At 50.3% G+C, this 57,671-nt stretch carries 56 protein-coding genes, 1 rRNA gene, 1 pseudogene and 1 riboswitch (1 of these 59 running past the window's edge); of the genes and pseudogenes, 56 read left to right on the top strand and 2 right to left on the bottom strand.

Annotation, left to right across the window (positions count from 1 at the left end):
- The 5 genes from holB to rsmI all read left to right on the top strand — a co-directional run.
- Nucleotides 1-367 carry the 3' portion of a DNA polymerase III subunit delta' gene (gene holB / locus ACETK5_RS32390; RefSeq protein WP_100541662.1) on the top strand. The gene continues 620 nt to the left of window position 1, outside the view, so 367 of the gene's 987 nt are visible here — the last part of the coding sequence; its start codon lies off the left edge, out of view; it ends in the stop codon at nucleotides 365-367.
- Nucleotides 368-423: 56 nt separating this feature from the next.
- A complete protein-coding gene (locus ACETK5_RS32385; RefSeq protein WP_071221096.1) occupies nucleotides 424-1,224 on the top strand; it encodes a PSP1 domain-containing protein in 801 nt (266 codons plus the stop codon).
- 32 nt (nucleotides 1,225-1,256) lie between these two features.
- Nucleotides 1,257-1,625, top strand: coding sequence for a DNA replication initiation control protein YabA (yabA, locus tag ACETK5_RS32380; RefSeq protein WP_009591928.1), 369 nt, complete (start codon nucleotides 1,257-1,259; stop codon nucleotides 1,623-1,625).
- A gap of 203 nt (nucleotides 1,626-1,828) precedes the next feature.
- Nucleotides 1,829-2,596: a tRNA1(Val) (adenine(37)-N6)-methyltransferase gene (locus tag ACETK5_RS32375; protein WP_394059691.1), complete on the top strand. Its 768-nt coding sequence runs from the start codon at nucleotides 1,829-1,831 to the stop codon at nucleotides 2,594-2,596.
- On the top strand, nucleotides 2,593-3,486 hold the full coding sequence (rsmI, locus tag ACETK5_RS32370) for a 16S rRNA (cytidine(1402)-2'-O)-methyltransferase (protein WP_394059690.1): 894 nt from the start codon (nucleotides 2,593-2,595) through the stop codon (nucleotides 3,484-3,486). The genes ACETK5_RS32375 and rsmI overlap by 4 nt, the downstream gene beginning before the upstream one ends.
- 264 nt (nucleotides 3,487-3,750) lie before the next feature.
- Here the strand turns inward: rsmI and ACETK5_RS32365 are convergent, their stop codons facing one another.
- Nucleotides 3,751-4,005: an AbrB/MazE/SpoVT family DNA-binding domain-containing protein gene (locus tag ACETK5_RS32365; RefSeq protein WP_006207408.1), complete on the bottom strand. Its 255-nt coding sequence runs from the start codon at nucleotides 4,003-4,005 to the stop codon at nucleotides 3,751-3,753.
- Between the two features lie 323 nt (nucleotides 4,006-4,328).
- On the opposite strand from ACETK5_RS32365, the gene ACETK5_RS32360 reads away from it, so the two are divergent.
- The 13 genes from ACETK5_RS32360 to ACETK5_RS32300 all read left to right on the top strand — a co-directional run bounded on the left by ACETK5_RS32360 (nucleotide 4,329) and on the right by ACETK5_RS32300 (nucleotide 16,953).
- Nucleotides 4,329-5,618 (top strand): HD domain-containing protein, encoded by a 1,290-nt coding sequence (locus ACETK5_RS32360; protein ID WP_100541659.1) that lies wholly within the window; start codon nucleotides 4,329-4,331, stop codon nucleotides 5,616-5,618.
- Between the two features lie 92 nt (nucleotides 5,619-5,710).
- Nucleotides 5,711-6,478: a TatD family hydrolase gene (locus ACETK5_RS32355; protein ID WP_207797563.1), complete on the top strand. Its 768-nt coding sequence runs from the start codon at nucleotides 5,711-5,713 to the stop codon at nucleotides 6,476-6,478.
- Nucleotides 6,479-6,683: 205 nt separating this feature from the next.
- Nucleotides 6,684-6,898: riboswitch (cyclic di-AMP (ydaO/yuaA leader) on the top strand.
- A 270-nt stretch (nucleotides 6,899-7,168) separates the two neighbouring features.
- Nucleotides 7,169-8,356, top strand: coding sequence for a G5 domain-containing protein (locus ACETK5_RS32350; RefSeq protein WP_326116291.1), 1,188 nt, complete (start codon nucleotides 7,169-7,171; stop codon nucleotides 8,354-8,356).
- A gap of 186 nt (nucleotides 8,357-8,542) precedes the next feature.
- Nucleotides 8,543-9,094, top strand: a complete 552-nt coding sequence (gene rnmV, locus ACETK5_RS32345; protein WP_394059693.1) for a ribonuclease M5 — start codon at nucleotides 8,543-8,545, stop codon at nucleotides 9,092-9,094.
- The gene (rsmA, locus tag ACETK5_RS32340) at nucleotides 9,091-9,975 is read left to right on the top strand and encodes a 16S rRNA (adenine(1518)-N(6)/adenine(1519)-N(6))-dimethyltransferase RsmA (protein WP_326116292.1); all 885 of its coding nucleotides are present in this window, start codon (nucleotides 9,091-9,093) and stop codon (nucleotides 9,973-9,975) included. Before rnmV ends, rsmA begins: the two co-directional genes overlap by 4 nt.
- Before the next feature lie 113 nt (nucleotides 9,976-10,088).
- On the top strand, nucleotides 10,089-10,991 hold the full coding sequence (gene yabG, locus ACETK5_RS32335) for a sporulation peptidase YabG (RefSeq protein WP_326116294.1): 903 nt from the start codon (nucleotides 10,089-10,091) through the stop codon (nucleotides 10,989-10,991).
- A gap of 289 nt (nucleotides 10,992-11,280) precedes the next feature.
- Nucleotides 11,281-11,556 carry a biofilm formation stimulator Veg gene (veg, locus tag ACETK5_RS32330; RefSeq protein ID WP_006207415.1) on the top strand — a complete coding sequence of 92 codons (276 nt, stop codon included), beginning with the start codon at nucleotides 11,281-11,283 and terminating at the stop codon, nucleotides 11,554-11,556.
- Nucleotides 11,557-11,791: 235 nt separating this feature from the next.
- Entirely contained in the window at nucleotides 11,792-11,974 is a 183-nt protein-coding gene (locus ACETK5_RS32325) for a small, acid-soluble spore protein, alpha/beta type (protein WP_009591920.1), read from the top strand.
- Nucleotides 11,975-12,152: 178 nt separating this feature from the next.
- Nucleotides 12,153-13,007 carry a 4-(cytidine 5'-diphospho)-2-C-methyl-D-erythritol kinase gene (gene ispE / locus ACETK5_RS32320; RefSeq protein WP_394059689.1) on the top strand — a complete coding sequence of 285 codons (855 nt, stop codon included), beginning with the start codon at nucleotides 12,153-12,155 and terminating at the stop codon, nucleotides 13,005-13,007.
- A 109-nt stretch (nucleotides 13,008-13,116) separates the two neighbouring features.
- Complete coding sequence (purR, locus tag ACETK5_RS32315) at nucleotides 13,117-13,941, top strand: pur operon repressor (RefSeq protein WP_100541652.1); 825 nt, start codon at nucleotides 13,117-13,119, stop codon at nucleotides 13,939-13,941.
- Nucleotides 13,942-14,127: 186 nt separating this feature from the next.
- A complete protein-coding gene (gene spoVG / locus ACETK5_RS32310) occupies nucleotides 14,128-14,412 on the top strand; it encodes a septation regulator SpoVG (RefSeq protein WP_006207419.1) in 285 nt (94 codons plus the stop codon).
- A 110-nt stretch (nucleotides 14,413-14,522) separates the two neighbouring features.
- The gene (gene glmU / locus ACETK5_RS32305) at nucleotides 14,523-15,917 is read left to right on the top strand and encodes a bifunctional UDP-N-acetylglucosamine diphosphorylase/glucosamine-1-phosphate N-acetyltransferase GlmU (RefSeq protein ID WP_394059688.1); all 1,395 of its coding nucleotides are present in this window, start codon (nucleotides 14,523-14,525) and stop codon (nucleotides 15,915-15,917) included.
- An 82-nt stretch (nucleotides 15,918-15,999) separates the two neighbouring features.
- Entirely contained in the window at nucleotides 16,000-16,953 is a 954-nt protein-coding gene (locus ACETK5_RS32300; protein ID WP_006207421.1) for a ribose-phosphate diphosphokinase, read from the top strand.
- A 157-nt stretch (nucleotides 16,954-17,110) separates the two neighbouring features.
- Here the strand turns inward: ACETK5_RS32300 and ACETK5_RS32295 are convergent, their stop codons facing one another.
- Entirely contained in the window at nucleotides 17,111-17,311 is a 201-nt protein-coding gene (locus ACETK5_RS32295) for a hypothetical protein (protein ID WP_071221084.1), read from the bottom strand.
- 107 nt (nucleotides 17,312-17,418) lie between these two features.
- Between ACETK5_RS32295 and pth the strand changes: the two genes are divergently transcribed.
- The 38 genes and pseudogenes from pth to ACETK5_RS32105 form a co-directional block, all read left to right on the top strand.
- A complete protein-coding gene (pth, locus tag ACETK5_RS32290; protein WP_100541650.1) occupies nucleotides 17,419-17,982 on the top strand; it encodes an aminoacyl-tRNA hydrolase in 564 nt (187 codons plus the stop codon).
- A gap of 124 nt (nucleotides 17,983-18,106) precedes the next feature.
- A complete protein-coding gene (locus ACETK5_RS32285; protein ID WP_100541649.1) occupies nucleotides 18,107-18,337 on the top strand; it encodes an anti-sigma-F factor Fin family protein in 231 nt (76 codons plus the stop codon).
- A gap of 186 nt (nucleotides 18,338-18,523) precedes the next feature.
- Nucleotides 18,524-22,051, top strand: coding sequence for a transcription-repair coupling factor (mfd, locus tag ACETK5_RS32280; protein WP_326119042.1), 3,528 nt, complete (start codon nucleotides 18,524-18,526; stop codon nucleotides 22,049-22,051).
- Nucleotides 22,035-23,120, top strand: coding sequence for a peptidylprolyl isomerase (locus ACETK5_RS32275; protein WP_100541647.1), 1,086 nt, complete (start codon nucleotides 22,035-22,037; stop codon nucleotides 23,118-23,120). The genes mfd and ACETK5_RS32275 overlap by 17 nt, the downstream gene beginning before the upstream one ends.
- Nucleotides 23,121-23,448: 328 nt before the next feature.
- Nucleotides 23,449-23,991 (top strand): stage V sporulation protein T, encoded by a 543-nt coding sequence (spoVT, locus tag ACETK5_RS32270; RefSeq protein ID WP_100541646.1) that lies wholly within the window; start codon nucleotides 23,449-23,451, stop codon nucleotides 23,989-23,991.
- A 198-nt stretch (nucleotides 23,992-24,189) separates the two neighbouring features.
- Nucleotides 24,190-25,869, top strand: coding sequence for a putative polysaccharide biosynthesis protein (locus tag ACETK5_RS32265; RefSeq protein WP_394059687.1), 1,680 nt, complete (start codon nucleotides 24,190-24,192; stop codon nucleotides 25,867-25,869).
- A 94-nt stretch (nucleotides 25,870-25,963) separates the two neighbouring features.
- Nucleotides 25,964-27,478 (top strand): bifunctional methyltransferase/pyrophosphohydrolase YabN, encoded by a 1,515-nt coding sequence (yabN, locus tag ACETK5_RS32260; protein WP_326116152.1) that lies wholly within the window; start codon nucleotides 25,964-25,966, stop codon nucleotides 27,476-27,478.
- 166 nt (nucleotides 27,479-27,644) lie between these two features.
- Nucleotides 27,645-27,917 carry an HU family DNA-binding protein gene (locus ACETK5_RS32255; protein WP_009591918.1) on the top strand — a complete coding sequence of 91 codons (273 nt, stop codon included), beginning with the start codon at nucleotides 27,645-27,647 and terminating at the stop codon, nucleotides 27,915-27,917.
- Nucleotides 27,917-28,195 carry an RNA-binding S4 domain-containing protein gene (locus ACETK5_RS32250; RefSeq protein ID WP_076326537.1) on the top strand — a complete coding sequence of 93 codons (279 nt, stop codon included), beginning with the start codon at nucleotides 27,917-27,919 and terminating at the stop codon, nucleotides 28,193-28,195. The genes ACETK5_RS32255 and ACETK5_RS32250 overlap by 1 nt, the downstream gene beginning before the upstream one ends.
- A 218-nt stretch (nucleotides 28,196-28,413) precedes the next feature.
- Entirely contained in the window at nucleotides 28,414-28,695 is a 282-nt protein-coding gene (gene yabP, locus ACETK5_RS32245) for a sporulation protein YabP (RefSeq protein WP_009591926.1), read from the top strand.
- Entirely contained in the window at nucleotides 28,692-29,261 is a 570-nt protein-coding gene (gene yabQ / locus ACETK5_RS32240) for a spore cortex biosynthesis protein YabQ (RefSeq protein WP_100541643.1), read from the top strand. The genes yabP and yabQ overlap by 4 nt, the downstream gene beginning before the upstream one ends.
- A gap of 11 nt (nucleotides 29,262-29,272) precedes the next feature.
- Nucleotides 29,273-29,623, top strand: a complete 351-nt coding sequence (locus tag ACETK5_RS32235) for an FtsB family cell division protein (RefSeq protein ID WP_098741227.1) — start codon at nucleotides 29,273-29,275, stop codon at nucleotides 29,621-29,623.
- Nucleotides 29,624-29,737: 114 nt separating this feature from the next.
- Nucleotides 29,738-30,229 (top strand): S1 domain-containing RNA-binding protein, encoded by a 492-nt coding sequence (locus ACETK5_RS32230; protein WP_006207435.1) that lies wholly within the window; start codon nucleotides 29,738-29,740, stop codon nucleotides 30,227-30,229.
- A 344-nt stretch (nucleotides 30,230-30,573) separates the two neighbouring features.
- Nucleotides 30,574-33,084: a stage II sporulation protein E gene (spoIIE, locus tag ACETK5_RS32225; protein ID WP_326116153.1), complete on the top strand. Its 2,511-nt coding sequence runs from the start codon at nucleotides 30,574-30,576 to the stop codon at nucleotides 33,082-33,084.
- A gap of 166 nt (nucleotides 33,085-33,250) precedes the next feature.
- Nucleotides 33,251-33,991 carry a vWA domain-containing protein gene (locus ACETK5_RS32220; RefSeq protein WP_076326532.1) on the top strand — a complete coding sequence of 247 codons (741 nt, stop codon included), beginning with the start codon at nucleotides 33,251-33,253 and terminating at the stop codon, nucleotides 33,989-33,991.
- Nucleotides 33,975-34,895, top strand: coding sequence for a protein kinase domain-containing protein (locus ACETK5_RS32215; protein WP_100541640.1), 921 nt, complete (start codon nucleotides 33,975-33,977; stop codon nucleotides 34,893-34,895). The genes ACETK5_RS32220 and ACETK5_RS32215 overlap by 17 nt, the downstream gene beginning before the upstream one ends.
- Nucleotides 34,896-35,339: 444 nt before the next feature.
- A complete protein-coding gene (tilS, locus tag ACETK5_RS32210; RefSeq protein WP_326116154.1) occupies nucleotides 35,340-36,770 on the top strand; it encodes a tRNA lysidine(34) synthetase TilS in 1,431 nt (476 codons plus the stop codon).
- 68 nt (nucleotides 36,771-36,838) lie between these two features.
- A complete protein-coding gene (gene hpt / locus ACETK5_RS32205) occupies nucleotides 36,839-37,378 on the top strand; it encodes a hypoxanthine phosphoribosyltransferase (RefSeq protein WP_071221070.1) in 540 nt (179 codons plus the stop codon).
- Nucleotides 37,379-37,477: 99 nt separating this feature from the next.
- Nucleotides 37,478-39,547 carry an ATP-dependent zinc metalloprotease FtsH gene (gene ftsH / locus ACETK5_RS32200; RefSeq protein ID WP_326116155.1) on the top strand — a complete coding sequence of 690 codons (2,070 nt, stop codon included), beginning with the start codon at nucleotides 37,478-37,480 and terminating at the stop codon, nucleotides 39,545-39,547.
- A gap of 229 nt (nucleotides 39,548-39,776) precedes the next feature.
- The gene (nadA, locus tag ACETK5_RS32195; RefSeq protein ID WP_098741232.1) at nucleotides 39,777-40,715 is read left to right on the top strand and encodes a quinolinate synthase NadA; all 939 of its coding nucleotides are present in this window, start codon (nucleotides 39,777-39,779) and stop codon (nucleotides 40,713-40,715) included.
- Nucleotides 40,716-40,753: 38 nt separating this feature from the next.
- Nucleotides 40,754-42,370: an L-aspartate oxidase gene (nadB, locus tag ACETK5_RS32190; protein WP_394059686.1), complete on the top strand. Its 1,617-nt coding sequence runs from the start codon at nucleotides 40,754-40,756 to the stop codon at nucleotides 42,368-42,370.
- On the top strand, nucleotides 42,360-43,235 hold the full coding sequence (gene nadC, locus ACETK5_RS32185) for a carboxylating nicotinate-nucleotide diphosphorylase (RefSeq protein ID WP_098741234.1): 876 nt from the start codon (nucleotides 42,360-42,362) through the stop codon (nucleotides 43,233-43,235). The genes nadB and nadC overlap by 11 nt, the downstream gene beginning before the upstream one ends.
- Nucleotides 43,232-43,996 carry a type III pantothenate kinase gene (locus ACETK5_RS32180; protein ID WP_009591942.1) on the top strand — a complete coding sequence of 255 codons (765 nt, stop codon included), beginning with the start codon at nucleotides 43,232-43,234 and terminating at the stop codon, nucleotides 43,994-43,996. Before nadC ends, ACETK5_RS32180 begins: the two co-directional genes overlap by 4 nt.
- Before the next feature lie 57 nt (nucleotides 43,997-44,053).
- Nucleotides 44,054-44,938, top strand: a complete 885-nt coding sequence (gene hslO, locus ACETK5_RS32175) for an Hsp33 family molecular chaperone HslO (RefSeq protein ID WP_326116158.1) — start codon at nucleotides 44,054-44,056, stop codon at nucleotides 44,936-44,938.
- 20 nt (nucleotides 44,939-44,958) lie between these two features.
- Complete coding sequence (locus ACETK5_RS32170) at nucleotides 44,959-45,894, top strand: peptidylprolyl isomerase (protein ID WP_100541634.1); 936 nt, start codon at nucleotides 44,959-44,961, stop codon at nucleotides 45,892-45,894.
- Between the two features lie 421 nt (nucleotides 45,895-46,315).
- Nucleotides 46,316-47,251, top strand: coding sequence for a cysteine synthase A (gene cysK / locus ACETK5_RS32165; protein ID WP_071221062.1), 936 nt, complete (start codon nucleotides 46,316-46,318; stop codon nucleotides 47,249-47,251).
- A 262-nt stretch (nucleotides 47,252-47,513) separates the two neighbouring features.
- A complete protein-coding gene (locus ACETK5_RS32160) occupies nucleotides 47,514-49,178 on the top strand; it encodes an anthranilate synthase component I family protein (RefSeq protein ID WP_394059685.1) in 1,665 nt (554 codons plus the stop codon).
- Between the two features lies 1 nt (nucleotide 49,179).
- Nucleotides 49,180-49,761, top strand: coding sequence for an aminodeoxychorismate/anthranilate synthase component II (pabA, locus tag ACETK5_RS32155; RefSeq protein WP_127596466.1), 582 nt, complete (start codon nucleotides 49,180-49,182; stop codon nucleotides 49,759-49,761).
- Complete coding sequence (locus tag ACETK5_RS32150) at nucleotides 49,758-50,645, top strand: aminotransferase class IV (RefSeq protein WP_326116161.1); 888 nt, start codon at nucleotides 49,758-49,760, stop codon at nucleotides 50,643-50,645. The genes pabA and ACETK5_RS32150 overlap by 4 nt, the downstream gene beginning before the upstream one ends.
- Complete coding sequence (gene folP / locus ACETK5_RS32145; protein WP_100541630.1) at nucleotides 50,642-51,502, top strand: dihydropteroate synthase; 861 nt, start codon at nucleotides 50,642-50,644, stop codon at nucleotides 51,500-51,502. The genes ACETK5_RS32150 and folP overlap by 4 nt, the downstream gene beginning before the upstream one ends.
- A gap of 37 nt (nucleotides 51,503-51,539) precedes the next feature.
- Complete coding sequence (gene folB / locus ACETK5_RS32140; protein WP_006207454.1) at nucleotides 51,540-51,902, top strand: dihydroneopterin aldolase; 363 nt, start codon at nucleotides 51,540-51,542, stop codon at nucleotides 51,900-51,902.
- Between the two features lie 7 nt (nucleotides 51,903-51,909).
- Nucleotides 51,910-52,458, top strand: coding sequence for a 2-amino-4-hydroxy-6-hydroxymethyldihydropteridine diphosphokinase (gene folK / locus ACETK5_RS32135; RefSeq protein ID WP_100541629.1), 549 nt, complete (start codon nucleotides 51,910-51,912; stop codon nucleotides 52,456-52,458).
- On the top strand, nucleotides 52,410-52,616 hold the full coding sequence (locus ACETK5_RS32130; RefSeq protein ID WP_076326682.1) for a helix-turn-helix domain-containing protein: 207 nt from the start codon (nucleotides 52,410-52,412) through the stop codon (nucleotides 52,614-52,616). The genes folK and ACETK5_RS32130 overlap by 49 nt, the downstream gene beginning before the upstream one ends.
- A gap of 212 nt (nucleotides 52,617-52,828) precedes the next feature.
- The gene (dusB, locus tag ACETK5_RS32125) at nucleotides 52,829-53,860 is read left to right on the top strand and encodes a tRNA dihydrouridine synthase DusB (protein ID WP_100541628.1); all 1,032 of its coding nucleotides are present in this window, start codon (nucleotides 52,829-52,831) and stop codon (nucleotides 53,858-53,860) included.
- A 210-nt stretch (nucleotides 53,861-54,070) separates the two neighbouring features.
- Nucleotides 54,071-54,547 (top strand): transcription elongation factor GreA, encoded by a 477-nt coding sequence (greA, locus tag ACETK5_RS32120; protein ID WP_009591919.1) that lies wholly within the window; start codon nucleotides 54,071-54,073, stop codon nucleotides 54,545-54,547.
- Nucleotides 54,548-54,773: 226 nt separating this feature from the next.
- On the top strand, nucleotides 54,774-56,285 hold the full coding sequence (lysS, locus tag ACETK5_RS32115; protein ID WP_326116167.1) for a lysine--tRNA ligase: 1,512 nt from the start codon (nucleotides 54,774-54,776) through the stop codon (nucleotides 56,283-56,285).
- Between the two features lie 152 nt (nucleotides 56,286-56,437).
- A pseudogene (locus ACETK5_RS32110) lies at nucleotides 56,438-56,976 on the top strand (hypothetical protein).
- A gap of 376 nt (nucleotides 56,977-57,352) precedes the next feature.
- A 16S ribosomal RNA gene (locus ACETK5_RS32105) occupies nucleotides 57,353-57,671 on the top strand; the annotation flags it as partial.

Here is a 57,671-nt window from a genome sequence, read left to right as displayed (position 1 = left end):
TGCAGAAATTAGAAACGTAGTGTTACAATTAGGGAAGGAGTCTTTGAACCGCAGTGGCTCTGCGATCATCACAGCGAGTCAAAAAGTGTTCAAAACCGAGCTCTCAGATCATCTGGACCTATTGTTCAGTATGTTTCATTTATGGTTTAAGGACATGATCCATGTCCAGTATGGAAGGAAAGAGTCTCTCGTTTTCATAGATCAGGCAGAGTATATCTCTGGTCATGCATCAACCCGCAGCACAGCACAGTGGGTGTCATACATGGATTTGGCCGCAGAGTGTCAGAAGAAGTTACGCTATAATGTCAATGGACAGCTCAGTTTAGAGCAGTTATTGATGGGTTTGGGCGGTAACACTCCGGCGTGAGCACACCCCCAGGTCCGCAGAATGGCCATTATGTACAGGCACAAGGGGGTTTATTTTTGTACAGTGTAGTAGGTGTCCGCTTTAAGAAAGCGGGCAAAATATATTACTTTGATCCGCTCGACCTGCCCGTGGAGAAGGAACAATCCGTCATTGTGGAAACCGCGAGAGGCATTGAGTATGGTCAAGTTGTGATAGGAAAGAAGGAGGTCGGTGAATCAGACGTTGTCCTTCCGCTTAAGAAGGTCATTCGGATCGCTGGTGATTCTGATGCCCGTGTGGTTGAAGAGAATAAACAAGCGGCAAAGGATGCATTCACCACCTGTTTAAATAAAATTCGGGATCACGAACTGAAAATGAAGCTGGTTGATGTGGAATTTACCTTTGACCGCAACAAAATCATTTTCTACTTCACGGCGGAAGGCCGTGTGGATTTCCGTGAGCTGGTCAAGGATCTTGCCAGTATATTCCGTACAAGAATCGAACTTCGCCAGATTGGAGTTCGCGATGAAGCGAAAATGCTCGGCGGTCTTGGACCTTGCGGACGCGTACTGTGCTGTTCCTCATGGCTTGGTGATTTTGAGCCGGTATCGATCAAGATGGCAAAGGATCAAAGCCTATCGCTCAATCCGACCAAAATTTCCGGGCTATGCGGAAGATTGATGTGCTGCCTGAAGTTTGAGCATGATAATTATGAAAGCGTGAAAGAAGAGCTTCCATCCGCTGGGAAAATGGTCGTCACTTCGCTTGGAGAAGGCAAAGTAGTCGGACTGAATGCGGATAAGCGGACGGTTCATGTTCAGCTGTTTGAAATTGGAAAGGTGAAAGAACTTCCAATGGATGACGTTGTCATCAAATAGTCCAATAGAATGTTTATTTTCGGGGTGTAGACTTGGAGAAGAAAAACATTTTTGTGCTCATTCAAGAGTTGGAAACACAGATGGGACATATACACAGTGAACTGGGTGGACTTAAGCTGGTCATCAAGGAACTGCTGGAAGAGAACCATCGCCTCAGTCTTGAAAATGAACAGCTCCGGAAAATTTTAAAGCGGGAAGTCAATCCGGCAGAATTGGAAAACCCAGTGGCTTTACAACCTCAGCCTCATGTGAAGGATGAGGAACATGAAGATGTGGTCGGCGAGGGGTATGACAACCTGGCTCGACTGTATCATGAAGGCTTCCACATCTGCAATGTCTATTATGGACATCTGCGGACGGAAGGGGATTGCCTGTTCTGCTTGTCATTTTTGAATAAATAAGAAGCCGTAGGAGAAACTGCCTACGGTTTTTTTCTAGAATGGAAAGGTTATACTGTAAGGATCGCGATTGAAAAATACCATACGGCTGCTTGTCATGCAATGTGAAGAGCAGCCTTTTGTGTATTCATTTTATCGGGTACTATGTAGAGAGCCGATACACCAAAAGCGCGTGTTTGGAATTATGGAGATAAAGGGTTGAAACTATGAACTTGAAAGAAGTGTTATTGCATCCATCCGAGCGAATTGATGATCTGCTTACCCATGAGCTTGGCATTATCCAGAGTGAGGAGGTATTCAGCTTTTCCATGGACGCCGTCCTGCTCGCCAGGTTTGCCAGCATTCCGCGCAGGGGGCGTATTTTGGATATGTGCACGGGGAACGGGGTTGTTCCGATCCTGCTGTCGACTCGTACAGGCGCCCCGATCGAGGGGATTGAGATTCAGCCCAGACTTGCGGACATGGCCAGGCGGAGCGTCGAGATGAATGATCTCCAGGATCAGATCACGATCCATGAGGGCGATCTGCGGGAACTGTACAAGGAAAAAGGTTATGGAGCGTACGACCTGATTACGGTCAACCCGCCTTATATGCCGATGAATGGCAGCGATTTGAAGCTCAATGAGCACCAGGCGATTGCCAGGCATGAAATTCACTGTACGCTTGAGGAAGTGATGGAATCCTGTGCAAGGCTGCTTCGCCAAGGCGGGAAGATGAGCATGGTCCACAAGCCTCTACGGTTGGCGGAGATCATTACGCTGATGAGCAAATACCGGATTGAGCCCAAAGTCATCCGATTTGTCCATCCGCGCGTGAATATGGAAGCGAACATGGTGCTTATCGAGGGGATTCGGGACGGGAAGCCTGAGGTTCGGCTGAAGCCCCCGCTAATCGTGTATGATGAGCAAGGAAACTACGGACCGGATTTTATGGAAATTTACTACGGAACACATAAGGATGAGACGAAAGAATGAGAAATCTTGTGCAGCAAAGTTATGCCGATCAGGGAGAGGGAAGTCCGGGTTCCCTGTATTTGGTGGCAACGCCGATCGGTAATTTGGAGGATATGACCTATCGCGCCGTGCGCATCCTACAGGAATGCGATATTATCGCGGCAGAGGATACACGGCAGTCACGAAAGCTGCTGACCCATTTCGAAATTCCGGCTAAACCGCTGTTTAGTTATCACGAGCATAATAAGGCGGCCAGCGGACCCGAAATCATACGTTATATAATAGAAGGAAAAAATGTGGCACTCGTCAGCGACGCCGGTCTGCCGGCGATTTCGGACCCTGGCAGTGATCTGGTTTCACTTGCGATTGAAGCAGGAATTTCGGTTATTCCGATCCCGGGGGCCAATGCCGCCCTTTCCGCCTTAATCGTGTCGGGTTTGCCGACCGAACGGTTTACGTTTATCGGCTTTTTGCCGCGGGAGCGTAAAGATATTATCCAGCAGCTGCAAGCATTGCAATCGGCGCAGGGAACGTTATTATTTTATGAATCTCCGCATCGCGTGAAAAAGACCCTGGAGATCCTTCAGGAGGTACTGGGAAATCGGAAGGTGACCTTGGCTCGTGAACTGACCAAGCGCTATGAGGAATTCTTGCGTGGAAGCATCTCCGAATGTCTGGACTGGCTCGCGGAGCATCCGCCATTGGGAGAATATTGTTTGGTGGTTGAAGCCGGCAGTGCAGAAGAGGAGCTTAGAGAGAAAAATGCCTGGTGGCAGGAGCTTTCGCTGGAGGAGCATATGGAACATTATGAGCGGGAAGGACTAAGCCGCAAGGATGCCATGAAAAAAACCGCGGGTGATCGCGGTGTATCGAAGCGGGATATATATAACGCGCTCCTGACGGAGTCGTAATAAAATAACTTGGCGCAGGGGGATAACAAAATAGCCCCACAAAGTGGGGCCTATGCTTCGATGCGTATTCCAATTACTTTGCGGGGACCCCAAAACATATAAATGCGATTAAAGAATTGCTTACGCTTCGCTGTAAACTTATACACTTTAATCTCAAAAAAAAGACCCTCCTGCGGCCGGGTTCATAGCCGAGGAAGGCACCAAGGAGATATGAAAAAGGTTAGAATTAACAAAATGTAATAATGCTATTATATACTAAAAATCTTAATTTGTCACAGGTGTAGGGATTTCCGAGATACATTCATGGCAAACAATTTTACCTTTGAAGTAAGTGACATTCTCAGCGTTACCACAGAAGATGCAGGCAGGCTCATATTTCTTAAGCATGATGCGTTCGCCGTCTACATAAATCTCCAATGCATCTTTCTCACCAATTCCAAGCGTACGGCGTAACTCGATCGGAATGACGACCCGTCCAAGCTCATCGACTTTCCTTACAATTCCTGTTGATTTCATCATAACTTATAAATGCCCCTCTCGCCATAATTTAAAAAAGTCATAATTCGACATAGTTCTAGTTTTTATGTTATTTATAGTACCAACGATTCCCAAAACAGTCAACCTATATTTTTGAAAAATCGGAACCTATTTACGAAAGTATAGTGAACAGAACCCTTGTATAGCAACGTAATTACCATAATCGATCCAATTTTTACTGTGATTTTCGATTTGTCGATTTGGAAAGCGTAATTTTACCTTATTCGACATGGTTCGACATTAGATGTCAAAAGAAGTGTTTATCGGTTAATACCCAAATCGAAACGATAAGGAGTTGAGATGGAATGCATTCACCAATTTCGGAAGAAAAAGTGTTTAAGGATCCCGTCCACAATTATATTCATGTGCAAGACGATATCATATGGCGATTAATTGATACCCCGGAATTCCAGCGGCTCCGCCGGGTGAGGCAGCTTGGGACCTCATTTCTGACCTTTCACGGGGCTGAACACAGCCGATTCTCCCATTCACTGGGAGTCTATGAAATTACGAGAAGAATCATCTCTCAATTTGAACGAAGGGGATACTCCGATTGGCCAGTCGAGGAAAGGCAGGTTGCGCTCTGCGCGGCCCTGCTGCATGATGTGGGGCATGGACCTTTTTCCCATTCTATAGAAGAAGCCTTTCATATGAATCACGAGGATTGGACATGCCGAATTCTGCTTGGGGATACTTGCGTCAATCAGGTACTGCGGGAGCTCGGAGCGGATTTCCCCGAGAAAGTGGCTTCGGTTATTAACAAAACCTACGATAAACCGATCGTGATAAACCTGGTCACTAGTCCGCTGGATGCAGACCGGATGGATTATTTGCTAAGGGATGCGTATTATACGGGGGTTAATTATGGAACGATTGATATTGACCGGATCTTGCGGATGCTGCGGCCATACCGGGATCGGGTCGTTGTAAAGGAATCAGGCATGCACGCCGTGGAGGATTACCTGATGTCACGGTATCAGATGTACTGGCAGGTATATTTTCATCCCGTCACGCGAAGCTCCGAGATCATCCTGCGCCAAATCTTCCGCCGGGCAAAAGAACTGCATGACAGCGGGTATGCTTTCCGGTTCATGGTAGAGCCGCTTCCTGCGTTGTTTGCAGGCCATATTGACGTGAATCAATACCTGCGTCTTGATGAAGCCCTGATTCAAACCTCCTTTCTGCAATGGACGGAGGAAGAAGACAAGCTTCTTAGCGAATTATGCGGCCGTTTCATGCACCGAAAGCTCTACAAATATGTAGAAATCGACAATATCGATCTGGAAACCATCGACGGGATACGCCAAGCGTTCCGTACCGTGGGATTACATCCGGAATATGACCTGGAGATTGATTTTCCAACCGATCTTCCTTATGATAAAGTTCATTCCGATATGCCGCTTAACGAGAAACAGATTCTGCTTCTAGATCGGCATGATGAGCTGAAGGAAATCTCGGAGGTATCCGATATTGTACGCTCGATCAGCGGCATTCATAAAGGACGATACCATCTTTATTATCCGGAGGAGAAGGTGGGTCCGCTGCTGGCTCAAATGCCGGAGAAGATAGCCGGTGTTTTCAAACAACAACATTAACCCAGTGGGAATAATAACGCTTGGTGCATTTGTAATTTACCCAACTAATGGAAGATATACGACACAGAAACGACAGGAAGGAGAGTGTGATTATTATGCTGTTCGACACGCACACTCATATGGACGCTCCCCAATTCGACGAAGACCGGGAAGCGGCTATCCAGCGGGCGCTTGAAGCCGGCGTCACCAGGATGATCAATATCGGATTTAACCGGGAGACGATCCCGACCACGATGAAGCTGGCAGAGACTTATGATTTTATTTACGCGGCGGTGGGCTGGCATCCTGTAGATGCGATTACCATGGAGGATCAGGATCTCGATTGGATCGCTGCTTTATGCAGTCATGAGAAAGTGGTGGCAATCGGCGAGATCGGTTTGGATTATTATTGGGATACATCCCCGAAAGAAGTCCAGCACCGTGTGCTTCGACGTCAGATCGGACTTGCCCGGGAGTTGAACATGCCCATTGTCATTCATAATCGGGATGCGCATGAAGATATCGTTAACATTTTGCGGGAGGAAAAGGCCTCCGAAGTCGGCGGTGTCATGCATTCCTTCTCCGGAAGCTGGGAAACGGCCAAAATGTGCTTGGATATGGGATTCCATATCTCATTTGGCGGGCCGATTACGTTCAAGAATGCGAAGCAGCCCAAAGAGGTTTTGGCACAGGTTCCGCTTGATCGATTATTGATCGAAACGGACGCGCCTTACCTGACACCCCATCCCTTCCGCGGAAAACGAAATGAGACCGCATATGTAAAATTGGTGGCGGAGGCGGCAGCCGAAATTCGAGGGTTGTCCTATGAGGAATTGGCCCAAATTACCACCAAAAATGCGCTGGAACGATTTGGCATTTAACGAAAACGAGAGCAAAAGTGATGAAAAAGAGAGCAATCGCGATTAATTAAAGTTTTTTAATCAGAAAAGGCGTTGATATTACAATATTTTAACCTTTTACATGAGAAAATGTGGTTGAATGTTGCTTTACAACCTGCATGTAAACAGGATATCATCTTTTCAGTGATAAGAAGCTGTGATGTGCAGATCGCAGCCGAATATTTCATGAACCGTCTCGCTTAATCTCCGAAATTCTGGAGAACGGGGGAACCGATACTGCAGTGCATACTGGTCTGAATGCACGAAGCTGTATTTGATTTCTTTTTCGGGTCTTTGGGGTGAATTTGAAGGATCTCGCCATGAGCGGGTATCCGGATATAGGGCGTCTCTCTTACGTCCGAACCCGACAGCTAACTCCGTAAGCGAAATAAGAGGGGAAATCTCGTGCATACCATTTCCATGATTTCATTCATCAGGAAGCCACGTTAGAGCCTCTAGTACTCTTTCAATGGCTTTCTTTTATTTTTGAATAATGGAGAAGGGATCATCATACTCTTGGTAAACAGGAGGTGATGGCAGATGGACGGAAGACGGGAATTGACGCAGGGTGTAGATAGATAGCAGGATGCCCTGTGAGAAAAATTGCTATAGTCACGTCAAATGCATTCATGCGTTTACCTAGACGGCGGGACTATGAAGGAGGATGGAATAGTGGGCATTTTTCAACCTGAAGAAACCCATGAATCACAATCATCCAGCATGTCTTACGCATTGAGATGGAAGCATGACAATTTGCGTCAACTGATGTTGCTCGGCGCCATGGGTGCCGTTACGGTATCACTTCTCATATCGTTGGTTGTACATGATCAGGCAGGCAAGGAGGTTCAGCTTGTCGTCGACGGCCGGGTCACTACGGTGGAAACACGTGGATCGTTGCTGCAGGAATTGCTGGATGAGCAAGCGATCACGTTGAGTCCCCAGGATCAGATTTCGATGCCTCTGAACGGCGCGATCCAGGACGGAGACCGAATTATCATTGAACGGGCAATTCCAGTCAAAGTTACGGTAGGCAGCACAACCAAAACCATATTTACATCCCAGGATACGGTTGATCATGTACTCAAAGAGGCTGGCGTTACGATCCAGGGTGAAGATATAGTACAACCGTCGCAAGACACGAAGCTGACCAGCAATATGAATATCCATGTCGTTCGCGTCACGAAACAAAAAGTCAAGGAGACGGAAGACCGCGAATTCCGCGTGATCAAGACAGCCGACCCATCGCTTGAAAAGGGCGATAACCGCGTCATTCAGCGGGGCGAGCCTGGTCTCATGGTGAACCATTACGAGAAGGTCTACCACAATGGCAAGCTGGTTTCCAAGACGAAGGTCTCCCAAGAGATTGAGCGCAGAACGAAGGATAAAATCATTGCCGTAGGCACGAAAAAAGTGGAGAAGCCTGTTATCGTTCAGGCGGCAGCCACCGATGTAAAAGCTACACCGGCTAAATTGTCGGGCACGAAAAAAGTAACGACCGCCAAGGCTGTGGAGAACAATGTAGTCTCCCGCGCAGGCGTTGATTTTAAATACAAGAAGGTATTGAACAACGTGTCGATGACGGCGTATTCCGCCGAGCAGCAAGGAATCGGTACGCGCACTGCATCCGGCACACGCGTTACTGAAGGGCGCACCATCGCCGTTGACCCTAACATCATCCCAATCGGATGGTGGGTCTATATCGAAGGCATTGGCTTCCGTCGTGCTGAAGATACGGGCGGTGCCATCAAAGGCAACAAAATCGATGTTTATTACGATTCGTTGAAATCGGCCATGAATTTCGGCCGGAAGAGCGGCCGCACCGTTTACGTGATCGGTCCGGTTAAGCCTGAATTGAACTAGACGCATGAATTCCAATTTACATTGCCATTCTAATGCTATACTATTTAGCTTATAATATATGATGATCAAGAAGAGGGAATATTTCCTCTTCTTTTGTTTTGTTAAGAACGGAGTATTTAAGGCCAAGTTGGTTGAACCTTAAAGTTGTACAGGCCTGCTTTGCTTGGGAAGGAAGAGAACGAACGCATGATTAAAGAAGTGATTGTTGTGGAAGGCAGAGACGATACCGTTGCCATTAAACGGGCCGTAGACGCCGATACGATCGAAACGGGCGGTTCAGCGATCAACAAGCAAATCCTGAAACGCATAGCGCTTGCCCAGGAGCGCAGAGGCGTTATTATATTGACAGATCCTGACCATGCAGGGGAGCGGATCCGCAAAATCGTGGATCAGGGGGTGCCTGGCTGCAAGCATGCCTTTATTCCCGAAGCAGATGCTACCCGCAAAGGGGATATCGGCGTGGAGAATGCCTCGCCAGAGGCGATACGGCGTGCGCTGGATCGGGTTCATACCTCCTTTGAGGGTGGAGAGAGCCTGATCAGCTTGGAGGACATGCTGGAGGCTGGATTATCAGCGCACCCGGAGGCGGCGGCAAGACGTATGGCGATGGGAAATCTGCTGGGGATCGGATATTGCAACAGCAAGCAATTCCATAAACGATTGGCCATGTTTCAAATATCGCGTGAAGAATTTCTGGCCGCACTTGCACAACTGGAAGAAGGGGGCGTAAGCCAATGAATCGGATCGAGGATATATCAACACCAAGACGGACGAAGGAGATCATCTCACGGCATGGATTCTCCTTCAAGAAGAGTCTGGGTCAAAACTTTCTCATTGATCAGAATATTCTGTATAAAATTGTGGAAGCTGCAGGACTGGATGAAGATAAGGGAGCTCTTGAGATCGGTCCTGGTATCGGTGCATTAACCGAGAAGCTGGCACAGACGGCAGGAACCGTCACCGCGGTCGAAATTGATCAGCGCCTGATTCCCATCCTGAGGGAGGTCCTGGAGCCCTATGAGAATGTGAAGGTGCATCATGGGGATGTACTGAAGGTCGATCTTCATGAGCTGTTCCGTCAGGATTTCGCGGACGTATCGAAGGTAAGTGTGGTTGCCAATCTGCCGTATTATGTTACGACGCCGATTCTCATGAAGCTGCTGGAGGAAAAGCTGCCGTTGGAGAATATTGTGGTGATGATTCAGAAAGAAGTGGCAGAGCGGATGGCAGCGGCACCGGGAAGCAAGGATTACGGCAGCCTTAGTATTGCCGTTCAATATTACAGCGAACCTAAGCTGGTCTGTATTGTGCCGCACACGGTGTTTATCCCGCAGCCGAATGTCGCATCGGCGGTTATCCGCCTGGCGGTCCGGGAACAGCCTCCTGTCAGCGTAGAAGACGAAGGGTTCTTCTTCGAGGTGGTCCAGGCTTCTTTCGCACAGCGGAGGAAGACGATTGCCAACAATCTGAAGAGCCGGTTTTTTCCAGGGGAAGGTCGTGAACGGCTGGAACAATTGCTCCAGCAAGCGGGCATCGAGCCCTCACGGCGCGGTGAGACCCTGAGTATTGAAGAGTATGCCCGGCTTAGCAACATATTGTACAATGCGGATATACGTTAATACAGCCATTAGAGAGCCCATAAGACCCGTCGAGGTCTCAACGCGATAAATTGATGTTTCGTAAGAACCAATAGTCACAGTAGCCCATACCATAGGGTAGGGGTGATGTTGTGATGAACTTGGGAGACTTGGTCGTTCGTAAATCCTACGGCGGCGATGTAACGTTCCGGGTAGAAGGCATGCGGCAAAATAATAATATTGTCATCAAAGGGACGGAATTCCGGTTACTGGCCGATGCTCCCGCTGATGATCTGGTCACGGTCCCGCATCCCACCTTAAGCGAACGAACAAAGCAGGCACAGATCAAAGCCAATGAGTCGCTGGACCGCCTGCAGAAGCACAGACAGGAGCAGGGCGAGCGTCAACTGGCGAGCCTGCGCAATATTGAAGGCGGACAGCTTGCGGATAAAGGTTATTTTGACGTGCCGGGCAAGGTGCTGCATTTGGATGGAGATCCCCAATACCTGAAAAAGAGTTTGACCTTGTACAATCAGCTTCGGGTCCCAGCGGAAGGCCATTATATCAATGAGTCGGGGATGGCCGATTCATTATATCGTCTTCTTCCGCGGGTAAGACCTGATATCGTTGTAATTACAGGTCATGATGGTGTTCTGAAGAGACGACAGCCATACGATTTATTTAGCCTGGACAGCTATAAGAATTCACACAACTTCGTTACGGCCATTCAGGTAGCTCGTCAATATGAGCGCAATCTGGATTCCCTGGTCATTGTAGCCGGGGCGTGCCAATCGCATTTTGAAGCGCTGCTGCAGGCTGGAGCCAATTTTGCCAGCTCACCAGGGCGAATCCTCATCCATGCGCTGGATCCCGTCTACGTCGCCGCCAAGGCAGCCTATACGTCGGTCAGGGATACCGTGAACATCCATGATGTCGTTCATCATACGATCAGCGGCAGCCAGGGCGTGGGCGGAATCGAGACGAGAGGCAGCTATCGGATCGGCCTGCCCAAGCTTCAGGATTTGTCCACGTTGAAGGTTACGCCTTCGGTTAGTTAAGTCCGTACTGTGTTCTGAAGGTGGCGTATCGGCCATTGGAGAAAGACCCGAGAAGAACCCCACAAGCTGGGGTTTTTTATTTTTTGTTTCAATTCTTTAAGAAAGTTGTCAAAAAAAATACATAAAGCTTGTCAATTTAGCGCATATTAAAGCAAATGCACACGAGAAATACAGGGTCAAAAAAAATACGTTGACAATATATTTTTGATGCTGATATAATTAATGTTTTTGAATTGACAAATGACTGAATCTTTTGTATAATGGACAAGGAAAGAGGTGGTCGTCGACAATGGCTAAAAACGCGCTGTTGGAAATCAAACGCAGTCTCGATGCCCATTTAGGGCAAAAAATTACGCTTCGGGCTAACGGTGGCCGTCGGAAGACCGTCGAGCGTACTGGTGTTTTGGAAGAAACGTACCCTTCTGTTTTCATTGTGAAGCTGGATCAAGACCAGCAAACTTTTAAACGTGTGTCCTACAGTTATGCCGATATTCTGACCGAAACCGTGGAAATCATGGTAACCGGTGATGACAACGAGATGCGAATCACCTATATCAAGTCATAACGATATGTCATGAGAGAGCAGTCTCCACTTACAGGGAGGCTGTTTTTTGTTGCCATCGATCCGGGGGGAATGACAAGAGGGGGTTGAACACATACTAAGGCTGCGCGAAGGCTTCTTCATCCGTTCCATATGCGGTGATGGAGGTTAAGCTTGCAGGGTTCTTAAAAAAAGCCACTGCATCGCGCCGGATGCTGTTCATGCCATACTCAATACATTTTCCAAGGAGGCGGGATTGATGAGCAGGAGAAGACGAAGCATCATGTCCGATCAATTGAAGACCGAATTGGCTAAGGAATTGGGATTCTACGATACCGTGGAAAAAGAAGGCTGGGGAGGCATTAAGGCCAAGGATGCCGGCAACATGGTAAAACGGGCGATTGAGCTCGCCGAGCGGGCAGCCCGCAAATCCGATCTGTAACAGAAAGACCATAACGCGGCAGGGGCTTCCGGTTAAGCGGGAGCCCCTGTTTGTTTACCCCCATCAAACGGTCCCATGACTTCAAAGCCTGAGTTTGTTAATATAGAGGCATTAGATGTTTTTCCTCGAATATGTTAAGTTCAAGCATATGGGAAAAGCTAAGGATAGGTGAACGTTCTTGAAAATATACGAAAAAGCACCGGCCAAAATCAATTTGATGCTGGATGTACTTCATAAACGTCCTGACGGCTTCCATGAGGTAGAGATGGTCATGACGATGATCGACCTCGCCGATCGGCTCGAAATGTCCGAACAGAAGCGGGACACCATCATCATCACCTCACAGGCAGGGTACATACCGCTGGACGAGAAGAATTTGGCCTTTCAGGCAGCAAGACTAATCAAAGAGCGCTACGACGTGAAAAAGGGTGTGCATATTCACCTGGACAAAAAAATCCCCGTTGCCGCGGGACTCGCAGGAGGCAGCAGTGATGCAGCGGCAACACTGCGAGGCTTGAACCGCCTCTGGGGACTGGGCATTCCCCAGCAGGAGCTGCTCGCACTCGGCGCAGAGCTTGGCTCGGATGTGCCGTTCTGCGTAACGGGCGGCACCGCACTGGCTACGGGGCGCGGCGAGATACTCACGCCGATCCCGAACCCGCCGCAGTGCTGGGTGATCGTGGCGAAGCCGCCGATCAATGTGTCGACGGCGGAAGTGTACGGCCGTTTGCGCAGCGAGCAAATTCAGCGCCATCCATCGGCAGAGCGCATGGTAGAAGCGCTCACGCAAGGAAGTTTCCAGCAGATGTGCCAATCGCTGGGTAACGTGCTGGAGGAAGTTACCTTGAGGATGCACCCGGAAGTTCAGCAGCTGAAGGAAGGAATGCTGAAATTGGGAGCTGACGGTGCGCTCATGTCCGGAAGCGGCCCTACCGTCTTCGGCCTGGTCTCCAAGGAATCCAAAGTAGCCCGGATTTATAACGGCCTGCGGGGATTCTGCAAGGAAGTATATGCCGTTCGCCTGCTGACTTAGAAACGGTTATGTTTGACAATTCGGGGTCGAATTTCAAACAAAGTTGTATAAATACGTACAAAGGTGTTATATTTAACATATAATATTCGGATTTAGCGAGGAACCCTAGGTGAAAAAATTAAAACGAAGCGAACGATTGGTTGATATGACCCAATATTTACTATCTAAACCGCATACGCTGATTCCGCTGACAACGTTCGCCGAGCGATATGGAGCAGCCAAGTCATCCATCAGTGAGGATTTGGCGATCATTAAGGACGTGTTCGAGAGCGAGGGACTCGGAGAGCTTCAGACGCTGGCCGGCGCAGCGGGAGGAGTCAGATACATTCCGAAGCTGCGCAAAGATCATGCCTTGCGGTTTGCGGAGGAGCTGTGCCAGCAGCTTCAGCAATCGGATCGGATTCTGCCGGGCGGTTATTTATACATGTCTGATCTGCTCGGACAACCTTCGCTGATGAACGAGGCGGGCAAGATCATTGCCACGGCGTTCTCTGACCGGGATATCGATGTGGTCATGACCGTGGAAACCAAAGGAATTCCGCTGGCCTATGCGACAGCGGCGCAATTGAACTTGCCGGTCGTACTAGTTCGCCGGGACCATCAAGTGACGGAAGGATCGGCCGTAAGCATCAATTATGTATCGGGCTCACACAAGAGCATCCATACCATGTCATTATCCCGCCGGGCGCTCAAGGAGCGCTCCCGCGTGCTGATTGTGGATGATTTCATGAAGGCAGGCGGTACCATTCAAGGAATGGTCGATCTGCTGGGTGAATTTAATGCCGAAGTCGCAGGTGTCGGTGTGCTGGTGGAGTCGGGAGCGGTGGAAACCGAGGAAAGACTACTGGAGGACTATATTTCACTGGCCATCTTAAGTGATGTGGACTCCAAAACGAAGAGAATTACCGTCAACCCTGGTAATTATTTCGAATAATAGAGTCGCGATATTTGTCGATATAATAGCGTTTTCATTCGAATTAGCCCGAAGTCTGTCGAAAATATCACATTCTAAAAAAAATTCCTGTTTTTAGGACATTTTGTATTAGAAAAAAGAAGGATTTCTGGTTTGCTGTGTGGAATTATACACCAAGTCTCTGATGGAAAAAGGTGGTGAACACATATGCAAATTACGGATGTCAGACTCCGCCGTGTTAACTCTGAGGGGAGAATGAAGGCAATCGCATCCATTACCATCGATAATGAATTTGTCGTTCACGACATTCGCGTCATCGACGGAAACAATGGAATGTTTGTTGCAATGCCGAGCAAACGCACTCCTGATGGAGAATTCCGCGACATTGCCCATCCCATTTCTTCCGGTACTCGCGAGAAAATTCAATCGGCTGTCTTGGCCGAGTATGAGCGAGCGGCTACTGAAGAAGAAGTGATTGAAGAAGGCGCTTAAGATTTACAATTGGGGTTCAAGGAAAAGAGAGCCATACCTGTGGCTCTCTTTTCTTTTTTTGTAGAATGATATATATTCAGTAGTGAGTTCAAGAGGAGGAGGCATGGCCCTTGAAAAGATTTGCTATTGTGCTCGCCGCTGGGCAGGGCAAACGTATGAAATCCAAACTATATAAAGTGCTGCATCCTGTTTGTGGCAAGCCGATGGTCGGACATGTATTACAAACCGTACAGCAGGTAAACTGTGAACGGAGTGTTGTGGTCGTAGGCCACGGCGCGGAAGCGGTTCGCACCTATCTGCAAGACGCAGCCGAGTATGTACTGCAGGAGCAGCAGCTCGGAACGGGTCACGCTGTGAAGCAAGCCAAGGAATTACTTGGCGGCGAAGAGGGATCCACGATTGTCATTTGCGGGGATACTCCGCTGGTGACGTCCGAGACACTGGAGAATCTTTTGAAGCTTCATGAAAGCAACAATGCTGCCGCTACGGTGCTTACCGCGCATATGGATAACCCGAAAGGCTACGGCCGGGTCATTCGAGGCGAGGATGGCAGCGCACTTCGGATTGTTGAGCAGAAAGATTGCAGTCCGGAAGAGGACGCAGTCACTGAAATTAATACCGGTACCTATTGTTTTGACAATAAAAAGCTATTCGCTGCACTGGACAATGTAACCAACCAGAATGCGCAGCAGGAATATTACCTGACCGATTGCATCGGTATTTTGAAACAAGCCGGCGAGACCGTGCTTGCTTATCAGACGGATGATTACGCGGAATCGATTGGCGTCAACGACCGCCTGGCGCTGTCCGAAGCCGAAGGCTTCATGAGAGAGCGTATCAACCGCACGCACATGTTGAACGGTGTTACGATCATTGATCCGGCTTCAACCTATATCGGAGCCGATGTTAAGATTGGTTCAGATACGGTGCTCTATCCCGGTACCATCCTGAAAGGGAACACGGTGATCGGTGAAGATTGCGTGATCGGACCGGATACCGATATCGAGGACTCCGTTATCGCGGATGGTGCCAGCGTCAAACATTCGGTGCTCAGCAGCGCTGAAGTCGGCTCTCGGACCTCGGTAGGACCGTTTGCTTATCTTCGTCCAGGCGCCAAGCTGGGGGATGATGTAAAGGTGGGCGACTTCGTCGAAGTGAAGAACGCCACGATTGATAACGGCTCTAAAGTATCCCATCTCAGTTATGTTGGTGATGCCAAAGTCGGCAAAAACGTTAATATCGGCTGTGGTGCGATTACAGTCAACTATGATGGTTATAATAAGTCCATTACCGAAATTGAAGATGATGCATTTATCGGCAGTAATGTGAATTTGATTGCACCGGTGAAAGTGGGCAAGGGCGCATTTATTGTTGCAGGCTCTACCATTACGCATTCCGTTTCGGACAATGATCTGGCCATCGCCAGACAGCGTCAGGAGAACAAGCCAGGGTATGCAGAGAAGATCCGGGCACGCGCCATCGCCAAGAAGAACAAGAAATCGTAATTATCCCTGCTTCCTTTAACCAAGATATGAAGCGGTGATCGGATACCTAATTCAACGAACCAGCACGGAGGGTTTTTATTCTATGACTTATCTTGATTCTAAATTAAAAATATTCACGTGTAATTCCAATCCTAAACTTGCCCATCAAATCGCCGATTATATCGGCATTCCGATGGGGGAATCGCATACAACCAGCTTTAGCGACGGCGAGATTCAAGTAAAGCTCTCCGAGAGCGTGCGGGGCTGCCACGTTTATATTGTGCAGTCTACTTGTTTGCCGGTGAATGATAACCTGATGGAACTGCTGGTTATGGTGGATGCGCTCAAGCGGGCATCTGCGAAGAGCATCAACGTGGTTATTCCGTATTACGGATATGCTCGTCAAGACCGCAAAGCGCGTTCGCGGGATCCGATCACCGCTAAGCTGGTTGCGAACCTGATCGAAAAAGCAGGAGCTCATCGCGTCATTACGATGGACCTGCATGCGATGCAGATTCAGGGATTTTTCGATATTCCGGTGGATCATCTGCTCGGCGTGCCGATTCTTGCCCAATATTTCCGTTCAAAGCAGATCGAGAACCCGGTCGTCGTATCTCCGGATCACGGCGGTGTGGTTCGCGCGAGAAAGCTTGCTGATTTCCTGAATGCGCCGCTGGCGATTATTGATAAACGCCGCCCGGAGCCGAATGTCAGTGAAGTCATGAACATTATCGGGAATATCGAAGGCAAGACCGCCATTCTAATCGATGACATTATCGATACCGCCGGTACGATTGTGCTGGGTGCCAATGCGTTGATGGAAGGTGGCGTAAAGGAAGTCTACGCGTGCTGTACACATCCGGTTCTCTCGGGCCCTGCCCATGAGCGACTGGAAAACTCCCCGCTGAAGGAAGTTGTTGTAACAGACACCATTCCGATCACCAATCCGAACCCTAGCAGCAAGCTGACAGTGTTGTCGGTTGCTCCGTTAATGGGTGAAGCCATCATCCGGGTTCATGAGGAATTGTCGATTAGTAAATTGTTTGAAATAGAATAATAAACCGTGTAAAGGCAGGGTTACATCTCCTCATGAGGAGATGTAACCCTTGTCGGCTATGGCGACTTTGCTGCTTAGGGGTTTAGCAAGAGCAGGTGAACAGCCAGAAAGAAAACGTTTTCATAATTTCAGCCTGTTAATGCGGCACAGGCATGTGTCAATATCCGGGCCTGGAGATGAAAGTGAAGGTATTCCGGTTGTACAGCGTCCCCTCAAGCTCGACAAAATAGGCGTCGACTGCAGTGATCAGACCCACGTCTATGTGACAACCCAGTTCATAGACTTGAACAGGGATGCCATGCTTCATATGGTATTGAAAATGGCTGTGGTGCGTTAACTTCTGTTCGAAAGCTTTCAATGCCGATTCACCTTCTTATGAGGGCATAACGCCGATAGGTTTTGTTCATATTGTACTCAGAAATGCGCAAAGAAGAAAGTATAAATCGTGAAAGGAATCAACCTGTGATGAAATGGATTGTCGGACTGGGCAACCCCGGTTCAAATTATGAGAAGACACGCCATAATGTTGGGTTCATGGCGCTGGATGCTCTGGCAGAGCGACACGGCATGAAGTTCAATCAGAATAAATGCAAATCGGTCATCGCCGAGGGAGTGATTGGCGGCACCAAAACCGTCCTGATCAAACCGATGACGTTCATGAATCTTTCGGGCGAGGCGGTACGTGCTTATATGGATTATTATAAAGTGAGTCTTGAGGACATGATTGTGGTCTATGATGATTTGGATACCGTCGTCGGTAAGATCCGCCTGCGATATCAGGGCAGTGCCGGAGGACATAATGGCATTAAATCCATTATTCAGCATACCGGGACTCAGAGCTTCAACCGCGTCCGTATGGGCATATCGAGGCCAGAGCCGGGTTATGCCATTGTGGATTATGTGCTCGGCACTTTTCCGAAGAAGGAACGCGAACAGCTGCAGAGCATGGTGGAGGAGACCTGTGACGCGCTGGAATTCAGTCTGGACCACACCTTTGAACAGACGATGGCGAAGTTTAACAAATCCTAGAAAGCATCATAGGATGGAAGTATTCGAGAGATGATTCCAAAGGCATAAGAACCGGAAGATCGAAGTCTTAAACGAGGGAAATCCGGGCATACTGAAGGTATATACGACCTTCAGGAGGCATATGATGGCGATAACCTATGTTTGTAGACACTGTCGGGCGTTTCAGGGCCGCATCGACTCCAATCACGTATCCGAAGCCCGTCTTGGATTTGATTCCTTGACCCCTGAGGAACGCAAGGATATAATAGCCTATGATTTTGACGGAGAAGTGATGGTCCGGGTAACCTGCGATCATTGCAGAGAAGCTCTTGAAGCCCATCCGGAACTTAGCCTTTTGGCAAATCCCCTGCAATGAGAGTATAATGGGGTACACGACGTTTTTTGGTAGAAGACATACAGCGGCAGGCTCTGCCGCTGCTCTAGCCTTGGCAGTTTTGCTCAAGGCTTCTTTTCGGTTATAATTTTTTGGCAATCGTCTAAAATTCCATGAGAAATAGAGTCTAGGAAATTCATTTCTTTTGCATAAGAGAGGTGCCCCCTTTTGTTACAAGCACTTATTGATGTATTTTCGAAAGATTCGGACTTCAAATCCATAACGGCTGGCGTCCATGCCGGCATGAGGGAGCAATTGATCTCCGGTCTTTCCGGGTCGTCCAGGCAGATCTTAATGGCTGCATTGCACCAAGACCAGCAGCGCCCGCTGCTCGTTGTCACTCATAATATGTTTTCAGCTCAGAAAATTGCGGATGATTTACAGGAAGCGCTCTCATCGGATCAAGTATTGTTATACCCGGCGAATGAACTGGTAGCGGCCGAATCGGCCGTTTCAAGCCCCGAGACTCTGGCGCAGCGGATTGATGTACTCGTCCGTTGTGCCAGAGGCTTCCGGGGTATTGTCGTTGCGCCATTTTCCGGCGTGCGTCGCCTGCTTCCCGCTCCCGAAGTGATGTCCGATGCCCGAATTGTGCTCCATGACGGCGGGACACTCGTGCTGGATTCCTTCCTGAACCAGATGATCGAGATGGGATATGAACGGGTGGAGCGCGTCGAGAGCCGCGGTGAGATGAGTGTCCGCGGCGGTATTATCGATTTTTATCCGATGACAACGACCATGGCGTACCGCGTAGAACTGTTTGATGAGGATATCGACTCCATTCGTACCTTCGATCCGGCGGATCAGCGCTCGATTGACAAGGTTCGGGAAGTCACCATTACACCATGCAAGGAAATTATCGCAGATTCGGAGCGGCTCAGCCGTACAGCAGATACCGTGGTCCGTCTGCTGGAGACCCAGCTAGAACGCATGAGTGATCGTCAGGCCAAGCTCCGTCTGCGGGATGAAATACACCGGGAAGTTGAGATGCTGCGCGAGCGGATATATTTCCCTGAAATCTATAAATATATCTCCCTGTTGTATCCGGAGAAGACCAATCTGTATGATTACATGCCAAAGGATACGATTCTGATTATGGATGAGCCTGCACGTCTGCTGGAAACAGCCAAGCAGCTGGAGCGGGATGAAGCGGAATGGAATTTGCATCTGATGCAGAATGGCAAATCGCTGCCGGATCTGCCGTTGTCGCTGGATACGGAAGAACTGATCTATCAGCATCCCTATCAGAGTCTGTTGATCTCCATCTTCCTGCGTCAGGTGCCAAGAATGCAGCCGCAGAATATCGTCAATGTGATTACGCGCGGCATGCAGGACTTCCACGGTCAGATGAACGTGCTCAAGGCAGAGATGGAGCGCTGGAAGAAGTCGGGCGTTCAGGTCATGATGCTGGCAGGCGATGCAGAGCGGATGGATCGCATGCGGCGGGTACTGATGGACTATGGAATCGAAGAGCCGGTTATGTTCGAGGGGCATCTGCAGAATGGCTTCGAGATGCCTTCGGTTCATGCTGCCATTATTACAGAGAGCGAGATGTTCTCCTCGAAGCAGCGCAAAACACGCAAAACCACGAAGAATATGGACAACGCTGAGCGCATCAAGAGTTATACAGAGCTCAAGGTCGGCGACTATGTGGTGCATCAAAACCACGGTATCGGGAAATATATGGGGATCGGGACGCTCGAAATCAACGGAATCCATAAGGACTACATGCATATTTTGTATGCCGGGGGCGATAAGCTGTCCGTTCCGATTGAGCAGATCGATCTCATCCAGAAATATGTCGGTTCCGAAGATAAGGAGCCGAAGGTTTACAAGCTGGGCGGAAACGAATGGACGCGGGTTAAGAACAAGGTCCGTTCTTCCGTTCAGGATATCGCCGACGATCTGATCAAGCTGTATGCCGAGCGTCAGTCTGCGCCGGGGTACGGGTTTGAGAAAGATACGTCGGAGCAGCAGGAATTCGAGGACATGTTCCCATATGATGAAACACCCGATCAGCTTCGAGCCATTACCGAAATCAAAAAAGACATGGAGCAGAACCGGCCGATGGACCGGCTGCTGTGCGGTGATGTCGGTTATGGGAAAACGGAAGTGGCGGTTCGCGCTGCCTTTAAAGCAGCGATCGAAGGAAAGCAGGTTGCGGTACTGGTTCCGACGACGATTTTGGCCCAGCAGCATTACGAGACGTTCCGGGAGCGTTTTGCCAATTATCCGATCAACATTCAGGTGCTGAGCCGTTTCCGGAGCCGTAAGGAGCAGAATGAGACGATCAAGAAAGTAAAGCAGGGCTCCGTCGATATTCTGATCGGAACACATCGACTGCTGTCGCAGGATATTGTGTTCAAAGATCTGGGATTGCTGATCGTGGATGAGGAGCAGCGGTTTGGTGTTACGCACAAGGAGAAATTGAAGAAGCTGAAGACCAATGTCGACGTGCTGACGCTGACGGCAACGCCGATTCCGCGCACGCTGCATATGTCGATGCTCGGCGTTCGGGATTTGTCCGTGATCGAGACACCGCCGGAGAATCGCTTTCCAGTGCAGACCTATGTCGTAGAGCATAGCCAGACCCTGGTGCGGGAGGCGATCGAGCGAGAACTGGCTCGGGGCGGTCAAGTTTACTACCTCTACAATCGGGTTCAGGGCATTCAGGAGATGGCAGCCCAAATATCCATGCTGGTACCGGAGGCCCGAGTGGGTGTGGGACACGGTCAAATGTCGGAAACGGAACTGGAGAAGACCATTCTCGACTTCCTGGACGGCGAATATGACGTATTGGTTAGCACGAGCATTATTGAGACGGGTGTGGATATTCCGAATGTAAATACGCTCATCGTGCATGATGCGGACAAAATGGGTCTCTCCCAGCTGTATCAGCTGCGCGGACGCGTCGGACGTTCCAACCGGATCGCATATGCTTATTTCACGTACCAGCGCGATAAGGTGCTGACGGAGGTGGCCGAGAAGCGGCTGCAGTCCATTAAAGAATTTACGGAGCTGGGCTCCGGATTCAAGATTGCGATGCGAGACCTGTCGATTCGAGGAGCGGGCAACCTGCTCGGAGCGGAGCAGCATGGCTTTATTGCTTCCGTCGGGTTCGACCTGTATTCACAGATGCTGGCCGAGGAGATACAGAAACGCAAAGTCAGCATGCTGGGTGAGCCGCCATTGCCATCGAAGGACTGGAACACCTCCATCGATCTGGGGATTGACGCTTACTTGCCGTCTGATTACATTTATGACAGCATCCAGAAGATCGAAATTTATAAAAAGGTGGCTGTCGTATCGACTATCGACGAATCGGCTGAGCTTGAGGATGAGCTGCTTGACCGCTTTGGCGAGCTGCCGCTTGCGGTAAGTAACCTGCTTGCCGTCTCCCGCTTGAAGGTATATGGTCGTACGTACGGGATCGACTCCATTATCCAGCGCGGCGATGATGTGCTGCTGCAGTTTTATGAAGGGCAGGATAAGGCGGTTGATACAGCTGGACTTGCGCAAATTGGAAATAAGTTCGAAAGACGTGTACAATTTGAACAAGGGCCTGCTATGGCCATTCGAATCAAAGGCAAGGGACTTTCCGATCAACAACTGTTAGAATTGCTGGAGCAATTCCTGGAGGCCGCAAAAGGGCCATTCAACCTGAAGGGAGAACTACAAAATGCCGTCAAGAAATAACAAGGCATGGAAGACGTTTATTGTATCCATCACAGCTGTTCTATCCATGTCGATGATCGCTGCGTGCGGAAACGACAAGACTAAGGGAACCGAAGATGATAATAGCAAAGTGATCGTCAAATATAAGGGTGGAGAAATTACCGAGAAGGAATTTGACCTGGAACAGCGTATGATTCAGTTCATGTCCCCGGAATACGCCCAATTTTTACAAATGGATGAATTTAAAGAGTATTTGGCGAAACAGGGGGTAGCCTATGAATACCTGTACGCCAAAGCTGACGATAAAGCGAAGGAAGCTGCCGAGAAGCAAGCGGGTGATTTGTTAAAGCAGCAGAAGAGCGGGATGGGCGAGGAGCAGTTTAAGGCTGCTCTTGAATCGCAGAAATTGACGGAGGATGACCTCAAAAATTATATGCTTCGCGTCATGACCGTTATGGAACATGAGAAGAATCAGGTAACTGAAGAGGATATCAAGAAGGAATTCGAGGCGAATAAGAAGGATTACACCAACATCAGTGTTCGTCATGTCCTGATTGCTTTTCAAGATACGGAAGGCAAGGAAAGACCGGAAGGCGAGGCGCTCAAAATTGCCAAGGAAGTACAGTCCAAGCTGAACAAAGGCGAGGATTTTGCCGCAGTTGCGAAGGAATACTCCCAGGATCCGGGCACCAAGGGCAGTGGAGGCCTGTATGAGAACAAACCGGCAGGCAGTTGGGTACCGCAATTCAAGGAAAAAGCTCTGACGCTTGAGCTTAACAAGATCAGCGATCCGGTAGAAACCGATTACGGCTACCATGTCATGAAAGTGGAGAAGCGCGAGGAAGTGGCTTATGACAAGCTTCCAGCCGATCAAAAGGAAGGCATTCGAAATGAGCTTGCTTCGGCGAAGATCGACAACTTTATGCAGAATGAGCTCAACGACCTGATTGAGAGCATGAATCTTCCGAAGAGCGAGAATGCGGACAAGCCTGCCGAAGGCACGGGTGACCAGAAGACAGACGGCACCACCGACAAACCGGCGGAAGGTGATCAAACACCGGATGCAGGCAAGGAAGACACGGGTAAATAAGCCGTGGACAAGCGATCGGGCATGATATTTGTGATGCGCTGCGGGTAATGCCGGATATGATGGCTAGCGCATGGATGAAATGGTGGGATCTTCGAATCCATAACGTGCGAAATCGCGCGTTATGGATTTTTTCTCCCCAGACATCAGTCCCTTTCGGATGATATTTATTTTTGGATTTCGCAACCAACAGAGGGTAGATGATGTATAAGGAATTGGGAATGGATGAATACTATGGTCAGACATTAACTCTTATATACCTGGGGACATCCTCTTCCCGAATGGAACAGTAGTTGAAAAATCTTCTTATGAAAGTGGGGCAACAAGTGACATGAAAGCTACTGGTATCGTCCGCCGTATTGATGACCTCGGGCGCGTGGTCATTCCAAAAGAAATTAGACGCACACTGCGGATTCGCGAAGGCGACCCGCTGGAAATTTTCGTTGACCGGGATGGAGAAGTCATTCTGAAGAAATATTCACCGATCGGTGAATTGGGTGATTTTGCGAAGGAATATGCAGAGTCCCTTTATGAGAGCACAGGTCACATCACGATCATATCGGACCGTGATACATTTATCGCCGTAGCAGGCGGCTCCAAGAAGGAATATTTGGACAAGCCGATCGGCAACCTTCTGGAAAACTGCATGGAAAACCGCAAGACGGTGCTGGAAAGCAACAGTGGTACGTATGAGATCAGCAAAGACAATCCGGAGGCTTTGTCCGCTTTTGTCGCTGCGCCTATCATTGCTGGAGGAGACCCGATTGGCAGTGTCGTACTGCTGAACAAGGACGAATCCGTGAACATGGGTGAGATGGAAGTGAAGATGTCTGAAACCGCCGCAGGCTTCCTCGGCAAGCAAATGGAACAGTAAGACGAGGACATGAATCCTTGGATGGAGACTCCCGCTGAACGTTGATCACAGGGTCAATCGGCAGCTGGGAGTTTTTGTTGTCCGGTTCCTTTTTTGTACCACTCTCCCGCCCTTGGTTATAATGGAGGTACACATGGCAGCATCAGCATCTGCATGATGGTTAGTCTGTGATACGGAACTAGGGGATTGGAAGAGGATATGAAACCAGATCAAACAGGGGCGAGGCTGCTGCAGGGAGCTTTTATCCTTAGTGCGGCCGCGCTTCTGTCCAAGCTGATTGGCACACTGCAAAAAATACCGCTGCAAAATATGGGTGGGGATGCCGTCTTTGGCATCTACAATACGGTTTATCCGTTCTATATGATGATCATTACGATAGCGGCGGTTGGCTTTCCCGCGGCGGTCTCCAAATATGTGGCTGAATACGAGGCCGAAGGGCGCACCGAGGACGGTCATCGCCTGCTCCGCCTGTCTTCCGCCGCATTGGTGCTGTTTGGTCTGATTCTCGGCTTCCTGATGTACGTCTGCGCTCCGAGAATCGGGATGTGGATTGGAAGCAGTCAGGTTGTACCGGCCCTCCGCGCAGGTGCGTTGGCGCTGGCATTCGTGCCTTGGATGTCGGTGCTGCGCGGTTATTTTCAAGGGCTGCACAATATGGTGCCGACGGCCATCTCCCAGATTACGGAGCAGATTGTCCGTGTCGGGGTCATGATTGTGCTGCTGCTCTACATGATCCGTGCCGGTTCCGATCCCGACGTGATTGCCGCCGGGGCGCTGCTCGGATCTGCTGCCGGTGGTGCCGCCGGTCTGTTGGTGATGGGACTATACTGGCGCAAGCATATCCGGGCAACTCGGAGTAAAATTCAAGGAGAAGCTGATCACGGATTCGAAGCAGCGGGTATGAACGAAACGGGGCTGCGTGCCGATGTAACTAGAGAGGGAGCGGGTGTTCTGCTAGGCCGCCTGCTTGCTTATGGAATTCCGGTCTGTCTTAGTCTGCTCGCTGTTCCGCTGATTGGACTGGTGGATACCTTCACGGTGCCCCGTTTATTGACATCCGGCGGACTGGGCGAAGCAATGGCCATGGCGGAGTTTGGGGTCTATAACCGCGGACTGCCGCTCGTCCAGTTGGTTACGATGCTGGCCACCTCGTTGTCGGTTCTGTTCATCCCTGCACTGGCGGAGGCCAAGTTCAAGGGGGAATCCAGCCGGGTTGCAGGCCAAACCCGTATGGCCCTCCGCTGGTTCTGGCTGATCGGAATGACGGCCTCCGTAGGCTTGGCGGTGCTGGCTGAGCCGATTAACATCATGCTGTACGAAGACGCCGCAGGGACGGCGACGATGCAGGTGATTGCTTTTACAGCTGCCGGGGGTACACTGAGCACGATAACGGCTGCACTGCTTCAGGGGATAGGCATTGTCAAAGCCCCGGCGGTTCATCTGCTGGCTGCGGCTGGGCTCAAGCTGCTGCTCAACCTGCTGCTGGTGCCGCAGTTTGGTATTACCGGCGCAGCCATCGCCGGCGTGGCTGCGCATCTGACCGCCGCCGCGCTCAACCTCGCGCTGCTCTCGCGAAGCGCCGGCGCCCGCCTTGACGCCGGCGGCATGCTGGCGAGGACGCTGCCGGTCCTCGCAGCGGTGTCGCTGGCCGCCTGGGGCGCAGGTGAGGCCTCCGGCGGCATCCTGACGGCGGCCGGCTTCGCCTCAGGCCGCCTCACCCACGCGGCTGCGAGCCTGAGCGGCGTCGCGGCCGGCTGCGGCGCCTTCCTTATCGGCGCCGCCCTCATGAAGCTCCTCACCGAAGAGGAGCTTCGGATGCTGCCGAAGGTCGGAAGACCGCTGGCGGCCTTCTTGCGGGCCCTGCGTGTGCTGCGCTGAACCGGGCCGAATTGTGAGATGTTTGATCTTCTGTGATATAGTAGTGTACGATAATGACGTCGACAAGGCGGACGAAGACGAAAGGAAGTAGCGTATGAGTGCATCCATTACGGTGGTCGGCTTGGGTTCTGGCAATCCGGATCGATTGACGATAGGTATCATAAAAACCATGCAGCGGGCATCGAAGGTGTATGTGCGTACATTATCTCATCCCGTCATCACTGCGTTGAATGAGTTCCAGATTCACCCGGAATCGTTTGACCATGTGTATGAGGCGCATGACACCTTTCCCGAGGTGTACGAATCCATTGCATCCGCGCTAATCAACTTGGCCAAAGCTGCCGAGGAGGATCGCGAGCTCGTTTATGCGGTGCCTGGGCATCCGATGGTAGCGGAGGCAACCGTTCGGTTATTACGGGAGCGCTGCCCGGGAGAGAATGTGACGCTTACGGTGCTCGGCGGTGAGAGCTTTCTGGACGAGGCCTTCGTTCGCCTTGGTTTCGATCCCATTGAGGGCTTCCAGCTTCTCGATGCGGCTGAGCTTCGGGCAAGCGCCATCCAGCCGCAGCTGCATACCCTGATCGGCCAGGTGTATGACATGTTTACCGCTTCGGAAGTTAAACTGGCGCTGATGGAACTGTATCCGGACGATTATCCGGTCATCGTCGGCCATGCGCTGGGCGTTGAGGGCGAGGAAGTGATCCAGCGCGTGCCGCTCTACGAGCTCGATCGCATCGACGGATATGGGAATCTGTCGCTGGTCTACGTACCTCGAAGCGAAGACAGCATGCTTCGGCAGCGAACGTTTGCCAGACTCCATGAGATCGTTGGCATTCTGCGCAGCCCTGAGGGCTGTCCATGGGACCGTGAGCAGACCCATGAATCCATCCGCAAAAATTTGATCGAAGAAACCTACGAGGTATTAGAGACGATTGATGAGGATGATCCTGAGCATATGCAGGAGGAACTTGGGGATCTGCTGCTGCAGATTATGCTGCATTCTCAGATGGAAGAGGAGCTCGGTACCTTTACGGTGTATGATGTCATTCAAGCGCTGAATGACAAGCTGATCTTCCGTCACCCGCATGTCTTTGGTGAGGGCAGCGCCAAAGACGCAGAATCTGCCCTGCAGAACTGGGAGCAGATGAAAGCGGAAGAGAAGCGCCGCAAGGGGCTCTCACCAGAGAAGGCCTCGGCACTGGATGGCATCCCGCGGGATCTTCCCGCATTGATGAAGGCGTACAAGCTCCAGAAGAAGGCATCCAAGGTTGGTTTCGATTGGGATAACATCGAAGGCGTGTTCCAGAAGATTGAAGAGGAACTCGGTGAACTGAGGCAGGCGGTGACCGAGGGTCAGTCTGATGAGGATACGGCACTCGAGCTCGGTGATCTGTTGTTCGCGGTCTCCAATGCGGCAAGATTTATCGGAGCGGACCCGGAAGAGGCCCTTTCGAGAACGAACCGGAAGTTTGTCAGTCGCTTCAGCTACATAGAGGAGCAGCTTGCCGCCCAGGGGAAAACCTTGCAGGAAAGTACCCTGGACGAGATGGAAGCCCTATGGCAAGCAGCTAAATCGGGATCGGCACAATACGGCAGTATCGATGAGTGAAAAAGGCATTTTTTCACGTAAAAATTAAAAAAATAGGGATTTGCGGCAGGAATTCCGCAAGGCATCCAGAATAATCATTAATGGTGAAATCTTGCAGATTGCAAGGCGGTTTAACCGAATAACCGTAAAATCTTATATTTTTCTGATAATTGGGAGGATTTAATTCATGAACAAAACAGATCTGATCAACAACATTTCCGGTAAAAGTGGATTGACAAAAAAAGACGTAGAGAACGTCTTGAACGGCTTCCTTGGTGAAATTACTGAAGCTTTGGCTAATGGCGATAAAGTTCAATTGATCGGCTTTGGTACTTTCGAAACTCGTAAGCGCGCTGGACGTACTGGCCGCAACCCGCAAACAGGCAACACGATCGAAATTCCAGAATCCAACGTTCCTGCGTTCAAGGCAGGCAACAAGCTTAAAGAAGCCGTAAAATAATGCGCGTCGATAAATTCCTGAAAGTATCGAGGTTAATCAAGCGGCGTACCGTAGCGAAAGATGTATCGGATCAAGGCCGGGTGCTGATCAATGGCCGCGAGGCCAAGCCGAGCAGCACGGTTAAATTGGGCGATGAGATCACCGTCCAATTTGGCCAGAAGCTGGTGACCGTCCGGGTCGAGCGTCTTACCGAGACAACCCGTAAAGATGAGGCAACCAGCCTCTATACCTTGGTCAAGGAAGAACCGATCGTTAAAGATCGCGGATTGGACTGGTAAGCAGCCCGAGCCGTTCCATCAAACGTCCCTCTCACCCTATGGTGCGGGGGGCGTTTTTATGTTTATCTTGGATGTATAAACAAGTGGAGTTCCTGCTCTCTTTCATTCACCTGGCAATCCTCGCAGCGTCACGATCATTCCTGAAGCGGTTGTTCTTCTTCCGGTTCTAAAGACAGGCACCTTCCCATAAGCTATTGTTAAAAGGAGGGGTACATGCCATGATCGACCAAGGGAAGGGTAAGTTTCATGACCTGCGGATGCAGAACCGGAAGCTGCTGGACATTACGGGTGTCCAAAATGTGGAGAGCTTTGACAGTGAAGAATTTCTGCTTCAAACCGAGCTTGGGCATCTCACCATTCGGGGGCAAAATTTACATATTAAAAATCTCAGCCTGGAAGAGGGGCTTTTGTCGATTGAAGGTCAGGTGCATTCTCTGATTTACTTGAATCCCGGTTCGCAGACCAAGAACAAGAGTCTGCTGGGTAAGCTGTTTAAATGAACCCCAGCGTACAATGGATCACGCTGCTCTGGATGCTCTTCTCCGGAGCAGCGATGGGAGTCGCCTTCGACAGCTACCGGGTGCTGGCAGGGCAGCTCCGCTTCCCGCAATGGTCCAAGCATACCCTGGACTTCCTTTACTGGATTGCGGCAGCCTTCTTCATTTTTCGCATGTTGTATGTGACCAATGACGGTCAACTGCGTTTTTATGTGTTTGTGGGCCTGTTTATAGGGGTTTGGATCTATTTTTTATTATGGAGTGTCATAACCCAACGTTTTGTGGTAATGTTAATTCAAGTGACAAAAGGCTTACTGTCCTTTTTGTACAAGCTGTTCCGTATGTTATTGTGGAATCCGATCAAAGGAATCCTGATGCTCATCTTGGGATTGTTAAGGTTTCTATGGAAGTTTCTCCTGTCGCTGTTGCGTTTAGTTCTTAAATGCCTCATGCCTTTTTGGCGACTTTTGAAATGGATGCTGAGACCGATCACATCCAGAGTCAGGCTGCCGGCATGGTGCAAGCAATTCGCGGACAAGGTTATTAAGGCGTGGAAGCGCTGGTTTTAGGAGGTATGGTCATGGGAAGATTTGCTGATCCATCGAAGCAGGCTCCCCAACAAACCAAGACAAAGAACAAAGGCGCACGCCGACGTAAAAGAATGTTTGTGGCGATGATGGCGCTGTTTTTGATCTGGGCAGGTTCAACGCTCTGGTCCCAGAATGACCGCATCCGTAATCAAAACGAAGCGCTAGCTCAAAAGCAAGAGGATTATAAGTCCGTTGAACAGTCGCTAATCCAGATTACTCATGAAGTGGAGCGATTGAAGGACCCTGAATATATCGGGCAGATTGCCCGCAAGAAGTTTGGACTGTATCTGCCAAATGAGACGCCGATCATTCAGCCCCAAAATTCGGGCGAAGAGCCGTAATTAGGCAGGACACACGTCTGTTGACCTTGTTTAGGTCATTATCGTATAATCAAATCACCGCAGCGCGATTTCTAAATCGGACTGTATATTTTTAAGGGAGGATCATTTTATTCTATGGCAATTGAAGTGGGCACCAAGTTAGAGGGCAAGGTGACAGGCATAACGCATTTTGGAGCATTTGTGGATCTGTCAGGAGGTGTCACGGGTCTCGTTCACATCTCGGAGATCGCCGACAATTACGTTAAGGATGTCAACGATCATTTGAAGATCAACGATGTCGTTACCGTGAAGGTGATTAATGTCGACAAGGACGGCAAGATCGGTCTTTCGATCAAGCAGGCTGTCGACAAGCCGGCTTCCGAAAGTCGTCCACCCCGCGCACCGAGACCGGAACGCAGTGGAGGCGGCGGCGGAGAACGATTCGGAGGTGGCGGTGGTGGAGGATTCAACCGTGAACGCGGCGGACGCCCGTTTAAGCCTGCGGCCAACAAGCCTTCATTTGAGGATAAAATGTCACGCTTCCTGAAAGACAGTGAAGAACGAATCTCTTCGCTTAAGAAGAATACGGAAGGCAAACGCGGTGGACGCGGAGCCAAACGTATGTAATTCGATAAAATATAAACTGACCGCAGAGGGAAATCGCCTTCTGCGGTTTTTTTGTCGTTGCATCCAAGGGTACGACAGGTTCCTACGCAATTTACGGCGATACCGTGTGGAATGAGCGCAGGATGTCCGCCTCAATTCGGGAAATGATCCACAAGAATACTATAGGCTTGACTCGTGTAAATACCGCTGGGCGCGGGGGATGAGCGCTCTTTTCCCGAACGTTCGCAAGGCACGTTGATTTTGTCGGAAATTTCTTTGGGGCTTGTCCGGTGTTCTGACAAACTTTCCTGAACAGGGGTTTTATAATGGGACCAACAAATTCGTGAGAATGGGGTGCCAGCGTAATGGATAAAAGAAATCTGGTGATGTTTCCGGGTACTGAGGCAGTTAAAGGGGGAGCGGGTTCCATTCGTGCCCGTGTAACAGAACGATTAGGGCAGCTGCCTTTTCTTCAGCGTCCCATCCACTTCCTGGCCGCTAAGAAGTGGATGATCTTGCTAACCTTCATGGGTTTTCTGCTCGGACGAGCTATGATCCTGGGAGAGCTGTCTCCCTTTGCCGTAGCTTATTTTGCAGTCATTGCCTTTATGCGTCGCGATTATTTGCTGCCGGTAGGCGCAGCGATCGTTGCAGGAAGTTTATTTGCGTCCTTTCCGGTAGCATGGATGGTACCGGCAGAAATCTTGATCTTTTACTTTATGATGCGGGGATTGGAGACGTATGATCGGGCAGAATTGTCATATGCGCCGCTGATGGTATTTGTCTCCACCTTCTTCGTGAATCTGTTCAGTGTTCTCATCGGACCGAGCATTACCTGGTATTCCATGATGATGCTCACCCTGAACGCGGTGCTCAGCTTTGTCCTGACCTTGGTCTTTATCCAGGCGATTCCGGTGCTGACGCTTCGTAAAAAAACGCATGTTCTTCGAAATGAAGAAATTCTATGTATCATCATTTTGCTGGCGTCGGTCATGACAGGTGCCGTTGGCTGGACGATCCAATCCCTGTCGGTAGAACATATCTTATCCCGTTACTTAATTCTGCTGTTTGCTCTGGTCGGGGGAGCTCCGCTAGGCGCCTCGGTTGGCGTGGTTACAGGCCTCATCCTCAGTCTTGCCAACATTTCGGCCTTCTCCCAGATGAGTCTACTCGCCTTTTCCGGGATGCTCGCCGGTATGCTGAAAGAAGGGAAGAAAGGCGGTGTTTCACTGGGCATGCTGCTGGGGGCAACCATTCTCTCCATCTATTTCAGCAATCCTGGAGAAGTGATGATCTCCACATGGGAAACCTGCGCGGCTATTGTGCTGTTCCTCATCACACCCAAGAGCGTAATGCAGGCTATAGGCAAATATGTGCCGGGCACGCAGGATCATACCCGTTCCCAGCATGAATACGCTAAGCGGGTTCGGGATCTTACAGCGGATCGTGTTACCCAATTCTCCAAGGTATTCCGTCAGCTCTCGCAAAGTTTCGGACAAACGTCAGGGGTCATACAGCCTCCAGGCAAACAGGCGGAGGAGATGAATCATTTCATGAATGCCGTGGCCGAAGGAAGCTGTGCCACATGCTATAAACGGAATCAGTGCTGGGACATGAAGTTTTACCAGACTTATAAATATATGACCGATATGATGACCTCCATCGAGGAGAATCCTGAGATGGATGCAGACGATCTGCCGCCGGAATGGAGCCGGATCTGTGCCAAGAAGGAGGAGGTGCTCGGCATCCTGAAGCAGCAGTATCATCTCTACCAACATGATATGCAGTGGAAACGCCAAATATACGATAGCCGCCATCTGGTAGCGGAACAATTATCCGGGGTTTCGCAGGTTATGGAAGACTTGGCCCGAGAGATTAAGCGGGAAAGCCAGACGATGCACATTCAAGAAGAACAGATTCGGGAAGCGCTTCAGCAGCTCGGCTTATCGATTCAAGGCATCGATATCATCAGCCTGGACTCCGGGCAGGTCGAGATTGAGATCGTTCATGCGTATACCCGGGGTTATGACGAATGCAGGAAGATTATTGGACCACTGCTGTCCGACATTCTCGGGGAGCATATCGCGGTCATGGAAGAGACCCTGACCCATCCGAGGGATGGATTGGCCACCGTACGTTTCGGTTCAGCGAAAACATATGAAATTATGACGGGTGTAGCCGCAGCGGCTAAGGGAGGGGATATTTTATCAGGCGACAGCTTCAGTACGGTTGAGCTGGGCAACGGGACGTTTGCGGTAGCGCTTAGTGATGGCATGGGCAATGGGGAAAGGGCTCGGCTTGAGAGCAGCTCGGCTCTGAATATATTAGAACAGCTGCTTCAATCCGGGATGGATGAGAAGCTGGCGATTAAATCGGTCAACTCGATTCTGATGCTGCGCTCGCCGGATGAAATCTACGCCACGGTCGATATGGCCCTAATTGATCAATATACGGCTCAGACCACCTTTATGAAGATCGGTTCGACGCCGAGCTTTATCAAACGGGGCAATGATGTCATACCGGTCTCGGCCAGCAATCTTCCGATTGGGATTATTCAGGATATCGAAGTGGACCTGGTGTCATTACAGCTGCAGGCCGGTGATGTTCTCATCATGATGACGGATGGCATATATGATGCGCCGGGTTACGCGGTAAACAAGGAGCTATGGATGAAACGAATGATTCAGGAAGTGAACAGTGAGGATCCGCAGGAAATTGCCGACTGTTTGCTGGAAAAGGTGATTCGCTATCAACAGAATCAAATTCATGATGATATGACGGTGGTGGTCGGGCGAGTGGATCACTTCCATCCGGAATGGTCGAATGTGCATGTACCAGGCTTCGCCCGAATGGAGCGGCCGCGAACGGTTAGCTGATGCGTTAGATAAACCAAGCGATTACCCGGGAAATGGAGGACCCCGGAAATGGTAAATCTTTTCCGTCAATTCTTCCTATTTATCGTTTGAACTCTCTTGAATGTGGAAATGATAGAGATAGAAGTCAAATCGATAGAAATGGATGAGACGGAGGCGATCATTTATTATGAAGCAAATTCTACTGATAACGGACGGCTGCTCGAATGTTGGGGCCAGTCCGGTTCTGGCCGCAGCCCATGCGCTCCAGGATGGTATTGTTGTGAATGTGGTGGGGGTCCTTGATTACGGGACGATCGGTGAACTTGGGGGATTGGAAATTCAGGAGATAGCCAAAGCGGGAGGAGGCATACACCGGATCGTAGGCACACCGCAGCTTGCGCAGACGATACAGATGATGACTCGGAAAACGGTGGTTCAGACGATCCAACAAGCGGTAAATAAGGAGATACAGCATATTTTGGGGGGCGGGTCGCTGGAGGAGCTTCCGCCGGACAAGCGTTCGCAGGTCGTTGAAGTTGTGGATGAGCTCGCTGAGACGTCATCCCTGCAGGTCGCCCTGTTAATCGATGCAAGTGCAAGCATGAAACCCAAGCTGGCTGCGGTTGAGGAAGCGATACGCGATTTGATGCTGAGTTTGAAAGCGCGCGCAGGCTCAAGCGAACTATCGGTATTCCATTTTCCTGGCAAACACAGCGGCGAGGACATCGTGATGGACGTGAATTGGACCTCAGATCTTGACGGCGCCCGGGGAATGTTCAGCCGCCTGCAGATGAGAGGGGCAACGCCGACTGGACCTGCTTTGTTAAAGGTGATTGAATTTTACCGATATGGTACACTAGAGGGTAATCAATCATGGCAGGGTCATTCCAGCCAAGAGGAAGGGATGCTCGGTGACTACGTTGTCTAACCCGGGTTATCCGCCAGGAACCGTAATTAAAGGCAAGTGGCGGAACAGCCGGTACATCGTGGAACGTATGCTCGGCAAAGGGGCTAACGGCAAGGTGTATCTGGTCCACCGGGCAGGAGTACGCGAGCGTTATGCTTTAAAAGTTGGGTATGACGCTCTGGATCTTCAATCCGAAATTAATGTGCTGAATGCGTTGAAAGAACAGATGCCGGACCCTTATCTCGTGGAGGCGGACGATCATCATGACGGCAGCGGCGAAGTATCCTTTTATGTCATGCGTTACATTGAAGGGAGTCCGCTGCATCATTTTATTCGCAAACGCGGTGCCGACTGGATCGGATTGCTCGGACTGAAGCTGCTCGAGAAGCTGACCGTTCTGCATGCATCCGGTTATGCATTCGGTGATTTGAAGCCCGATAATGTGATGGTCTCGGCATACGGAAGAGTGGAACTGATCGATTATGGAGGCGTCAGTCCTTTCGGACGCAGCGTAAAGCAGTTTACGGAATGGTATGATCGGGGATACTGGAATGCCGGGAGCCGGACTGGCGACGTAGCCTATGATTTGTTCTCGTTTGCCGTGATGTGTATCGGCCTGCTGGATGAGAAATCATTACGGGAGGCGTCTTGTCAGCTTCCCCAGACCCGCAGTGTTGCAGATCTGCAGCTGGTACTGCGAAGAAACCTCATCTTCAAGCCATACGCTGTTTGGCTGAACAAGGCTTTATCGGGAGATTTCGCGGATTCACGGGAAGCGTTGAACGAGTGGAGAAAACGAATATATGAAGGTTCGGGCAGGAACGTGCGTCCTCATCCGGGACGAACTCCGCGGTGGCTGAAGAACGCGTTCGGTTTGTCGTTAGTCATCATGGCCCTTACTGTTTATTTTTTCTTCCGCTCATGAAGTTGTTACCTTGTTACTGGGAGTTCATAAAGGTGCGAGTTCAAAAAGGTCGGTTTTCAGCACCGAAGCTTATGCTTCCGAGTGCGTTTTTTCAAACGCGGATGAAGCTAGGGACGTCAGGAGAGGAGCTACACGTTTTCGCAGAAAACACCGTCGAAAGCATCTGCTGTTTTGGGTACGTGAGCACCTAAGATGTTTCCGCAGGAAACATGACTTCGTAAGCATCCGCTTAGGCCCGGCTGAATTCAAGATTCGATGCCGAGTGGCTTCCTGATTCACTTCGTGTTAGATATAGAATTTATGAGTTATCAGTGGAACTGATGGAATTCTATATCGCAAGAAAACCTACCTATGCATCGCGGTCGCTCATCCTTGAAGTGGCCTCGATAGAGGTTTTCTTATCAAAAGCGGGCTTTTTGAACAACCTCTAAAGGGGACCTGGAAGTGAAACAGGATTATTTACGAACATTCGTCAACCATGTCGAGCGTACAGCCGCAGAGTTTGATCTGTGGTCAGAAGGTGATAGCATCGTGGTCGCCATTTCCGGCGGGCCTGATTCCGTTGCGCTCCTGCACGTGCTTCATGAAATTTCTTTGCACCGGACGCCGCTCCGCTTGATCTGTGCCCATGTACATCACGGGTTCCGGAAAGAATCGGACCAAGAGGCGGAGATGGTGCGCGAACTGGCGGAACGGCTCGGACTTCCATTAGAAACGGCGTTCATCGATATTCCCGCTTATATGGAAGAGAGCGGCAAGGGTGGGCAGGAGGCTGCAAGAGAGAAGCGTTATGAATTTCTGCTGCAAACGGCCCATAAATACAATGCGCGCGCCGTGGCCCTGGCTCATCATGCTGACGATCAAGCCGAGACGGTGCTCATGAGGCTTCTGCGCGGGAGCGGCTTGTCCGGACTTGCCGGAATAAAATTTAAGCGCACGGAAAAAAAAGTGGAACTTATCCGCCCGTTCCTTCGTATGTACAAGGCGGATATCGTGGAGCTGTGCCGCGCATGCGGATTTCAGTATGTCGTGGATAACAGCAATCTGCAGACGAAGTACCGCCGCAATGCGATTCGCCTGGAAGTATTGCCTTTTCTGGAACGATACAATGGGCAGTTCTCCTCCTCACTCAATCAGCTGGCCGAGATTGTCCAGCAGGAGGATGATTTTGTGGAGCTTGAAGCTGCGAAGCAATTTCGGAGTATGGTACAGGAGAACGATGGGAGGCTCGCTTTCGACGCGCCTTCCTTTTTGGGCTTACATGTCGCTTTACAACGGCGTTTGATTAAACTAATATTAAATTACCTGCCCTCAGACCAGGAAAACACCGATTTTGTCAAGATTGAAACGGTGCGCCATGGCATTCTTAACGATCAGCGCAGTAACTGGCGTCTGGATCTGGGTGACGGCATTACCTGTGTTCGTGAGTACGGAGTGATCCAGTTTTGGCCTAAGCCTCCGGAAGAACAGGGACAGTACATATACATTCTTGATTCTCCTGATGTTGTGCAGCAGTATGTTAAGGAAATCGGAAAAATGCTGAAATTGTCGTTAATGACAGGAAGCGAAAGCCGGAGCGGCTCCAAACCATCGGCCTTTGTGGCGGATTTTGATGCGGATGAGCTGAGGTTTCCTTTAACCGTGCGCAACAGACAGCCGGGGGACAAGATGAAGATCATGGGATTAAACGGAAGCAAAAAGGTGAAAGATATTCTCATTGATGAGAAAATCCCACCGTCTGTCCGTGCCCGGATTCCTATTCTTTGTGACGGTTCAGGCAGCATCGTGTGGATTCCAGGTGTACGACGTTCCGTTCACGCCGCTTGCGGGCGGCACACATCACGAGTTCTCCGGATGGAGCTATCGGATGCTTAAGGCAAGTGTAAAACGAAGAATGGCCCGTTTCACGCTTTCATAGTATAAACGTAGGAGGTCCACTTAAGTTGCAGAATGACATTCAGGAAATACTCATCAGTGAAGAAGAGATTCACGCAAAGATTAAGGAACTTGGTTCCAAACTCAGCGCCGAATATGTGGGACGCAATCCACTCGTTATTTGCGTTCTTAAAGGTGCGTTTATTTTTATGGCCGACTTGGTTAAATCCATAACAGTCCCTCTTGAGTTGGATTTCATGGCTGTATCCAGCTATGGGGCATCAACCAAATCCTCTGGCGTGGTGAAGATCATTAAAGATCTGGACGCATCCGTTGAAGGCAGGGATGTGTTGATTGTGGAGGATATTATCGACAGTGGTCTTACGCTGAGTCATTTGATTGAGCTTCTGAAGAGCCGCAAGGCAAACTCGGTGTGCGTCGTCACGCTGTTTGACAAGCCGGCACGCCGTACGGTGGATTTGCAGGCCGATTATACCGGATTCGTGCTGCCGGATGCTTTTGTTGTCGGATACGGACTCGATTATGCCGAGCATTACCGGAACCTCCCCTACATCGGGATTTTGAAGCCGGAAATCTACAGCAGTTAAACCGCGCCAATGGGCTGCTATCACAGTTGAGGGCCCTTTGTTGAGATGGCCAGACAGGCTGTGGTAAAATATCTTATGTGTCTTGAGAGGAGGTAGGGGATGAGTCGGTTCATCCGGAATTCTGGTTTTTATTTGATTCTATTTTTAGTCGTGGTGGGCATAGTACAATTCGTCACTAATGGCGGCGAGCAAGCCGATGCCCCTAGTTATAATCAACTGCGGCAGGAAGTCAAAGCTAACAACATAGAGGAAATGACGGTACAATTTGACGGTTACGCTTATCTGGTGACCGGTAAGTATAGGGAGATTTCCGAAGAGAAAAAATCGGAGAATTTCTCAACCTATATTCCTGCCACGGATGCAGCGATGCAAGAGCTGACTGCAGCCAGTGAGAGCAACAATGTCAAACTGTCCGTGGTGCCAATGGAAGGCCAAAGCATTTGGCTGACATTGCTTTCATCCTTTATTCCGCTCATCATTATGTTTGTTCTGTTCTTCTTCCTGTTTAATCAGGCCCAAGGCGGCGGCGGCAAAGTGATGAACTTTGGTAAGAGCAAAGCCCGCTTATATAATGAAGAGAAGAAACGGATTACATTTGAAGATGTAGCTGGAGCAGATGAAGAGAAGCAGGAACTTGTTGAGGTTGTTGACTTCTTGAAGGATCCGCGCAAGTTCAACACGGTTGGCGCTCGCATTCCGAAGGGCGTTCTGCTTGTCGGACCTCCGGGAACAGGTAAGACGCTCCTGGCTCGTGCCGTTGCCGGTGAAGCAGGCGTGCCGTTCTTCAGTATTTCCGGTTCCGACTTCGTTGAGATGTTTGTCGGTGTCGGTGCTTCTCGTGTACGTGACTTGTTCGAGAACGCGAAGAAGAATGCACCATGTATCATTTTCATCGATGAAATTGATGCTGTAGGTCGTCAGCGTGGCGCCGGACTTGGCGGCGGTCATGACGAGCGTGAGCAGACACTCAACCAGTTGCTGGTTGAGATGGACGGTTTCGGAGCGAACGAAGGCATTATCATCGTTGCTGCCACCAACCGCCCGGACATTTTGGACCCGGCGCTGCTTCGTCCGGGACGTTTTGACCGTCAGATTACCGTAGATCGCCCGGATGTGAAGGGCCGTGAAGCCGTACTGAAGGTTCATGCACGCAACAAACCATTGACGAAGGATGTTAAACTTGACATCATCGCCAAACGTACAACCGGTTTTACAGGCGCTGATCTGGAGAATCTCCTGAACGAGGCTGCCTTGCTTGCGGCTCGCCGCAACCGTAAAGATATCTCCATGCGAGAAGTGGATGAGGCGATTGACCGTGTTATCGTCGGTACGGAGAAACGCAGCCGCGTGATCAGTGACCGCGAGAAACGCATCGTAGCTTACCATGAAGCAGGCCACACGATTGTGGGTTATTTCCTCGAGCATGCGGATACGGTGCATAAGGTAACGATTATTCCTCGTGGCCGTGCCGGTGGATATGTCATTATGATGCCGAAGGAAGATCGGATGCTCGTGACGAAGCAGGAGTTGCTGGATCGCGTAACCGGTTTGCTTGGCGGGCGTGTTGCTGAGGAGCTGTTCATCGGTGAAATCGGGACCGGCGCTTACAGTGACTTCCAACAAGCGACAGGCATTATCCGCAGCATGGTTGTGGAATACGGTATGAGTGAGAAGCTCGGACCGATGCAGTTCGGTACATCCCAAGGACAAGTGTTCCTGGGACGTGATATCGGACATGAGCAGAACTATAGTGATCAAATCGCTTATGAGATCGATCAGGAAATGCAGCGATTCATTAATGATTGCTATGAGAAATGTAAAGAGATCCTGAATAAGCATGCCAAAGAGGTTCACCTGATTGCGAACACGCTCCTCGAGATGGAAACGCTGGAGCTTGAGCAAATCAAGAATCTCATTGAGACCGGATCAGCTGAAGGCAACGGCAGTGGCGAAGGTGAAGGTTCTTCCGAGAATGGTGAACCGATCATCGACAACATTGGCGACGTGAAAGTTCGCATCCAAGGGAAAGAAGACGGCGAGCAGCCGACTTCCACGGAAGAAATTCCGAATAACCCGATGGATTCGAATGATCCAGGGCCAGAACGCAAAGATTCCGAGCGCAAGGATCCTCCAGGCGGATCGGACAACGGTAATAGCAGCTTAACGTAATATTCGCTGATAAAACATCGAATACCGAATAAAATTGAAGAACCGGAGAACGATAATTCGTTTTCCGGTTCTTTTTGTGCTTTCTATCACATTGACAGGGGGCAGAATGAACGTGTACATTAGTTGTTAAATAAGGATGCGCATCCTTTCACAAAGGTGGAAACCATCCTGAAAGTCACATGGTCATCAGCGGCGAACCGCCGGACTATACAAAGGGAGAGGGTCGATCATGGAAGCTTTGGCACTGGAGCGTAAGGCAGAACAGAACCGTGAACTGCGTGAGCGATTAATGCAATTGAAGAAGGAACGTAACGCAATCATTTTGGCACATTATTATCAACGGGATGAAATACAAGAGGTCGCTGATTTCCGGGGGGATTCCTTCCTGCTCGCGCAGAAGGCAGCACAAACGGATGCCGAGGTTATCGTATTTTGCGGTGTGCATTTTATGGGCGAGAGCGCCAAAATCCTGGCTCCGGGCAAGACGGTTCTTATACCGGATGAGCGGGCCGGTTGCCCAATGGCGGATATGGTGAACGTTGACGGACTGCGAAAGTTGAAAGCGCAGCATCCGAATGCAAAAGTGGTCACGTACATCAATTCATCGGCTGAGATCAAAGCCGAAACGGATATCTGCTGTACTTCATCCAATGCCGTGAAAGTGATTCAGTCGGTGGATTCGGATGAAATTATATGGGTACCTGATAAAAACCTGGGACATTATGTTCAGCAGCATACCGACAAGAAGCTCATTATCTGGGAAGGGTACTGTAACACGCATGACATGCTGACGGTGAAGGATGTCGTCGAGATGAAGGCTAAATATCCTCATGCTGAATTTGTGGTGCATCCGGAATGCCGTCCAGAGGTTGTTGCGATGGGGGATTTTGTAGGGAGTACCACCGCCATTCTAGAGTATTGCAAAAATTCATCTGCCAAGGAGTTTATCGTGGGCACGGAGGACGGAACCGGTTATCAGCTTCGATTGGATAGCCCGGATAAATCGTTCCACTTCGCTACGAAATTCCTGGTGTGTCCGAATATGAAAGTGAATAACCTCAAAAAACTGGTTAAAGCGTTGGAAACGATGAAGCCGCAAATTTATGTGCCGCCGGTCGTTGCAGAGAAAGCCAGAACTTCATTAGAGCGCATGTTACAAGTTAAGTAGCATGCGCTACTCTTTCGTGAAAAGACAGGTGAGGTATCGTGATACCGCAGTATTTAATTGATTTTGAGCTGAACGATCTTCCGGTTGTCCAGACGGATGTCATCGTGATCGGTTCAGGCATTGCGGGTTTATATACGGCGATCATGGCAAGTGCGACTCAGAATGTACTGCTGATTACGAAAAAATCGCTGCTCGAAAGCAACACGCGTTATGCGCAGGGAGGGATTGCAGCCGTAACAGCTGAGGATGACTCTCCGGCCTACCACCGTCAGGACACCCTCCTGGCAGGGGCGGGTCTATGTTCATCTGCCGCGGTGGATGTGCTTGTAAACGAGGGTCCGGTCGGCGTTCAAGAGCTGATTCGACTCGGTACGATGTTTGATGTGGAGAATGGCGAGCTCGCACTGACCCAAGAAGGCGCCCACAGTCACCGCCGGATCCTTCATGCCAACGGGGATGCTACCGGGTATGAAATTGTGCGTGCCCTTTCCATTCAGGTTGAAATGCTTCACAATATAGAGGTGTGGGACGATCATTTTGTCATTGACCTGATTACCGATCAGGGAGAGTGTCATGGCGCTTTGGTACAAATGCCGGACGGAAAACGGGTATTCGTACGTGGACGGGCGACGGTTATGTGTGCCGGCGGCGCCGGCCAATTGTACCGGTATACAACCAATCCGGAGGTTGCTACAGCGGATGGCGTTGCCATGGCTTACCGGGCAGGCGCAGAAATTCGGGATATGGAGTTTATTCAGTTCCACCCGACGGCGCTTAGCTATCCGGGTGCGCCCCGATTCCTTATATCAGAGGCGGTTCGCGGTGAAGGTGCTGTTCTTCGGAATATACGAGGAGAACGGTTCATGCCCAAATACCATGATTTGCTGGAGCTGGCGCCGCGGGATATTGTTGCACGGGCCATTGTCAGTGAGATGGAAGCAACGGGGTCTACCTTTGTTTATCTGGATATTACCCATGAGTCGCCGGAGATGGTCAAACATCGATTCCCAACGATTTATGAAACCTGCATGCAGTATGGACTCGATTTATCCTCAGATTGGATTCCGGTCTCCCCGGCAGCGCATTATATGATGGGGGGCATTAAAACCAGTCTGCACGGCGAGAGCAGCGTGAAGCGTTTATTTGCTTGCGGAGAGGTATCGTCTACCGGTGTCCACGGGGCGAACCGTTTGGCCAGCAATTCGCTGTCGGAGGCGATTGTGTACGGCAGCCGTATTGTTGAACGTATTAAGAGCCTGCCGGAACCCTCAGGAGATCCACTTCATGTATCATTCCATCTCGGTCGCAAGGACGCTCCGTCCCAGGCGATGGTGGAAAAACGCTTGAAGCTTCAGAAGGTGATGGTACGTTATGCAGGACTTCGGAGAAATCGGGATACTCTATTAAGAGCAGCGGAAGAGCTCGGCCGTCAGCTGCCATTGTTCCATTCGGTTCTCTCCAAGCGTGAGGAATACGAGTTTGCCAACATGCTCACAGCATCCCTGCTCGTGGTTCAAGGTGCGCTGGGTCGTGAAGAAAGCCGGGGAGCCCACTACCGTGAGGATTTCCCGGAGCGGAATGACAGCGTATGGCAGAAACATATTGTCCATACACGGGATCAAGAAATGACGGAGGAATTAAGCGATGATGTTTAACGGATACAACGATGGCCTACTCCAGAGTATACGGACTTGGCTGCAGGAGGATATTGGGTCGGGGGATATCACCACCCTCACCACCATTGAGCCGGGTCATGAATCCAAGGGCGTTATTCATGCCAAGGAGGCGGGAATCGTGGCAGGGATGCCGGTAGCAGAGCTGGTATTCGAAACGGTTGATCCGTCGCTGACGTTTACGGCATTGGTTCGTGATGGGGACGAGGTTGAAAAGGGGACGGTTCTCGCCGAAGTGGAAGGCAGCACTCACCGTATTTTGACAGGCGAGCGTCTCGCTTTGAATTTGCTTCAGCGTCTTTCGGGTATTGCAACAAGAACACGTTCTTTTGTTGATGTACTTGAGGGATTGCCGACAAGATTGGTGGACACCCGCAAAACGACACCAGGCCACCGAATGCTGGAGAAGTATGCCGTTCGGGTTGGCGGCGGGGCGAACCATCGGTTCGGTCTGTACGATGCCGTTATGATCAAGGATAATCACATCAAGGGCGCAGGCGGCATCGCGCAAGCGGTCAGCCGGGCAAGAGCCCATATTCCACATACCATGACTATAGAAGTTGAAACTGAGAGCTTGGCGCAGGTGGAGGAAGCACTGGCTGCAGGCGCAGATATTATTATGCTGGATAACATGAGTCATGACATGATGGCGGAGTCTGTTCGAAGAATCAAGGCCAAGGCTCCTCATGTTCGCGTGGAAGCCTCGGGGAACGTGACGCTGGAGACCGTACGCGGGATTGCCGAGACCGGGGTCGATGTGATATCCGTTGGACGGCTGACTTATTCTTTCCATAGTCTCGATATCAGTCTGGATCTGAATGCGAAGAAAGGAGGGACAGAAGGTTGATTCTGGTTGTGGATGTAGGGAATACCAACATTGTATTGGGTGTGTATCAGGGAAAGAAGCTGCTGCATGATTTTCGAATCAGTACATCGCGTCAGTCTACCGTGGATGAATACGGTGTATTGATTCACAATTTGTTTCAAATGTCCAATATATTGGTAAGCCAAATAGAAGGTGTTATTGTTTCTTCCGTAGTTCCTCCTCTTGTACGTGTGGTCGAGGAGATGTGCAATAAATATATTGGCAAAGCGCCCCTGATCGTAGGACCGGGGATCAAAACAGGACTTAATCTGCGGTATGAGAATCCGCGCGAGGTTGGCGCTGACCGGATCGTGAATGCAGTTGCAGCCGTCGAGCAGTACGGGGGGCCGCTGATTGTGGTGGATTTCGGTACGGCGACGACGTTTGATTGCATCGATGAGGCAGGCAATTATCTTGGCGGAGTGATTGTGCCTGGTATTGGCATTGCCACGGAGGCTCTTGTACAGCGTGCTTCCAAACTTCCTCGCGTAGAGCTTGAAAAGCCGAAAAAGGTGATTGGGCGTAATACCGTGCATGCCATGCAGGCCGGTATCGTTTTTGGCTATGCCGGACAGGTCGATGGCCTGGTCAAGCGTATAAAAGCCGAGATGGGTACGGACAATGTTAAGGTTATCGCTACGGGGGGAATGGCCGAGCTGATTGCCGGCGAAACGGAGTCCATTGAAGAGATTTCTCCCCTTCTGACTTTGGAAGGCTTGCGTATTATTTATGAGCGTAACTAGAACCGATATAAAACCGTTAGATATTACAAACAACTAGAAAGACAAGGAGGCCTCAAGATGGGTAATCAAAAAGACCGTTTGCTGCGGGGAACGGCATTAAACGGGAAAGTGCGGGCATTTGCCGTTCGGACAACCGATTTGGTCGAAGAGCTTCGCCAAAGACATGATACGTTTCCTGTCGTCACAGCCGCTTTGGGCCGAACCGTGTCAGCAGCAGCGATGATGGGAGCTATGCTGAAAGGAGACGAGCGTCTTAGCATTCAAGTGCGCGGCGACGGACCGATCGGTTTGATTGCGGCGGAGAGTAATGCCAACGGCGAGGTACGCGGATATGTCAAAAATCCGCATGTGGAGCTGACGAATATCCGTCCAGGCAAGATGGATGTAGCCGCCGCTGTAGGGACCACCGGTCATATTGATGTGATCAAGGATTTCGGGTTGAAGGAGCCTTACCGTGGCAGCGTACCGATTATTTCGGGCGAGCTGGCTGAAGACTTCACATACTATTTTGCCGTCTCCGAACAGACCAACTCGGCGGTTAGCCTGGGTGTGCTGGTTTCACCCGATTATTCCGTGGCGAATGCCGGCGGCTTCATCATCCAGCTTCTCCCCGGCGTTACCGAGGATGAGATCAAGGAGCTCGAGCTTGCGCTAAGCAAGATTCCTCCGATCACCGAGATGCTGGAAGAAGGACTGGAACTGGAAGACATCCTGAAACGAGTCGTTCCGGACGTGACCATTTTGGAGGAAACGGAAGTGTACTTCAGCTGTGACTGCTCGCATGAGCGGGTAGAGCGCGCGTTGATCAGTTTGGGGCAGGAAGAGCTTGAGCAGATGATCGAAGAGGATGGCAAGGCTGAAGTTTCCTGTCATTTTTGCAACGAAAAATATAGGTTCGATAAGGAACAGCTAAAATCCGTGCTAGAGCGGGCCAAATCTTAACGTTGGGATGAGCGACCGTGATGACGAGACAAGAGAAGGGATTGTGGGCGACCGTCATTGTCTTGACAGCATGCGTATTGGGTATGGGCGGCTGGATGCTGTTTTCCGGGAATTTGTCGCAAGAGGCTTCACCACCGTGGAAAGAAGGCTCCCAACCAGTTGCATCCATCCAGGACAGGGCGATTACCGAAGACGAGTGGGTTGACGAGCTAAAGAAGCGTTATGGCCGGGAAATGCTGATGACTATGCTGAATCGGCACGCCGTAGCGCTGGAGGCCAAAGCGAAGGATATTGATGTTACGCCGGCGGAAGTTGATGCGGAAATCGAAGTCATGAGCCGCAGCTACGGTTCCAAGGAACGTTTCTTATCGGAAATGGAAAATCAGCTTGGCATTACGGAGAGTGAATTAAAGACAGAGACAACGTATCGGCTGCTGCTTGAAAAAATTGCGACTTCCGACGTACACATCGAAGAGCAGCAGATCGATTCGTATCTGGAACAGTACCCAGACCAATTTCGCCCCAAGAAGCAGTTCAATTTATCCATAATCGAAGTCGCTTCGAAAGATGAGGCGGAACGGGTCATGGATCGGCTGGAGAATGGAGAGGCTTTTGCGGATCTCGCAGCCCAGGTGTCTCTCGATGAGTATACTCGCGAAGACGGCGGGCAGATCGGCTTGGTCGAGGAGGATGATCCCTTTTTGCCCCCGGCAGTGCTGGATGCAGCTTCAACACTTGAGCCCGGGGATATTGCGGGGCCGATCACACTCACAGACACCTATGCCATTGTATATGTGAAGGAAATTATCGAACCTCAGGCCCCTAGCGAGGAAAGTGTCCGCAAGGCCGTTCGCAAGCAGCTGGCCCTGGAGCAGTCGGTGTCCTTATCGGAACTGGAGCGTCAGCTTCGCGAGAAATATGAGGCACGGATTAGTGCGGGTACGGTCACGCTGTAAGTAGAGGAAGAACATAGGGGAAAGCTCGCTGTGGCGGTGTAAGACTCGGCTGCAGGAGCTTTTTTTGTGCCAAAGTATTCAAGGGATCCCATTTTCCGGGAATGATGATTACCTGAGTATGCAGTCTTAGAGGCGAATTCGTCTTTCCTCGTTCGGGAGGCGCAGGAAAAACCACCTAGAAATGTTGATTTTCGAGGTGCGGGATATTGACAATGACTCGTAACGTTGTTAAGATGAAGGTATAAAAACCTACCTTTTTACTCGGATATTAGGAGCCTCAATAATCAACAATTTGGGTCTATATAATGGCTCCACATTTTTTCAACATCCAGACACTACAAATTTAATGATTCGACATTAGAATGTATAACACCATTATGACTAGTTAATCCAGATTCATATTTAGAGGAGGGCTTCATTCATGGCAAAAGTCGTAAATAATGTGACAGAATTAATCGGTGGAACTCCACTCGTCCGTTTGAACCGGATCGTACCGGAGGATAGCGCAGAAATCTATCTGAAGCTGGAATACCAGAACCCGGGCGCAAGCGTTAAAGACCGGATCGCGATCAGCATTGTGGAAGAAGCGGAGAAGGACGGACGTTTGAAGCCGGGCGATACCATTATTGAAGCAACAAGCGGTAATACCGGCATTGGTTTAGCTATGGTGGCAGCTGCCAAAGGCTACAAAGCGGTTATCGTTATGCCTGAAACCATGAGCTTGGAGCGCCGCAACCTGCTGCGTGCCTATGGCGCGGAACTGGTACTGACACCGGGATCGGAAGGAATGAACGGCGCGGTTAAGAAGGCAGAAGAAATTCTGCAGGAAAATGCCGGATTCTTTATGGCCGAGCAATTCAAGAACCAAGCCAACGTGAAGATCCACCGTGAAACGACAGGTCCGGAAATCGTTGAAGCGATCGAATCCATCGGTGGTTCCCTGGATGCATTCGTTGCTGGTATCGGAACAGGCGGAACGATTACAGGTGCGGGCGAAGTGTTGAAAGAGCAATTCCCTAACATTAAGGTTATTGCGGTTGAACCTGCTGCATCGCCAATCCTTGCCGGAGGCAAACCGGGCCCTCACAAAATCCAGGGCATCGGCGCAAACTTCATTCCCGAAATTTTGAATCAAGAAGTCTACGATGAAATCGTTCATGTTGAGAATGACGATGCTTTTGAAACTTCCCGCCGCGTGGCGAAGGAAGAAGGCGTTCTTGGCGGCATTTCCTCCGGTGCGGCTGTATATGCAGCTTTGAAGGTTGCCAAAGAGCTTGGTAAAGGCAAGCGGGTGGTAGCCGTGATTCCAAGTAACGGAGAACGTTATCTGAGCACGCCGCTTTATAACTTCGAGTAAGATGATTTCGTAATATGCGCGCATTTTCTCACCTATTTGGTTGAGGTAATACGTGACAAGGAAGGAGCCCTCAATGTGTTTTTATAGCATTGAGGGCTTTTTGTGTATACTACTCTCTAAGATAACGCTTTATGGGAATCCACGGAATGACCGCTCCAAAAAATATTGTTGGACGAGCTTCTATTTAGGGTTTTCAAGAGAAGCGGGATACAGTATACTGACAGGCAACAGTAAGGCTTTTGATGATTAAGGGAGGATCGGCATGGAGAGAAGAGTGGAGCTGGCCCAGTGGCAGGCATGGGCTAAAGAGGGCTGGTCCGTCGTTCCCTATCTGGTTCAATATAAAGGAGCAACAAGAGGTTTACCTCTGTCATGGAGGCATGCATGGAATGCGGCATCGCCATATGCCTTTGTGCTGGAGAGCGGTAAGGGCGGACGCTATACGTATCTTGGATTGCGGCCGGTGTCCATTCTGCAGGGGAAGGGGAGCCATGGCGAGATCATCGAGCTGTCCGGCGATTTACGAACGCAGGTGACAGGAGAGCCGCTGCATCTGTTAGAGCAGTGGATGAAAGAATGGCGGTCTCCCCGTGTACCGGAGTGGCCGGACTTTCGCGGAGGCTGCGCCGGTTTCCTAAGCTACGATGTGATCCGATCGATTGAGCAGCTCCCCACGATAGCCAAGGATGAACCGGGGTTCCCGGATTATATGTGGATGCGCATGGAAGAAATCTGGATTTATGATCATACAGATGACAGCATCTACTGCTCGGTGCATGTCCCTCTGCCTTGGGCATTCGGGACCGGAGGAAATTCGGAAGAAGTGACGGCGTTCGAGGATTCAATGGATGCATCCAAAGGCTCGGAACGTTCAACCGACCAAGAGAAGTTATTGCAAGAGTTATATGATGGGGCTGTCCTAAAGGCTGAATCGATGTGGTCCCAATGGAATCAAATGTTCGAAACAGGCTCAGGGAACGGCTCGAGTCCCGAAGATGAGCGCGTACGGCAGGAACGATGGAAGAAAGCGCAGGAGCTGTCAGGGCCGAATGTCGAGATCTGGGATCGGCTGGAGATTGATTTTTCGCAGGAAGCGTTCGAGCAGGCGGTTCTCTCGATCCAAGAATATATTCGACAGGGCGACGTATTTCAGGTCAATTTGTCTCTGCGCCGGCATATGCAGCTGCATGCGGAACCTGCCGATATTTATGAGTGGCTGCGTATCCTGAATCCGTCGCCATATATGGGGTATATATCTTCACCGGGCTTCAGCTTGGCCAGCGGCTCGCCGGAATTGCTGGTGAAGCTGGATGGCGATGTCGTGTCTGCTCGGCCGATTGCGGGAACCCGGCGTCGGGGAAGCAATCCGGAAGAGGACGCGGCAATGGAAACGGAGCTGCTTGGCAGCGAGAAGGAACGGGCGGAACATATTATGCTGGTCGATCTGGAGCGTAATGATATTGGCCGCATTGCCGCATACGGGACGGTTCATGTTCCGGAGCTGATGACCGTCGAGAGATACTCTCACGTGATGCATTTGGTGTCACAAGTGGAAGGACGGATTGCAGAAGGGAACCATGCGTATGATGTCATTGCGGCAGCGTTCCCTGGCGGCACCATTACAGGCGCACCCAAAATCCGGACCATAGAGATCATCGAAGAGCTGGAGCCCGTGACACGGGGGCCTTATACCGGCTCCATGGGCTGGATCGATTATAATGGTGATATGGAGCTTAACATTATTATTCGGACCCTCGCCGTGAAGGATGGCGTTGGCTATATTCAGACGGGCGCGGGGATTGTCATTGATTCCGATCCTTACCGGGAATACAGGGAGTGCCATAACAAGGCAAAAGCTTTGATAGCGGCACTGAAGTGCAGTGAAGAAGAAGCGGCAGCGGTGGCTGCGAATATAGGGGGGAAATAACATGATACTTGTCATCGACAATTATGATTCGTTTACGTATAACCTGGTTCAATATTTGGGTGAGCTCGGCGAGGAAGTGAAGGTTTACCGGAATGATGAGATCGACATCGCCGGCATCGAGGCGTTGGCCCCGGACCACATCCTGATATCGCCGGGACCGTGCACGCCGAATGAAGCCGGCATCAGCCTGGATGTGATTTCGCATTTCAAGGGTGTGATTCCGATCTTCGGCGTCTGCCTCGGCCATCAGGCGATCGGGCAAGCCTTTGGCGGCAACGTGATTCGTGCGGAGCGCCTCATGCACGGGAAAACATCAGAGATCCAGCATACGGGCGGCTCGGTCTTCGAAGGCTTGCCGGTTCCGTTCACCGCAACGCGCTATCACTCGCTGATCGTTGAGAAGGAAACCTTGCCGGATGAGTTGGAGATTACCGCCTGGACAGAAGAGGGCGAAATCATGGGACTTCGGCATAAACAATATCCCGTAGAAGGGGTGCAGTTCCACCCGGAATCCATCATTACGGATCATGGCCATCAGATGCTGCGCAATTTCCTGAAGCGTACAGCTGGCGCCAAAGCATGAAATATATTGGCATGAACGGCGGCATCGTTGAAGCTGCCGAGGCTGTTTTACCTGTAATGGATCACGGCCTTCTGTACGGGATGGGGTTATTCGAGACCTTCCGTACTTATGAGGGGAAGCCTTTTTTAATAGAGCGACACTTGAACCGGCTCATGGACAGCTGCCGGGAGCTCGGAATCGCCCACAGGGCGGATGCCAATAGGATAAGTCGCTGGATATCGGAACTGATGGAGGCCAATGGCCTACAGGATGCTTATATCCGGTATACCGTAACGGCAGGAGAGGGATTGCTCGGTCTGCCTGCTGGGGACTATCTGAAGCCTTCCGAGATTTTATTCGCCAAAGAGCTGCCGGCCGCAAATGAAATGCTTTACGAGAAAGGCAGAGCCATGCGGCGGCTGTCCCTTCCGCGGAACACTCCGGAATCAGCGGTTCGGCTGAAATCTCTGCATTATATGAACAATATACTCGCAAAACGGGAATTGGCCGGATATCCCAGCCACTCGGATGGTTCGACAGAGGGGCTGATGCTAACGGCGACCGGGGAAGTGGCAGAGGGTATTGTCAGCAATGTTTTTTTTGTCAAAGCGAATCGGTTATATACGCCTGACATTGGCACGGGCATTTTGCCGGGGATTACCCGGGCCGTGGTGCTGGAATTGGCTGCCGATCTTGGTATTGAAGCCGAAGAAGGCCGTTACAGCTGGGAGTTCTTTACCGGAGCGGATGAAATATTTACGACAGGCTCTGTTCAGGAGATTCTTCCGGTCACGACGTTGATTGGAGCTGAAGGCGAGACTCTAGTTATTGGACAAGGTTTGGTCGGTCCGATAACCCGTACATTACTGAGCGCATATAGAAGGAAAGCAGGGCAAAAGGCATGAAAACAACGATTTACGAACGTGAATATCGTCTGAGCAAGGATGCTGTGTTAAAGCTCGGTCAATCCACGCTCATTATGGGTATATTGAATGTGACGCCGGATTCGTTCTCGGACGGAGGTCGTTATAACGACACGGACCGGGCGGTTGAGCACGCCCTTCAGCTGGTAGAAGAGGGAGCCGACATCATCGATATCGGCGGAGAATCGACGCGTCCAGGCCACGAGCCGGTTGGAGCCGCAGAGGAGCTCGCCCGCGTTATCCCGGTTATTGAAGCTATTCACCGGCATGCGCCGCATATTCCGTTGTCGATTGACACGTATAAAGCGGAAGTTGCGCGTCAGGCGATTGGAGCGGGAGCTCATATCATTAATGATATTTGGGGGTTTAAAGACGACGCGGATATGCCCAAGACAGCGGCAGAGCTTGGATGCCCCGTGATTTTGATGCACAATCGCCGTGATCGGAATTACACCAATCTCATCGAGGACGTAAAGCGCGATTTGCTGGAAAGTGTCGAGATTGCGCGAGCTGCAGGTGTGCAGGATCGCCATATTTTGCTTGATCCGGGTATCGGGTTTGCCAAGGACTATGACGAGAACATGAAAGTGATGGCATCCCTCGATCAGCTCGTGGGGCTTGGGTTTCCGGTACTGCTGGCCACCTCCCGCAAAAGGTTCATCCAGACCGCACTTGGCGCCCCGGCACAAGATGTGCTGGAAGGAACGGCCGCCACGGTGGCTTACGGGATTGCGCAAGGCTGCCAGATCGTTCGTGTGCATGACGTGTTGCATATGAAACGGACAGCGAAGATGTGTGATGCCATGACTTACGCTTCGATGGAGCTTACACGCATATAATTTTTTTCGGGACAAAGGATGGAAGGGCGGAGTAGAGATGGATAAAATGATACTGAGCCGCATGGAATACTACGGCTATCATGGTGTGTTTGAGGAAGAGCGCAAGCTGGGACAACGATTCTATGTGGATCTTGAGCTGGAGATGGATTTGAGCAAAGCCGCGAAGACGGACGACCTGACGTTAACGGTAAATTATGCCGAGATTCATGATCTCTTGCTGGATATTATGCGGACGGAGTCGTTCCGCCTGATTGAAGCTTTAGCGGAGCATATTGCATCTAAGGTATTGGACACTTATACTATTATCGATGCTTTAACGGTCCGATTGACGAAGCCGCACCCGCCTTTTGACATTCATTTTGAAGGTGTGACCATTGAGCTGCACCGGACCAGGAAGTGAGACGATCATGAATTCACACGCCACCTCTGAGTGTTCAGAGGCTTATATTGCTTTAGGGGCCAATTTGGGAGACCGTGAAGGTAACCTGATGGAGGCTTTGGAACGGTTGGATGAAGTACCCGGGATTACGGTAGAGCGCGTATCCAACTTGTATGAGACCGAGCCGGTCGGATATGTGGACCAACCGATGTTTCTTAATATGGCTGCAGCCGTGTCGACATCGCTCAGTCCTCATGAACTGCTTGCCGAAATGCAGCGCATTGAGAAACAGCTTGGACGGGTTCGTCATATCCACTGGGGACCTCGGACAGTTGACCTTGACCTGTTGTGGATGGATGGACGCCGTCTGGATACGCCGGACCTGGTTCTACCGCATCCCCGTATGCAGGAGCGGGCTTTCGTTCTTAGACCGCTGGCCGATATCGTATTTGAGTTTGAACCTTCGGGTCTGTACCATGTGGTCAAGACAGCACTTGAGAACCTGGAAGGAAAGGAAGGAATACAGCTTTGGAAAACAAGCAGCTGGCGCAGCGTATCCGCGCTTTCCGAAAACTAAAGGGTTTGACCCAGCAAGAGCTCGCCGAGCGAACCGGTATTTCCTTGGCTGTGCTTGGTGCGATTGAGCGGGGGAACCGCCGTGCCGAGGAGCAGATGCTGGCTCAGATTGCAGACGTGCTGGAGATTACATTGCAGGAGCTTAAGGAACGGAGCTAGATCATCTGAATAGGAAGCTGGTGCAGGTTTATTTTTTATCAAACCTAGCCATTAATATAGGAAGATGATCTGGATGCGAAAGTAATTTTTGCGGACTGGACGATAATACGATGAATGAGTATGATGGTTTGGTTTGAAACTCAGGGATCCCTTGCACGAGAACCGGGATCTTTCGACTATAAATATCCGAATAGAAAGGAGTGACACATAAAATGGATGCATTGAAAATCGGAAACATCGAGATGAAGAACCAAGTGGTTCTGGCGCCTATGGCAGGCGTGTGCAACCCCGCGTTCCGATTGATTGCTAAGGAATTCGGTACCGGATTGGTTTGCGCTGAAATGGTTAGCGGCAAGGCCATTGTTCACGGCAACAAGCGCACCCGGGAGATGCTCTTCGTTGACGAGCGGGAGAAGCCGTTGAGCCTGCAAATTTTTGGAGGTGACCGCGACTCCCTGGTGGAAGCGGCCAAAGTTGTCGATCAGCAGACCAATGCCGACATCATCGACATTAACATGGGCTGCCCTGCGCCGAAGGTAACGAAGGTGGATGCAGGTGCACGCTGGCTTCTGGATTCGAACAAAATCTATGAAATGGTAGCGGCGGTTGTCGATGCCGTGAACAAACCGGTCACGGTGAAGATGCGTACAGGCTGGGACAGCGATCACATCTATGCTGTCGAAAATGCACAGGCTGTCGAACGCGCGGGCGGTCAAGCGGTCAGCGTTCACGGACGTACGCGCGAGCAGCTCTACACCGGGCACGCGGATTGGGACATCATTCGCCAAGTGAAAGAAGCCGTCTCCATTCCGGTTATCGGTAACGGCGATGTGGTGACGCCGGAGGATGCTCGCCGGATGCTGGATACGACAGGCTGCGATGGTGTCATGATCGGCCGCGGAGCGCTGGGGAACCCATGGATGCTGTATCGTACCGTGGAATATCTGAAGACAGGCCAGCTGCTGCCGGACCCGGCTCCGCAGGAGAAAATCCGGATTGCCATTTTGCATATGGACCGGCTGATCGCTCTGCGCGGCGAAGCGGTTGCGGTACGGGAAATGCGCAAGCATCTTTCCTGGTATTTGAAAGGGCTGAAAGGCTCCGCCCGCATTAAAGATATTATTATGGAAGAAACGAAGCGCGACGAAATGGTGAGCCTTCTGAACAACTTTGTGAACAATCAAGAGGCCCAAGAAGAATCGACAAAAAGTGTATATCCTCAAGCCGCTGCGGCAATGGGATAATTTGGGGTACAGGCTGTTAATGGGTGCGTGTATGCGACATTCGTGACAGCCTTTGCGCGCATTGACTTTTTGAAATGGTTCCCATATAATCTTTCAGTATAAATTCAAGAAATTGAGCAGGCATCAGAGGGAAGTTCTGATCCCCAAGAATTCGCATATAGTATGTTGATACCGTGGTTTAAATTATTTACATGACAGGAGAATCGGTTAATGAGCGATAAAGAAGTCATTCTTACCCAGGACGGTCTGAAGAAACTGGAGGACGAACTTGAAAATCTAAAGTCTGTAAAACGCCGTGAAGTGGCTGAGCGGATTAAAGTTGCCATCGGTTACGGTGATATTAGTGAAAACTCCGAATATGAAGACGCCAAGAACGAGCAAGCCTTTATCGAAGGCCGGATTATCACGCTGGAGAAAATGCTCCGCAATGCGCGCATCATCAACAATGATGATATCAATACCGATGTCGTCGGTGTGGGCAACACGGTGATCGTAGAGGATTTGGAATTCGGCGATACGATGGAATATACCATTGTAGGTACGGCTGAGTCGGATCCGCTGAACAACAAGATCTCTAACGAGAGTCCTGTCGGCAAAGCGATCATTGGCAAGCAAAAAGGATCGGTTGTAGATGTTAACGTTCCTGCGGGCGTTATTCAATATAAAATTGTAGACATTAAGAAGTAAGTCGGAATGTGGTGTAGAAAGCTTCCTTCGGGGGGCTTTTTTAAATAGGCAAGGCTGTGTTGAGGGCTTAATGGGTGAATGGTATGTCTTGAAATGGCTGCCCTTCCGTTAAGTCCTAACCGAATGTGTACAAGTTGTTCAAGGGCTGTCCGGATCATGTAATGGGTGGCGGCGTTTGTGCTGTTGGGGATTTACGATGGAAGTGAAATGAAGGAGATGAATGACGATGACGGAAGAAATGAATAACCAGGAACAAGAACAGGAGTTAAGTGAGCTTTTGCAAATCCGCCGCAATAAATTGGACGAGCTTCGCAAGCTGGGTATCGATCCGTTTGGCGGAAAATACGAAAGAGAACATCACGCAGGTGATATTCTGAAACAGTACGACGAGCTCTCCAAGGAAGATCTGGAAGAGAAGCAGGTGGAAGTGAACCTGGCCGGCCGGATTATGGCTAAACGCGGCATGGGCAAGGCTTCTTTTGCTCATATTCAGGATTTGAGCGGCCGGATTCAGATCTATGTTCGCCAGGATTCGATTGCAGAAGCGCAATATGAAGCATTCAGCATCCTTGATCTTGGTGACATCATCGGAGTGAAAGGGGTCTTGTTCAAGACCAAAACCGGTGAAACCACCATTAAGGTGAAGGAGCTGGAGGTTCTTTCTAAGTCGTTGTATCCGCTCCCTGAGAAATTCCATGGTTTGAAGGATGTGGAACTCCGTTACCGTCAGCGTTATGTCGACCTGATTATCAATCCCGATGTGCAGAAGACCTTCATTGCCCGTTCCCGTATTATCCAATCGATGCGCCGTTACCTGGATTCCCAAGGCTATCTTGAAGTGGAAACCCCGACTTTGCATTCGATCGCTGGTGGTGCGGCGGCACGTCCGTTCATTACGCATCATAATGCGCTGGATATGGAGCTGTATATGCGGATCGCGATTGAGCTTCACCTGAAGCGCCTGATCGTGGGCGGCCTGGAAAAAGTGTACGAGATTGGCCGCGTATACCGTAATGAAGGAATCTCTACCCGTCATAACCCGGAGTTCACGATGATTGAGCTTTATGAAGCCTATGCAGACTATAAAGATATTATGGCACTGACCGAGAATATGATCGCCCATATTGCCCAAGAGGTGCTGGGTACACAAGTGATTTCCTATCAAGGGCACGAGGTTGACCTGACGCCACAATGGCGTCGTGTATCCATGGTTGATGCCGTAAAAGAAGTGGTCGGCGTTGACTTTAGTGTGGAAATGTCCAACGAGGAAGCGCATCGCCTTGCAAAAGAACATAAAGTTCCGGTAGAGCCGCATATGACATTCGGCCACATCTTGAACGCGTTCTTTGAGCAGTTTGTTGAAGAGACGCTGATTCAGCCGACGTTCATAACCGGTCATCCGGTTGAAATTTCGCCGCTTGCGAAGAAGAACGATGTGGATCCGCGGTTCACGGATCGCTTTGAGCTGTTTATCGTGGCGCGTGAGCACGCGAACGCCTTCTCGGAGCTCAATGATCCGATCGACCAGCGTCAGCGTTTTGAAGCGCAGATGAAGGAAAAGGAACAGGGCAATGACGAAGCGCACGAGATGGATGAGGATTTCTTGCGTGCGCTGGAGTACGGTATGCCGCCAACAGGCGGACTTGGTATCGGGATCGATCGTTTGATCATGCTTCTTACGAATTCCCCGTCCATTCGCGATGTATTGCTGTTCCCACATATGCGTAATAAGGAATAGAATTTGCTCCATTGATGGTTGAAGAGGCAGTTGACTATAGATCTCTATAGTCGGCTGCCTTTTTTGCATGGGCTTCTCGATTGCCTCTTGTTTAGAGAAGAAAGCTATGATAAATTTATTTGGTACACTTGTATTAAAAAGGGGCTGGCGTAATGATTGGAGCTTTTATTATTGGATGTGAAATTTTATTCTGGGTATTTGTTCTAGCTGGGTTAAGCGTAAGGTATCTGCTCGGCATGAAAAGAACGGGCGGAATACTGCTGCTGTGTACGCCGATCATCGACTTATTATTGATAGCCGTAACCATTATAGATCTCCGTGGCGGGGCGGAAGCCGGATTCATGCATGGGCTGGCGGCTGTATATATATCGGGGTGACGATTGCTTTTGGGCATCAGATGATCCAATGGGCGGACGCACGGTTTGCTCACCGATTTGCAGGTGGCGAAAAACCGGGATCGGCGCCGAAATATGGAGCAGCTCGCGCCAAGCGTGAGCGCCAGGGATGGTATCGCCATGTGTTGGCGTGGGTGATAGGAGCTATATTACTTGGCGTTATGATTCTTGTGGTTGGGGAACCGGCACGAACGGAGCAGCTAAAGGCAATGGCTTTACAATGGGCAGTGATCCTGGGAATTGATTTCATATATAGCTTCAGCTATACCTTCTGGCCTAAGAAGCAGGCGGGATAAATGGAGGCAATGAATATCTAGTATATAGTAAGCAAGTGAATGTATTATTTTACCTTATTACTAATTAACTCAAAAGGGTTGCATATTGGCGAATGCCATGGTATATTATATTTCCGGCCAAGAAATACGGTCGAAACAAACGCTTGAGATAACAAGCCGAAATGAATTTGAAAAATAAATTCAAAAAAAGCTTGCAATGATCGAGCCGATGTGATAAGATATAAGAGTTGCTAACGAGATAAACTGTTGGCAACAAACGAAGAAGTTGATCTTTGAAAACTGAACAACGAGTGAGTAAAACGAACCACTTTGGTGGGACGTTGAAATAGAGAATTGAACAAATTCTCGTCAGTTTAAGAAATGAGCAAGTCAAGCTTTATTGGAGAGTTTGATCCTGGCTCAGGACGAACGCTGGCGGCGTGCCTAATACATGCAAGTCGAGCGGACTTGATGGAGTGCTTGCACTCCTGAAGGTTAGCGGCGGACGGGTGAGTAACACGTAGGCAACCTGCCCTCAAGACTGGGATAACTACCGGAAACGGTAGCTAATACCGGATAATTTATTTCACAGCATTGTGGAATAATGAAAGACGGAGCAATCTGTCACTTGGGGATGGGCCTGCGGCGCATTAGCTAGTTGGTGGGGTAACGGCTCACCAAGGCGACGATGCGTAGCCGACCTGAGAGGGTGAACG

The sequence above is a fragment of the Paenibacillus ilasis genome, from assembly GCF_043195395.1.
In the GTDB taxonomy this organism is placed as follows: domain Bacteria; phylum Bacillota; class Bacilli; order Paenibacillales; family Paenibacillaceae; genus Paenibacillus_AQ; species Paenibacillus_AQ lautus.
The sequence above is the reverse complement of the archived record's forward strand: the minus strand, read 5'-3'. Positions and strand labels throughout refer to the sequence as shown.

What these genes read in the sequence shown, in the direction of transcription:
- ACETK5_RS32375 (WP_394059691.1), top strand. Translation starts at nt 1,829, where the DNA reads ATGAACTTGAAAGAAGTGTTATTGCATCCATCCGAGCGAATTGATGAT.
- rsmI (WP_394059690.1), top strand. Translation starts at nt 2,593, where the DNA reads ATGAGAAATCTTGTGCAGCAAAGTTATGCCGATCAGGGAGAGGGAAGT.
- ACETK5_RS32365 (WP_006207408.1), bottom strand. Translation starts at nt 4,005, where the DNA reads ATGATGAAATCAACAGGAATTGTAAGGAAAGTCGATGAGCTTGGACGG.
- ACETK5_RS32360 (WP_100541659.1), top strand. Translation starts at nt 4,329, where the DNA reads ATGCATTCACCAATTTCGGAAGAAAAAGTGTTTAAGGATCCCGTCCAC.
- rnmV (WP_394059693.1), top strand. Translation starts at nt 8,543, where the DNA reads ATGATTAAAGAAGTGATTGTTGTGGAAGGCAGAGACGATACCGTTGCC.
- rsmA (WP_326116292.1), top strand. Translation starts at nt 9,091, where the DNA reads ATGAATCGGATCGAGGATATATCAACACCAAGACGGACGAAGGAGATC.
- yabG (WP_326116294.1), top strand. Translation starts at nt 10,089, where the DNA reads ATGAACTTGGGAGACTTGGTCGTTCGTAAATCCTACGGCGGCGATGTA.
- veg (WP_006207415.1), top strand. Translation starts at nt 11,281, where the DNA reads ATGGCTAAAAACGCGCTGTTGGAAATCAAACGCAGTCTCGATGCCCAT.
- ACETK5_RS32325 (WP_009591920.1), top strand. Translation starts at nt 11,792, where the DNA reads ATGAGCAGGAGAAGACGAAGCATCATGTCCGATCAATTGAAGACCGAA.
- spoVG (WP_006207419.1), top strand. Translation starts at nt 14,128, where the DNA reads ATGCAAATTACGGATGTCAGACTCCGCCGTGTTAACTCTGAGGGGAGA.
- ACETK5_RS32300 (WP_006207421.1), top strand. Translation starts at nt 16,000, where the DNA reads ATGACTTATCTTGATTCTAAATTAAAAATATTCACGTGTAATTCCAAT.
- pth (WP_100541650.1), top strand. Translation starts at nt 17,419, where the DNA reads ATGAAATGGATTGTCGGACTGGGCAACCCCGGTTCAAATTATGAGAAG.
- ACETK5_RS32285 (WP_100541649.1), top strand. Translation starts at nt 18,107, where the DNA reads ATGGCGATAACCTATGTTTGTAGACACTGTCGGGCGTTTCAGGGCCGC.
- ACETK5_RS32275 (WP_100541647.1), top strand. Translation starts at nt 22,035, where the DNA reads ATGCCGTCAAGAAATAACAAGGCATGGAAGACGTTTATTGTATCCATC.
- spoVT (WP_100541646.1), top strand. Translation starts at nt 23,449, where the DNA reads ATGAAAGCTACTGGTATCGTCCGCCGTATTGATGACCTCGGGCGCGTG.
- ACETK5_RS32265 (WP_394059687.1), top strand. Translation starts at nt 24,190, where the DNA reads ATGAAACCAGATCAAACAGGGGCGAGGCTGCTGCAGGGAGCTTTTATC.
- yabN (WP_326116152.1), top strand. Translation starts at nt 25,964, where the DNA reads ATGAGTGCATCCATTACGGTGGTCGGCTTGGGTTCTGGCAATCCGGAT.
- ACETK5_RS32255 (WP_009591918.1), top strand. Translation starts at nt 27,645, where the DNA reads ATGAACAAAACAGATCTGATCAACAACATTTCCGGTAAAAGTGGATTG.
- ACETK5_RS32250 (WP_076326537.1), top strand. Translation starts at nt 27,917, where the DNA reads ATGCGCGTCGATAAATTCCTGAAAGTATCGAGGTTAATCAAGCGGCGT.
- yabP (WP_009591926.1), top strand. Translation starts at nt 28,414, where the DNA reads ATGATCGACCAAGGGAAGGGTAAGTTTCATGACCTGCGGATGCAGAAC.
- yabQ (WP_100541643.1), top strand. Translation starts at nt 28,692, where the DNA reads ATGAACCCCAGCGTACAATGGATCACGCTGCTCTGGATGCTCTTCTCC.
- ACETK5_RS32235 (WP_098741227.1), top strand. Translation starts at nt 29,273, where the DNA reads ATGGGAAGATTTGCTGATCCATCGAAGCAGGCTCCCCAACAAACCAAG.
- ACETK5_RS32230 (WP_006207435.1), top strand. Translation starts at nt 29,738, where the DNA reads ATGGCAATTGAAGTGGGCACCAAGTTAGAGGGCAAGGTGACAGGCATA.
- spoIIE (WP_326116153.1), top strand. Translation starts at nt 30,574, where the DNA reads ATGGATAAAAGAAATCTGGTGATGTTTCCGGGTACTGAGGCAGTTAAA.
- ACETK5_RS32220 (WP_076326532.1), top strand. Translation starts at nt 33,251, where the DNA reads ATGAAGCAAATTCTACTGATAACGGACGGCTGCTCGAATGTTGGGGCC.
- ftsH (WP_326116155.1), top strand. Translation starts at nt 37,478, where the DNA reads ATGAGTCGGTTCATCCGGAATTCTGGTTTTTATTTGATTCTATTTTTA.
- nadA (WP_098741232.1), top strand. Translation starts at nt 39,777, where the DNA reads ATGGAAGCTTTGGCACTGGAGCGTAAGGCAGAACAGAACCGTGAACTG.
- nadC (WP_098741234.1), top strand. Translation starts at nt 42,360, where the DNA reads ATGATGTTTAACGGATACAACGATGGCCTACTCCAGAGTATACGGACT.
- hslO (WP_326116158.1), top strand. Translation starts at nt 44,054, where the DNA reads ATGGGTAATCAAAAAGACCGTTTGCTGCGGGGAACGGCATTAAACGGG.
- ACETK5_RS32170 (WP_100541634.1), top strand. Translation starts at nt 44,959, where the DNA reads ATGACGAGACAAGAGAAGGGATTGTGGGCGACCGTCATTGTCTTGACA.
- cysK (WP_071221062.1), top strand. Translation starts at nt 46,316, where the DNA reads ATGGCAAAAGTCGTAAATAATGTGACAGAATTAATCGGTGGAACTCCA.
- ACETK5_RS32160 (WP_394059685.1), top strand. Translation starts at nt 47,514, where the DNA reads ATGGAGAGAAGAGTGGAGCTGGCCCAGTGGCAGGCATGGGCTAAAGAG.
- pabA (WP_127596466.1), top strand. Translation starts at nt 49,180, where the DNA reads ATGATACTTGTCATCGACAATTATGATTCGTTTACGTATAACCTGGTT.
- ACETK5_RS32150 (WP_326116161.1), top strand. Translation starts at nt 49,758, where the DNA reads ATGAAATATATTGGCATGAACGGCGGCATCGTTGAAGCTGCCGAGGCT.
- folP (WP_100541630.1), top strand. Translation starts at nt 50,642, where the DNA reads ATGAAAACAACGATTTACGAACGTGAATATCGTCTGAGCAAGGATGCT.
- folB (WP_006207454.1), top strand. Translation starts at nt 51,540, where the DNA reads ATGGATAAAATGATACTGAGCCGCATGGAATACTACGGCTATCATGGT.
- folK (WP_100541629.1), top strand. Translation starts at nt 51,910, where the DNA reads ATGAATTCACACGCCACCTCTGAGTGTTCAGAGGCTTATATTGCTTTA.
- dusB (WP_100541628.1), top strand. Translation starts at nt 52,829, where the DNA reads ATGGATGCATTGAAAATCGGAAACATCGAGATGAAGAACCAAGTGGTT.
- greA (WP_009591919.1), top strand. Translation starts at nt 54,071, where the DNA reads ATGAGCGATAAAGAAGTCATTCTTACCCAGGACGGTCTGAAGAAACTG.
- lysS (WP_326116167.1), top strand. Translation starts at nt 54,774, where the DNA reads ATGACGGAAGAAATGAATAACCAGGAACAAGAACAGGAGTTAAGTGAG.